The following is a 57,671-nucleotide window of genomic DNA, read 5'->3' on the forward strand; positions in this document are numbered from 1 at the left end:
CCTCGGGGGTGCCTCCAGAAATCGTTATATTGCATTTAAGTAGGGAGGACACCTTTGAACCATATACCAAAGTTTTCAAAAAAATAAGAAATTTAGTTTCTGGGTATAGATATAAATTCTCATCTGCAATAACCTACAGCATAAAGAACCTCAACATTAGATACTTGAAAGAATTCTTAATAAGATTATCACAAGCAGTAAATTTTGGTGATGACATGATAGAGTCCTTGTCAAGAGAAATTGATTTTACATTATCTGAATACAATGCTTATTCTGCTAGGTTAATAGAATCAATGAATAATTTTCTTACAATCTATGCTACATTAAATAGCTCCCTTACCTTTTTAGTAGCTGACATTACAATTTTATCATTAATTTATAGTGGAGGAACTACTCTAATAACACAGCTTACTATCTTATCCTTAGCACTTCTAGGAAATTTAACATTAGTTATGTATCTCTTATATAGACCAGAAAATTACATTAGGTACAACGTTATAGATAAACTTCTTCTGACATTAGCAATATCTCTTTCAATAATATTTTCAATAATATATACTTCATATATAGTTTTAATGGTAACTGGTATAGTTCTATTAGGAGTTGGTCTTAGGTATAGAATATATGAAAATAAGATTAATAGAATAGAGAGGCATTTCTTACTTTTTATTAGGTACTTTTCGAGAAATTATGCGATAGTAAGCAACTTAAAAGAGTCTCTGATGGCAGTACTAAGGGGGGATTTAGGAGACGTAAAACCTTTAATCAAAAGATCGCTAAATAGATTAAACTTCGGCATCAATAAGGAAAAAATATTTAGATTGATAGGAGATGAAAGCGGAAGCGTATTGGTGAGCATATTAAGCAAAGTACTATATGAAACGATAAGTATGGGAGGAAATGTCATGATAATTGGAGAGATTCTAAGTAAGATAGGTGATTCGGTTCTGAACATAAGATCTAGAAAAGAGCAAAATGGAAGAGCTTTTGAAACATCAATATATGCACTGCAAACAGCTTCAGCAGGGGTATCTGCTGCACTAATATCGATAGTTGGTATGCTAAATAATATATTTTCAACCCAGAACGTATCTACAGTATTTAGTTTCTCTGAAGTTAATATTGATATGATATCACGAATATTTCTAATTATATTATTAATATTGAGCTTCACTAATGGAATTGCGATTACATTGGCATATGGCAAATCGCTTTATGTTAGTCTATATTTTATTGGAATACTGATAATATTAAGCTCAATAAGCTATCATATAGTTCTCATATTAACCGGAAACATATTTAAGGAGTTGGTATCGCCATCGGGTTTATTACAAACAACTTGACGGATCGGTATTAACCATATCATATATTTACCTAAAATTACTTTAATGATACCGAATATTACGCCAGTTATGCTTTATAATAAGTGTACAAGTCATTAGCTGCATTGTAATCAGAGAGTTATATATTTCACAATGAGAATTATTTAATTTCAGGTAGATACCTGATAAAGAAACATTCTAAGATTGATTTATCCAAAATGTATTTTCATTGCAATACAATCTATAAAGTTCTTTAGTTATAGCAGCAATTAATACAGTATTAGAGACTATAACACTATGTCAATTTTTTTAGATATCCCCTAATGAACTTTTCTTCTAAAAACTAAACCTTTTTGAGTTATATTATACTCGATATTCTCTAACCCTAGGAGTATTGACCTCACAACAACGGAATTTAGCAACATATTAGCTGGTATTAAATCTTGCTTTAACTTAACCACAATTTCCTCCACTGTAAACTCACTGTTTGACAGTAGATCTAGGATTTTTCCTATTAACTTTTGAGCATAAGTAATATTACTCTCTAAAATCGAGACCATTTTATTCTTGTTAGTGTAAACTGGACCATGACTTATTACTATGTTATCAACACTCTTTGCCAATTCTTTAACTTTATCCAACGATTCTAGAGCAGTCCAGAAATCAGTATAAAAGGGAACTGAGAAACTCTCTAGTACTTTCTCACCAAAAAACGCATCTCCCGCATATAGAACATTATGAACAATATAACCGCTATGACCTGGTGTATGTCCTGGCAATTTTACCACTTCAATCTCTGAATTTCGAATCTCATTATTCAAAGAATCGAGATTCTCTTTTACGTAATCAAATATGAAGATTTCGGAATCCTTCGAACTACATCCATAAATCATTGCTCTTCTTCCCATTAGAGTTAATGACCAATAGTCCTCCTTAGGGAGATATCTTATTTTAGCATCCTTCTTCAATAAACCAGCTATATGATCGGCATGGCCATGAGTAGCTAATTGAACTTCAGCATTCAGATCTAGGGAGGAGTTCTTTCCTCCCAGATCTATCACAACTCTATTATCGTAAATCAACGTATTTGGACTCCCAGTCATAACCGTAATGTTCTTTGTGAGTTTCACAGTTGGCATAACTTGACTAACGAAGTCTGTGATATTTAACTTTTCGCAAAAGATTAATACATGCGTTTGTATATTAATCAAATATGTCAACTTTAAAACCTATGATAGTAGGCAACGTGAAAAGGGCACTTCTGGGGGTTGGAGTTAGAAAATTACCTCTGATTGCAGGGCACAAGTTGTTATATACGTGCAACTTAAGATGCAGAATGTGCCCTTTTTGGAGAAGGAAAGACGAAAAATTACTATCTTTAGAAGAAGAGGTTTTAATGTTGAAATCATTAGAAAGAGCGGGAGTTCTTTTCATGGGGTTTGAGGGTGGAGAACCGTTACTGAGAAGAGATTTAGAGCAAATATTAGAGGAGTCTTACAAGAGATTCTATACTTCATTAGTTACAAATGGATGGCTCCTTAAAGATAGGGTCAAGAGTATAAGTGAAAATCTAGATTACTTATTTGTATCTATAGATGGAATAGACGAAGTACATGATAAAATTAGGGGAATTTCAGGCGCCTTTGAAAGGGCTGTAGAAGGTATAAAAGAGGCTAGGAAGTACTTACCAGTAGCGATTAGCTTTACAATAACTAGAGAAAATATGGATCAAGTTAAGGATGTAATTGAGCTTGCACGAAAACTTAATGTTAATATTAGTATACAAGTTGAGTACGACTATTCTACCGCTGAGAAATTAAGTCCGGATAAGAGGAGACTTTACGATACATTAAGGCTAATAATTGAGCTTAAGAAGAGGGGCTATCCCATAGTTGAATCTGTAGATTACTTTGAGGCAATAGTTAACTCATGGTATAATAAGATGCCATGGAAATGCAAACCTTGGTTGACCATTAATATTGACCCACAAGGTAGAATCATACTCCCTTGCTACGTGCTAAATGAGTATAGTGGAACTGATAAAGCCTGGGAGGTTAATATAGTTAAATTATGGAATACTTATCCTTGGGAGAAATATGAGAATTGTAACGCTTGTGCTCTTGCTTGTTATTTAGAGCCTTCACTGTTTAGCTGGTCAAATGGAAAAATGGTAAAAGAGAAAATAATAGATAACATGGCAAGCTATCTTTATAACGCTATTCCTGTCAAATTTTTATTATCAAGATAAACAATATATATTAAAAAATGTTCTGCTATAGGTTAGTAGTAGTAGACGATAGGTACTTCATGTATATTTACGATGGAGATAAGATAATCGGATTAATACCATTAGACAAAAACCAGTCCACTTCCATGGATAAAGTAAAACAATACGAGGAGAGATTTGGATGGAAGCAGTGTGTTAATTAACTTCCAGTATTAGAAGCTTTACGTTATAAATTGATAAGTAATAATCTACTATAAATATAGTAGCTTAACCACTGTCAAAAAACTGGTCTTGAGTACATTAACAAACCTCATTTGAATTAAGACCGATGATCACTAAAGATATTTAGATAAATACGTTGATGAAACACTATATATAATGAATACGTATACCAAACTAGGTCATCGCAAGTTCAGATTGATATAGCTTACAGTAATCTATTCGTAATATTTCTTGGTGTTTTCTGGATATTATGTACTAAATTTTGATTTATAATCTATTTTTATATAATATATTGGATTATTCGTGCTAATAACTTGAATTTCAATTGACTTTATAAACAAGGATAACAACTACCAGGTCTATCCAATTATCACTCTATTTTGAATTAGGTCCTCGTCATCCATTTTTCTCCTTATAACGGTAGATATCACTTATTAACGTGATAAGGATAAAGTTCTATGCGTTAACTCCCATATTAGAATTGACTAAGGTTGTAAAATATTATCTGGTTGGAACCTTGAGGTAGTTATGAACGCGTATATTATGCTTTGTGAATTAGTTCAATTTTTATCTGAGTTAACGTGGAACTTACTTTTAAATCGACGTTCGATTTTAAATTTAAGAAAAATTGATGAGCTTAACATCTTAGAAAATTGAAGTATTCAACAAAGCACGTATATTATGCTTTGTGGGCTACTTCAGAATTATACAAAAATTTATAAATAATTATACCGAGTATTACCCATGGGAAAGAGTAAGTACAAGAGGGATTGGCACAAGTACGACGAGAACGTTATAACGAGATATACCCTAATGTTCCCCTTCTACGTCTTCGAACACTGGTTTACTAGCAGAGGAGAATAGGCATGCCAAGAAAACCTACAAGGCACCAAAGGAGTTCAACGAATTCCTCCTCCACATCTTCCTACCTTATATAGAAGGAGTATTGAGAGCACTAGAAAGACTGAAAATCATCAAGCCTAGACTACTCAACAATATGGGAAAGAGTAAGAAACATGGACATAAAATTCCCAGAGGCAAATGACCAACTAGAAGCAGACGCAACGGGAATAAGCACAAACAAAGGAGGACAATACATTATAGCAAAATGGGGAAAAACCAAGGACTCAAAATTCCTCAAGATCGAAATAGTAATGGATAAGGACCAATTCAACGTAATAAACGCTGAAGTAACCAGCAACGAAGTTGAGACTGCAGTTAAGACAGTTAAGGATTTACAAGATAAGGGAAAGAAGTTTTATGGAGATAAAGCTTATGATGCTAATGAGGTTTACAAGACTGGGGTTGAGGTTGTTGTCCCACCTAGGAAGAACGCTTCTACTAGGCGTGGCCATCCTGCTAGGAGAAAGGCTGTAAGGGAGTTCAAGAGGTTGGGTTATAATCGTTGGAGGGAGGAGAGGGGTTACGGTGTTAGGTGGAGGATTGAGTCCTTATTCTCTGCTGTACTTTTGGGGAATCTGTTAGGGCTACAAGGCACTACATGCTGACGCCTCTAACAAACCTATGGGGATAACGAGTCTAGCGCGTCTCCCACGTCGAAGTCCTTGACATTAACTTCCTTACCCCTAGGAATCCTAAAACTCTTCTTGACAACTCCCTTGTAAACACCGTCCTTTATAACATGATAACAAATGCTTGCAAGCTTTCCGGCAAGAGCACAAGTAGCTTGAGTAACACTCTTCCCCCTAGCAATAAGCCTCTCATAATACCCTTTAAAAGGCTCAAGACCCCTAGCAACCTTGGCAACCAAGTAGAGAGCTCTACGCAAATACTTATTACCCCTAATCATACCGGAGTGAGACTCGCTATCACCACTCTGCTTAGTTTTGGGTGCAAAGCTTGCATAAGCCCTAGCAGCCTTAGAACTGGAAAAACGGGAAACATCACCGAACTCAGCGTAAATAGTTGCAGCACTAATCAAACCAATTCCGGGGATCTTACTCAACTCAATTACTGGTTTTGGAATCTTGGAAATTATCATATCCTCAACCTCCTTAATCATTTTCTCCAAGTTTTTTAACAGTTCAACTAATTGTTTTAACGCTAGTTTTTCCGCGTCGTTTAAGTTTCTCCCTAGTTTTTCTTTTAGTTCCTCCTTCTCTTCCTTGCTTAGTCCCTCCCCCTTTACTAGCTTTTCAAGTAGTTTTCTTCCCTTCTTGTCGAATGGTTGTATTTTATATCCCGCGAATTCTAATATTTTCCTTATCTCGTTCTTTACTTGTGTTGTCTTCTCTACTAAGCTTTCCCTATATCTCGTTAGTTCTCTTAGCTCCATTATTTCTCCTGTTGGTATGTATGATCCCTTGATTACTCCGGTCATGTGTGCTACTAGTAACCTTTGTGCGTCGAGTTTGTCTGTCTTTTTCCCTAGTATTTCTGTTAGGTGTAGTGGGTTTATTACTGTTACCTTGTATCCTTTTTCCGTTAGTTTTTCGTGTAGGTAGAAGTAATATATTCCAGTTGCCTCTATTATTCCTTCCTTATATTCTCCTAGGAATTTAATTAGTTCCTCTATTCCCTCGTTGTCGTGGTTGAATTCCTTTACCTCCTTGACGTATACTGCTGATTTTTCTTGTTCTACTACTAGTTCTCCCTTTGCTGCTGTTAGTTTGCTTTGTGAAATATCAATTGCGAAGGCCTTGTTTGTAACTTTTAATTCCATGCTTGTGTATTACGCGTTTCTCGAGATATTTTTTGTTCTCATAATACCTTGTTTTCTTTGCATAGTGTTAAGTGTTTCAGCCCCTAGAGTATTTTGTTACAACCTCCTACTCGGGGGTTTTTATCCCCTCTTGTTAGATCGTTCTAGGGGCTTCACAGCTAGCCTTGTAGATGGGGTTTTATCCCCATGTTTTCTATGAGCTTATGTTGTTTTTCTCCTTACTTGTTTATTTCCTTTTCTCTTGTAATACTTGGTTTTATTCGTTCTCTTGTTTTGCGTGGATTGCCCCGTAGGAGTTTTTTAGGACAAGTGGTTGAGGCTAAGCTCAAGTTCTGGGCTTATGCATGGATGGTCCACTTGGCTAATTCTGTAGTCGGTAGAGCTCCGGGTATTAGGGTGTGAGCTTGCGAATAACGTTGAAATAAATATTAATTACTGAAAAATTCTCAGTGTATCATATCATGCTTATGAAATAAATTGAAGAGATCAACAAAGCATAACTAATAAAATTTAAAAATAAAGATTTTAGAACATTTTAAGTAATTTTACGCATATATCATAGATAGTCTAGCATTAGCAAATACTGAAATTAAACTTAATATCATTATTAACATTGCTAAGGGTCCACTTAATATACCTAAAATAGCTAACGGTATTCCTATTGCATTATAAGATAATGCTATTATAACATTTAATGCCGGAGCTTTGGCTAGTCTATTCCTCTTTTTAAGCATTAAAAGTAGCGAGCTAAAATTATTACCTACTAATATAATGTCCGCTACATTTTTAGATATATCTACAGCATTACCCATGGCAACTGATATATCAGAGAATGCTAAGGCTCCACCATCATTAATCCCATCTCCAATCATCATGATATTTCCGTTTAATTTCTCTCTAATAGCCTTAACAATTTTTACTTTATCCTCTGGTGATAAATTTCCATAAAACTCCTTTATGCCAATACTCTCTGCAATTATTTTAACTATGTTCTCCTTATCTCCACTAAGCATTATTGGATTTATTCCGAGCTTTCTAATTTCTTTTACAAATTCTTCAGCATCACTTCTAAGAACGTCTTTAATTATAAATCCCCCTACCAGTCTTCCGTTAACGCAAATTACTATATTTATATCTTCATTATTTACATCACAATTCGCAGCTTCTCTCCTTCCTATAAATACCTTATTCCCTTCTATCTCTCCCATAACTCCTTTTCCGATTATTTCCCTGAAATTTTTAACTTCTAAAAATCTAATACCTTTTTTCTCAGAATATTGTATTATTGCTTTTGCGATGGGATGTGAAGAAAATCTCTCAATAGAAGCTGCATAAGTTAAAGCTTTAATATCACCATAAAACTCCTTTACTATTGGTAAACCATAAGTTAAAGTTCCGGTCTTATCTAAAATTATAGCCTTTATGTTACTAAATTTTTCTAAAATATTAATATTTTTTATGAGAATTCCTAAATTTATATATTTTTCATATAATGAAAGGTCTACTGAAGGATAAGAGAAGCCTATTGCACAAGGATAGCCTATTACCATAACTAATAATGCGTTTATAATTCCATATACCCAATGGCCTACAATTAGCCAACCAAGAAATGTTAAGAAAGAAATCGTTAAAACAAATGGAACCCATATTCTATCTACAACCTTATCGAAAAATGTCATCATTCTGGATTTTCCTTGTTTAGCTTCATTTACTAATCCAAGGATTCTTGTTAAATAACTAGTTGAATAGTCATTAGTTATCCTAATTGTTAAATACCCATTGTCGTTAGTAGAGCCTCCTATTACAGTATCTCCAACTTTCTTAATTACTGGCTCAGACTCTCCAGTTATTATAGCCTCAGATACTTCACTCTCTCCATCTATTACCACTCCGTCTAACGGTATTTTCTCGCCAGGCTTAACGATAACCACATCTCCTTTTTTTAATTGAGTTATAGGAACGTCTCTACCATCAATTAAATGTGCAATTGGAGGTCTAAGTTCTACAATTTTTGATAAAGCTTTTTCTGCTTTATATCGTAATATAGCGCCCATCCACCCTGAAGTTAGATGTAAAGAAGTAAGCAAAGCAGAAATGAAAAGGAATGTCCTAAGATTAGGATTTAGAATGCCAATGAGACCTAAAATATACGCGGAAATTCCCGCTACTCCATATAAAACATGCTCGTTTAAGATTCCCTTTTTTAATGCATTTAAAGCTCCTTCATGAATAGGTAACGCAATGTAAAACAAACTAAACGTTACAATTAGTATGTTAACATAAAATATGTAATAGGGTAATGTGTATACATTTATCATCATAGGCAAAGTTAATAGAAATGAAATTATTGTTAAGAGCCAGCTTATTAGAGCTCTTCTCTTAGAATCTTTCAATACTGCTGATGAATCAAGAGTTTTATCAAAAACATAATAACCTAATCTCTCTATTTCTTTTTTTAATAGTTCTAGACTAACTAAGGATTTATCATATTTAATTATAACCTCTCCTGATTCTAGAAAAACTCTTGCAGATTCCACACCGTTAACTTTACTTAATCCTTTCTCTATTGTTGAAGCACAAAAACTACAAGCCATGCCCCCTACATAAAACCTTTCTATTCTTAACTCTTTATTCTGAGTTGTCATATGTGTTAAGATAGTTACAAAAATATATAAACTATAAAGTTTATAGTTAGTAATATGGTAAAGTCTAATAAAGCTACTAAGCAAATATGTCCACTAGTCGATACTATAAACGTTATTTCAAGAAAATGGTTTCTTCTAACACTAAATATAATAGGAGTTGAAGAAAAGATTGGCTTTAACGGTATATTAAATAGAATTGACGGGATTAGTCCTAAGGCTTTATCTGATGTATTGAAACAAATGGAAAGTATGGGATTAGTTAAAAAAGTCATAATTAATTCGTCTCCACCTAGAGTTGAATATTCTTTAACAACTGAAGGCAAAAGATTAAGAAAGGCAGTAATTCCCTTACTTAAATGGGCAGCAGATTATACTGGTCACTACGATTGTCCTATACTTAACTCCAATAAAGTAAGTAAAGGATAATCAAGCTAAATATTTATATAAATAATGGAGAATAATAATAGTATGAGAAAATTAGTAGTTCAAATTAAAGGTATGGAATGTGAAGGATGTGTAATAAACGTAACTAATAGGTTAAAGAAGATTAAGGGTATATTAAATATAAACATTAATCTTAATGAGGGCTTAGCATATTTAGATGTAAATGATAAATCTGATTTAAGTAAAATAGAAAAGGAAATAAGAGAAAAAATCAATAGTGCAGGTTATCTAGTCGGAGAAATAAGAGAACTATGATAGCTTCATTATAATTTAATAATAAAAAAGATAAGAAATTAGATTTTAACTTTTTTCCATATTCCTCCTTCTTCTACCCAGTTATACCTTGGTATACTTTGTTCCTTATGTATAGAAATTTCAGTAACTTTCAACTGATCGTGCATACTCTCTACGAAGAAATCCAAATCATATAATTTACCTTCTGATGATATAAAATCTGCACATGCAAAATATTTGTTTTCAGAAACTTTTGATAATCTATCTTTATGTACTCTTTGTAATTTAAGAGCCAATGGCTTATTAGTTGCCGTATCATAAATTAGAAAATATCCGCCTTTTAGCTCAGAATCCATTTTTACAAAGTCCTCTATTGTTTTTGCTAAATCATCTAAACTGATCTCTTTACCTGGATGTTCTTTTGTCGGATGTTCTTTACCAGGATGTTCCCTACCTGGATGTTCAGGATGTTCTGGCATATTAAAGACTATGTTTTTATGCATCTATAAACATTTTTCACTATCTATAGTTAATGATTCTTTAGTAAGCGTAAGAAAAAGTCCTACATTTTTTTCGAGAATTTATATTGTATTATTTACTGTTATAAAAATTCCTTTGCGTAATCATTGATCCTCATTTAAGGGATTTTAATAAAATGTTAGGGAGTTTTGAGAGGTAATTTTAGAGTAACTTAATTAACAAAGGGTAAGATAGTGAATTAGAATTTAGCTTATATATATAAATATACAATGAATTTTTATACACCTTTAAGTATAGAAATATAGTGATAAAAATGTGTGAATGCTGTAAGCGAAGTTCCGAAGTAGAGAATAACGCAGAAATTACAAAAAATTCACTATTATTAAAGAAATATATTAAAGGTGAGGAAAAATGAAAATAAATCCACTTATCCTAATATTATTGGGAATTGTTTTACCATTAATAGTATTACTAGGACTAGGAATGACACCTCTCATAGCACATTCACTATCGTCTATATCCCATACAATATCATCAACTACATATAATCAGTGGAACTGTAATTGTAATGATATGCAGAATATGATGCAGAATTGTATGTAATTGTTGCTGTTAAAGCTTTTTATAGACATATAATATAATTTTTTAATAAATTAATTCAGCTTTTATTAAAATTAACATTAAACTTGTTTTTAATTTATTGATTAATCCATAACAATATTACTTGACGTTATTGTAGTAGATGTTATTGGTTATACATTATATTAAGTTATTTTTGGGATATTTATATTCCATTGATAAGCGTTCAATTACTTTTAGACCCTTCCGATTTTCTTAGATGTTAAATACTAATTAATGGAAAAAGAATAGAAATACACTTTATATTAAGTATGTAAATTAAATTCACTCTAAATTTTTGAAAAAATATGCTAGCTGTTAGCATACTGAAATAGCTTGTTTGAAATCTTCTATTAAATCATCTATATCCTCTATTCCTACTGATACTCTTATTAAACCTTCTGGTATTCCCATTCTTTTTAGCTCTTCACTTGTTAGCGAAGCATGACTAGTCTCTCTAGGAAGTGTAATAGTAGGTATTATCATATTGATTATGGGAGAAATCGTAGCCTCTATAGGAAAATACGGTTGGAGTTTTGTATTTGTAACTGGTATTATATCGATACTCTCAACGATTGTAACATTCGTGGCTTTAGCCCTAATAAGTCCTTCACAGTTCTCTAGTGCATTATCATCTTTTACTGGAGTAAACAATGCATATGACGAAGTAATATCAACCACTACTTCAAATGGCTTAAGTTTCGTATCACCATTTTACGGAGCCTTACTAGCAATTCCAGTAGTATGGTATTATTATGTATGGTATAATTTACCAGCATCTTGGGGTGGAGAGATGAAGAAAGTAAAGTATAATTCACTACTAGGTATAGTGGTTGCAGTACTATTCATAGGAGTCTACTATATTCTATTTACCTCCCTTAATCTCCACGCCTTTGGTGAGAGATTTTTAACATCTTGGTCATACATTTCCGCAAATTCGTTAAATAGTACAGTTTATAATGATTTAAGTACCATGGGTACGTTCACTCCCTTTTTCGCCTTATTAGTAAACCACAACGTATTCTTATACATTATAATGTGGATAGCATTTTGGCTACCCAATTTCTATAGCAATCCTCCCTTAGTTGTTTCCCTAACTAGATATCTCTTTGCATGGGCGTTTGATAGGATAATGCCAGAGAAATTGGCTGATATAAATGAAAGGTTTCATATACCATTAATCTCTACAATAATTACTGTAATTGTTGGTTTAATAGGAGTACTACTTTACGCATATGTGTCGTCAATATCAATCGTAGATGTAACAGTGATATTCGAAATAAGCTATGGAATTTTCGCCTTAACTACTGCGTTATCACCTTTCATAAAGAGGAACTTCTTCAACAGAGCTGTCCCTATTAAAAATATAGGTGGCATTCCCATAGTATCTCTGATAGGGTTTCCAGTATTTGGATTCCTTCTTTACGCGTTATATCAAACTTGGGGAAATCCAGTGTTACTACCAATAAACTTTCCTACAATACTTTCATTAGTAATAATATATGCAAGCGGAATTATGATTTATGTAACATCATACATCATTAATAAGGAGAGAGGAATTCAGATGAACTTGATTTTTGAGGAAATACCACCAGAATAAGTTAACTCTTTTCTTTTATTCTTTCATCTTCTTTTTAGATATTTAATTTTAAATATGAGTTAATGCGAGTTTAACACTTGTGGGACTATTCAAAAGGAATAATCCAGATTCAAATAAGATAGGGGGCCTTAAGATACTGTTTACTAGTGACCTTCACGGTTCCGAAACCGCTTTTAGAAAATTCCTTAACGCTGCTTTAATGACGAAAGCTGATACGTTAATTATAGGAGGAGACCTAGCCGGTAAATCACTAGTTCCAATAATAGATATTGGAGATGGTAAGTTTAAGGTAGAAGATAAGACTGTGGGAAAAGAGGGTTTGGATGAAATTATTAAGAAATATAAATCTTCTGGAGTTTATTACACAATAGTTGATCAAAAGGGCCTTACAGAACTGAATGAGAATCGAAAAGCATTAGATGATGAATTTAGGAGGGTAATACTAGAGAGATTAGAAGAATGGGATAGGATAGCCCAAGAAAAATTGAAAGGAACTAATCTAAAAATCTACACTAACTTAGGCAATGACGATCCCCTATACATGTTTGATGTTATAGGAAAGAGCGAAAGAATGGTGAAATGTGAAGGAGAAATTGTGAATATAAATGGATACGAGATGATCACTTTCGGCTATGTCAATCCCACACCTTGGAACACTCCAAGGGAAATGACCGAAGATGAGATCTACTCTAACCTAAAGCAAATGATAGAGAAAGTTGAGAATCCTGCAAAGGCAATTTTCAACTTACATGCCCCACCATATGGTACAAATTTAGATAATGCCCCCTTATTAGATAAAACGTTAAAGCCTGTGGTAAAAAACGGTGAAATAGTGATGACACACGTAGGCTCTACTTCAATAAGGAAATTGGAGGAGGAATTTCAACCTTTATTGGGTATTCATGGACATATTCATGAATCAAGGGCATTTGACAAGATAAATAAGACTATTATTATTAATCCAGGCAGTGAGTATAATTTGGGAATGCTGCATGCTACTTATATAATTTTGGAAGACAATAAGGTGAAAACGCATCAATTTGTTATAGGGTAATTATATAACAAACAGCAAGAATATTATTTTATAGAAATAGTCTAAATGTCTTTTAACCGTGAAATTCCTTATCGGCCTCCTTTAATATATCATCTATAGCGTTTACGCCCTCATCTACTTCCTCTTTATTTATTATTAATGGAGGAGAGATTATGAACCATGAGGGACCATTATAAACGTAAATATTCCTCTCCGTTAATAGTTTTCTAGCTAAGATATCGACGAGCGTGGATTTACCTTCAAACTTATCCTCATACCCTCCAAATGGAGAATTATTCTTATCCTTTACCAACTCAATTGCCCAGAATAACCCGACACCTCTCACGTCACCAATACTTCTATGCCTCTCCTTCAATTCTTGAAGTCTTTTACCCAAATAGTTCCCCATTATTTTCACATGGGAGAGAATGTTAAGCCTTTCATACTCCTCTATTACTGCAGGAATGGCAGACAATGAAACTGGATGAGCCTCAAAAGTATGTCCATGAGCGAAAACTTCATCTTCAAAGAACTCTCCTATCTCTTTACTTACACCAGTAATTCCTATTGGAACATAAGATGCGGAAGCGCCTTTAGCAGTAGTCAATATATCTGGCTCGATATTCCATAAGTTTACGGCAAACCATTCCCCTACTCTTCCCCAACCAGTCATAACTTCATCAGCAATAAATAAAACGTCATTCTCCTTAGCTATTTTCCTCATTAAAGGCATATATTCTTTAGGAGGCACAATAACACCGTTAGAACCAGTTATTGGCTCAACGATCATTGCTATAACGTTCTTTTCTTGTCTAATAACGTAATCCACGTAATTCGCACACGCTATTCCACAGTCAGGATATTTCAACTTAAGTGGACATCTAAAGCAATATGGTTCTGGTATTCTCACAACTCCGGACATAGTATTAGGTTCTACAAACCACCTCCTATAATCTCCAGTAAGAGATATTGATCCTTCGGTGGATCCATGATATGACCTATACCTAGCTAAAACCTTATATTTAGGCTTCTTGTAAAGTCTAGCTATTTTTATTGCTGCTTCGTTAGCTTCAGTACCAGAAGTAGAATAGAAAAACTTACTAATGTTTCTAGGCATAACCTTAAGTAAAGCCATCGTCGCCTTAGCCCTAACATCTGCACCGAAAGAGGGATTAATATATTGTAACTTATCCAGTTGTTCTTTTATACTACTTATAATCCTTTCATTTCCATAACTCAAATTTACGTTAACGAATTGTGAGGAAAAGTCTAAGTATTTCTTTCCCTCTACATCATAAAAATAAACCCCTCTTGCACTTGACACAATTATGGGATCCCAGCCCTTTTGTTTACTCCATGTTTTAAAAGTGTGTTCCTTAATAATCTTCTTATCTTCTGCATCTCCCATATTTTATTATCTTATAAAACGCATTATAAACTTTTTACATATATAGTTAAAATTAGTACAGAACTATATATCTCTAACATCATTACCGATCTAGAAGTTCCACAACTTTTTCAAGAACTCTTAGCCCATTTAACATATCCTCATTTGAAGAAAACTCTTCCTTTGCATGGCTAATACCTAAATGAGATGGAATAAATATCATTCCAACTTTAGAGATCTTCGTCATATATTGAGCATCATGCCCAGCCCAACTGTACATAAACTTATATCTCATACCCAACTCTCTACAAGCTCTTTCTACAATACTAATAACTTCTTCGGAGAAACTTACAGGATTTGCTGTCCACAAATGCCTATATTCAACTTCTAATCTCTCGTCATCAGCAATTCTCTTGGCAATCTCCACTAATTCATTTATAGCTTGATCTATCTTATTCCTCTCAATGCTTCTAACGTCAATAGTAAGCCTAACTTCTCTAGGTATAGCGTTATATATATTTGGTTTAACGTTAAGTATACCTACAGTTGCCCTAAGGTTTTCCTGTCTCTTTGCGTAATCCCTAATGCTGGTTACGAATTTGGAAGCTCCAACTAAGGCATCTCTTCTCCTATCCATTGGTGTAGGTCCCGCTTGACTAGATTGCCCCTTAAATGTTATCTCATATACACTTAAACCAGCAATCCCTAAAGGTATTCCAATTTGATATCCTTCCTCCTCCAAAACTGGACCTTGTTCTATGTGAAGCTCTAAATAGTACCTAGGCTTTCTATACATTAATCTATTACTCTCATCTCCCATAAATCCCGAAGTCCTTAATGCTTCCTCAAAACTCATATTATCCTTATCTCTCCTTGAGTAAACATAATCTTTATCGAAAACTCCAGTGGATAATCCCGATCCCAGAAGTGAGGGCTGAAATCTGGCACCCTCTTCATTTGTAAAATCTATAAGTGTAATGGAATGGTTAGATATTCCTCTTTCTTTAGCACTTCGTAATACTTCAAGCCCAGCTATAACACCATAAAAACCATCATATTTCCCACCATAAGGCACAGAATCCATGTGTGATCCAATCGCAATGGTATCGTCCAATTTACCCCCTAATTCTCCAATTATATTTCCGGCATCATCGACCTTTATGTCAACACCTATACTCGATAGAATTTTTATTAGTTCCTCTCTTACTTTTATATCATATTCATTTAAAGCAAGTCTCATTACCCCATCTATAGTCCAACCTATATCGGTTAATGAATGAAAAGTTGTCAAGAACCTTTCTGGATCCATTAAATAATATATTAACTATAGGTTAAAAATTCTTCACGATGTTATTTAGAGATGTTTAACAAAACTTTGTTTTCCTTTAAGATAATTAATCCCTTCTTCTCTAAGGTCTCCAAATAATCAGCATACTTAGAACCCAGCGTTCTCTTTATTTCATCTATTGTAGTTTCGCCTCCTGCATTAATAACAAACCTAATGATTTCTGTTTCTACCTCTTTTCCCTCATTTCTTATTTCCATTCTCTGCTTATATTCTTGATATGATTGCCTATCTAGTTTTCTATAAATTCTTATATGCATTTGATACATAGTTATAATCCTATACGCTATATCCAAAGCTTCTTGATCACTTAGCCTTATCCTCTTTTCTCCTAGGTCATCCCCAACTACTATAAAGAATGCTCCTTCATTTATCTTTCCCTCTCTAATGGTAGGCGGACTTTCCCCAATTCTTATATAAATTTTCTTACCGTCCTTAACGTGAAATTTTCTAGCTATATCTGGCATTTATATAGATACTGGTTGTGGAAGTTATAAATTAATCTAGCATATATAATTCACATTACCTTGAGAAATATACTGTTAAATACAATTTCTATTATAAAATTATTTTTTAATTATTATAAGAAAATAATGATGTATAATAAAAAAGATAATTTTAGTGGAACTACGAATAAAGAGGTACTAGTGTTGTTAAATGGATATATCCCACTTTTTGAGAAAATATAAATAAATCTATCATTGGTTAAAGTGTTGGATAAGGGTTGATTCGATTTGATGTACTATTAATCCACAAGAATGTGAAAATAAATTTTAAAGTTAAGTATACATTGTAAATTTAAACTATTTACTAGTATACAGTCCTTTTTAACAAACTTGTAAACGTAATAGTTTATATATATCTAATTATATTCTCTCTCCTTATGAAAGGAAATCTAAGATGGAAGATCGTTCTGATTGTATTTGCGTTAATTATAATAGACTACATAGATAGGGGACTAATAAATACTGCACTACCAGTACTAAAAAGTGAATTTCACATAAGTTCTTTTGAAGCTGGAATAATTGGAGATGGCTTCACTTTTGGATATCTTATAACGAATCCATTAGCTGGCTATTTTTTGGACAAATAAGGATCTAAAAGGGTTTTTAGTCAATTTGCAATCTTTTGGGGGGCTGTGCAAGCTATTAATGTATTCGCTTTCTCGACTCTTTATTTTATAGCAACGAGAGTATTGCTGGGTATTGGCGAAGCAGTAGGTTTCCCCGGAGTTACAAAGATAACCGCAAATTGGTTAAGAAAAGATGAAAAGGCTAGAGGTGGTACCATCTCAGATTCTGGAGTAAATTTAGGGATAGTTTTCGGTTCTTTATTTATGTTAGGATTGTTTGCAATAATTCCTAATCAAGATTTAGCTTGGAGGTTAGGATTTTTGATTAGTGGCCTTTTGGCTATTATTCTCGCCATCATATTAGGTCGTCTCTTGTATGATTTACTAGAGCAACATCCAAAAATTTCTAAAGAAGAATTAGACTACATTTTATCAGGTAGGGAAAACGTTAGTATGAAAACTAAGCTGTCATTGTCGTATTGGTTAAGAAGTAAAAATTACTGAGGTTATATGCAAGGTTTAGGAGCACAGGCCGGAATATTCTTCGGTCTATTTACTTGGTTACCTTTATATCTCTTTTATGCTAGACATCTTTCCCTAGCGTTTACATTAGAATACACTGCGTTAATTTGGAGTTTTGGCTTCATAGGAGAATTAGTAGGAGGTTATGTGGTTGACAAATTAATTAAGAGAAATCCTAATTTAGGCTTCAAAGTAGGGTTTGCGATTAGCTCTTTGTCTGTAACTATAGGTCCTGCAGCTGCTACTCTAGTTTCCTCACCCATAGAGGCAGTTGAAATATTAATGGTAACTTTCTTCTTCCTAAGATGGCCAAATATTCAGTGGGCTGCACCATCCTTTCTAGTTCAGCCTGAATTAGCTGGTCAGTTTGGCAGTCATATTGGTTTTTGGGAAACTTTATGGGGAATAGTAGTGCCAATAGTGTTTGGTGCTACTGTGGAAGCTACCAAAGAATATCTTTTAGGCATGGAAATTTTAATCGGGATAGGTCTTATATACTTCATCGGAACAGTATTAGTAACCACCTATAGGCAAATAAAGGTGAACTAAGACTGTGGAAGGTATTTTTTCTTAATAGAAATTTCATCAAAGAAAGTGTTAAGGATGAACTTCCTAATTCGTATGAAATAAAGGTTTTCCCTAAATACGTAGGAATATGTGGTACTGATAAGAATATCTATTTAGGTAAAAAGCCGGTTAAGGAACCGTTGGTCTTAGGACACGAAATATCAGGGATAACGGAAAAAGGGGAAAAAGTAGTTGTCTTTCCAAATTATTGGTGCGGTCATTGTAATAATTGTAGAAGGGGATTTCATAACAGCTGTAAGAATAAAATCTCAATTGGAGTTAATGTTGATGGCGGAATGGCAGAATATATTAACGTACCTAAAGATTTTGTGTTTATAATACCTGATGACTTAAATTTGGAATTAGGGGCTTTAATAGAACCCACGGCTGTTGCTGTCGCCGCAGTGAATAAGATAGACAAAGAGATAGGGAAAGTAGTAATACTAGGGGGCGGCAGTACTGGAACTCTAATATCGATAGTAGCTCAAATAAAAGAATTAGAAGCATTTATTATAGAGAAGGATAGAAGAAAAGAGGAAATCCTTAAAGAGAAAGGGTTTAAAGTAACTAGTGAATTTGAGTTTAATGATAGAATTGCAGTTATAGATACCATAAATAACCAAGAGAGTATATCAGTAGCTCAGACGATTCTTAAAAACTCAGTAGCTAGATCTGAGCTAATAATTACTGGGTTAGACGAGGAACAGATTAGCTTAAATAGAGATATTATAGTTAGAAATGAGGTAATAATTAAAGGTTCAATTATATATAATAGAGATGACTTTTTAAATTCTATAAAACTTGTTAGTGGAAATAGAGAAAAATTCAATAAAATAGTAGACAAGGTATGTTCAATAGATAGTATTAATGAATGTTTCAGAAAATGTGTAATAGAACAACCTAACATAAAAGTCCTCGTAAAAATGGATCCTATTTAGTGACACTCTCTTTAGTTTTCCCACTCATAAAAGAGAATATCATAGCAATTACTATTATTATCGAAGATATGAGAAAAGCAAAATGTAAGCCATTTACAAATGTTGCACTAACGTCTCCATTTAACGTGGTAGTCCCTATAAATATCTCAAAAGCAACATTCCTTGGTATACTTAAAGTTGCAACTACTATGCTTAAAACATAGCTTAGAATAGTACCTATGTTACCTAACGTTCTAGATAGCCCAGAAACTGAACCATAATATTCTTTAGGTGCATAAAACATTATGGCAGTAGAATTGGATGGCCAGAACATAGCAGAACCTATACCAGTGATTGCACTTATTCCTACAATTAAGTAATAATTCGTAATAGGTGTTAGCAAGAAGAAGTAGAGAATCAAGGTTATAAAAATGAATATTAAACCTATGCCGGCAACTACGCCTGGCTTTCCCCTATCCGCAACTTTTCCCATAAATGGAGCCAGAATGCTAGCAATAACATAACTTGGAGTTAACAATAACGAGCTATCTAATGGACTAAGTCCTCTAACGCCTTGAAGATACATTATAAGTAAGAAGCTCAAGGAAAGTCCACCTATACCTTGGAGAAAATTAGCTAAGATTGAGTATGCCAAGAGTCTAATTTTGAATACTTTCAAGTTTATTATAGGATATCTACTCCTAATTTCATTCAAGAGGAAAAATGGTATTAACACTATACCTAAAATTAGCTCTATAACGCTATCTGTAGAAATTCCAGATGCAGCTATAAACATCAATGATAGCGAGATTAAACCTAATGAGATGCCTAACAGAATAGCCCCATGGATATCTAGTTTCGTATTAATCTTACTAATATCTTTAATATTCATTATTCCTAAAATTACAGCAGCTATTCCGATTGGTACATTGATGTAAAATATGTATTGCCACCCTAAGAAAGTAGTCAAAACTCCACCTAAAATAATACCCACTAACGCTCCTATATTCCAACCTAAACTAGTTATTCCATAAGCCTTACCTCTTCTATCAGGTGGAAAAACATCAGCTACTATGGATGAACTATTAGCCACTAGCATTGCTCCCCCGATAGCTTGTATAATTCTAAATATTATCAGCATATCTATATTAGCTGAAATACCACATAAGGCTGAGGCTGCTGTAAATATTACAAATCCTAGATTGTAGATCTTTCCTTTTCCAAATAAATCACCTATCCTACCAGCTTGTGTTGATAAAACTGAAATAACTATCATGTAAGCTAAAAGTACCCATATTGACGATAACAAGTCGGTATGTAAGCTTGACGTAATAGTAGGTAGTGCCAATAATACTATCGTGGTATCAACTGCAGCCATTAGAGATCCTAGAGTTAATACAAATAAGATAGAGTTAGTATTCATCGCGTCTAAACTGATACGTGGGATCTTAAAAAGTTTGCTTAATAAACGGTAAACCTAATAATTGTTAACGAATTGATAAATTATCATGCTCCCTTAATACCACCAGAGTATAAACCCCTTAACATGTAGTCTTGCGCCACGTATGATACTATTATGACTGGTAGTGATGCTACTAAAGCTGATGAGGCTAATAAGGCCCAATTAACTGACCCTTGACTTATGGCATTTAGAGCAAAAATTGTTGCAGTCTCACTTCCAGTTGGTGGAAAGTTCATCTGATAGGGAGTCTCACTTAGAACTAAAGGATAGAATAAAAGGTGCCAAGCAAATGTAAATGAGATTACGAATGTCGCAATTAGAAATGGTCTTGAGAGTGGCAATATCAATCTTAGTATCTTGTTCTTCATACCGTCTATTTCAGAGGCCTCCTCATACACTTTTGGAAAATCTATGTAAAAGTTAAACATAGTCCAAAAGGCAAATGAGACTGTAAATATCGCTGAAGGCAATGCTAATCCTATCCAGCTGTTTATTAAATGTAAGTCAGAAGTCATTAAATATACTGGAATAATGTATGAGGTAGATGGTAACGCATAGAGGTAAATTGATAATAATAGTAACCAGAACCAGAACTTTCTGGCACCCTCGTATGCTCCCAGACTAGATAACAATATTGTAAGGATACCTACGATCAATGATACTATAACTGAAGATATAATGTATGGAACAGATGACTCTAATGATGAAATTACGTATGAGAGCGTAAACTCCTTTGGGATTAAAACGGGAGGTTTTAAAAAGTCTAAGGTATTTGGTCTAGTAGCTACTAATACCATCCAATATACTGGAAAGTCTAAGAATATTATGATAATTGAAGACACTACTAACATTAACACTCTGAATACTTTGTCAGGAATTTTTACTGCTGGAAGAGAAAATCTGAAACCCTTACTTTTCACCAGTAATACAACGCCGATTGCTGGTATTGAGGCTATTAACGCTAAAATCGACGCGAAAAGCGCCCCACCAGAGAAGTTATCGTATTGAAACATCATGAAGTATACAATTAATGGTAATGTTGTTTTAGAAAAACCTGGACCTCCTTGAGTCATAACATAAGGTAAGTCAAAGTTACCCATGGAAAGGACAAAGGTTATCAAAAACGCTAGTAAAATTCCCTTTAATGAATACGGAAAGGCTATTTTAAAGTAATATTGAGATAATGTTAAACCATCTATTTGAGAAGACTCTTTTATCTCCTTAGGAATACTCCTCAAGGATGCCAAAATTAAAAGGAAAGCTAAAGGAACAGAACTCCACGCACTTACTAAACTTACTGCAAATAATGCACTTTTAGAAAAGTATAATGGATCATAATTTATACCCAACAAGTATGTAAACCATCCATAACCTCCGTAAAAACTTATAACCCATATCAAAGCTGATGCCGTAAATGGTATTGTAAACGATAGTAATATTAAAAGAATTAGTAACTTTTTAGGATACATGTCAACAGTGATGGCTATAATATACCCTAATAATGTTGACACTACTGCAATAAATAATGAAAAGAAAAACGTATTATATATTATTTCTAGTGGAGGAGCAATGCTAAAGGAAGACTTTATCGCACTAGATAAATTAACTCCAACAATAACAAAGGTTAGAATTAGTGGTATTATGCCAAAAATTATAATATATACTAGGTAAGGGATGGAATACTTAACCATTACCAAACACCTTACCTTAATAATTAATGAAATCAAATTTAACCCTAGAGCCTTCCTTGATCCTTTCCTTAGTCATTGCCTTAACTTCGTTATCAATAAAATCTATGTAAATTAAATAATATGAACCCCAAAATTCGCAATTACTTACAACTCCTTCATACTTACCATCATTCCTTATAGTAACGTCGTCTGGTCTAACGCCAATTATCTTACCATCAATTTTAGCAAAACTCATTGGAGGATACCAATCAAAGACGCAACATCTTCACTTGATGGATTATTGTAGATCTCTTCGGGAATCCCCACTTGTAGTAGTCTACCCTTGTCAACTACACCAATTCTATCCGCAATTGCTAAAGCCTCATTTGAATCATGTGTAACGTATACCGTAGTAATGTTGAATTCCTTTTGAACTTTCTTGATCAATTTCCTTGCCGAATACCTCAGCTGCACATCGAGATTAGATAAAGGTTCGTCCATCAGTAGTACCTTAGGTCTTCTTACTAATGCTTTAGCTATAGCGACTCTCTGTTGCTGTCCTCCAGAGAGTTGAACTGGATATTTATCCATTAAATGGTATATTTCGAGTTCCTTGGAAATTTCCATAATTCTCTCCTCCTTATCTTTCTTGTCGATTCTTGAATTTTCCAATGCAATCATCAAGTTCTCAAAAACCTTTTTATTCGGGTATAACGCATAATTTTGAAAAACCATTCCAATATCTCTTTTCGAGGGTGGTAAATCAGTAACGTCCATGCTGCCAATAAATATTTTTCCACTACTAACTCTCTCTAAACCAGCAATTAGCCTTAACAAGGTGGTTTTACCAGAACCTGACTTGCCTAAAATTACGAAAAACTCCCCTTTCTCAACATTAAGGCTAATATTATCTATGACCTTAAAACTCCCAAAAAACTTTGTAACCTCCTTTAGCGTAATCACGAACTATCAATAAGATATAAAAATAAAAAGCATTAACTTTTGTTATGAAGAAAGTGCCTTGATCCACGCGTTTGCTGCTTGTTGTAATACATACATAGCATATATCTCATTATATTGAGATGCTGTTAAGAACTGAAACGCCTCATTATTGAAGCTTGGAATTAACGACGGATACGTTTGTGGAACATTTGGAGGGTTCGCTGTCGCATTTAACGCTGATAAATAAGTCTCTTGTAACCACTCCCTTTGATAGGATGGCAATGAGGAGTTGCTTACTAATGAGAGAAAAGCTTGTTTAGAAATCGGGGACTTACCGTATTTTAAGAACGCACTCTCTTGTATTTTAGGAGATACTAAAAATTGCAAAAACTCTAGAGCTAATTGAGGATGTGCTGAGTACTTACTAATGCCTAAAAAGTCAGTACCAGTTTCTGCATATCCCCCAGGCAAGGGTGCTAATAGTACATCTTTAGAATTGTTAATATAACTCAACTGGGAAGTAAATAGAAACGCACCTGCTCCTTGAGAGAAGAATTCTGGAAGATTATCATATGATATTTGAATTTGTGATGGGCTGGGTTCATAACTAACCAATTCCCTATAGGTGATTAGAGCTTGAACGCCAGAGGTTGAATCAAACGATGGTAGAGGATAGTTAAAGCCTGGCAATATTTTCCCTTCAAACATTATGTTATAGTTAGGTAAACCAGCTAGATTACCCATATTTAATGAGCTATTCCTAAAGTAGTACCAGCCATATACTGCAGGGAATGCGTCGATAATCCCATGTGCAACATGGTCGTCAATTAGGAAACCGTATTTTGTAATATGGTGTGACATTAGAAATTGATCAACATCTAAAACTACAGTCCAATTCTCGTACGTAATAGGTGAAAAGTTCATGTGATATTCTTGCTCAAATTCTTGTGCTAAGGTCTGATTATCAAATATTGTGGCATTGTATGCCATTAAATAAACAGCAGTCTCGTACGCAATACCTATTATTTCAGTTTTATTTGTAGATGCATTATAGTATAATCCTCCGAAATCTTCTTGAGGATATATTATATCAGAGAAATTAAAAACTGATTGATTTAAAGGCAACAAATATGGTGCAACATGTAAAGCAGAAGTCGAAGTGAAGCCTACAATATCATATTGGGAAGAATGAGCTTCAAGAGCTGTAAGTTCTTTCTGAATGTACTCACTAAATGGGTATTTGATAACTTCAACTTGAACGTTTGGATGAATTTGATGGAATATCACCAGCGTATTGGATAAGGTTCGCGAATTCTCCACTAAATGTAACTACTGTTAGTGTAACTGGTGCAGTTGTATTGGTAGCAATGGTCGGTGTAGTGGTCGTCGCAACAGAAGGATGACTACTTGAGGTGATGAAATACGCCGCAGCAGCTACTACAGCTATTACAATTATTATTATAATGGCTATTGCAAGAGTTGAAATAGCTTTCATGTTTATCAGATACAACTTCTACTTTAAAAAAATAACCCAAGTCAAAATCAGTACACTGAAGGTTTAATCATCAACTCATTTACTGGTGGTTTCCTCATTCCTATAATATCTTGATTTTAACTCATTATATAACTCTCTCGGAGTAGGAACCCTTCCCAACTTGTTAATTAAATCATTAATAATTTTGTTCATAATATCCTTTACTCGCTTCCCTGCTGGACAATATTCCGGTACTTTGAAATCTGGAACTCCTTTCCCATCATATGAATTAATTACTTCCTTTTGCTCATCTTCAGTTGCGAATGGATACGAGAGACATGCGTATGGCTTAATTTTGTGAATACTGCAGAGCCATCCCTTTTGAAATTGGCAAGGCCTTCGTAATAAAAATAAGTCATTCTCTATTTTTTCCAATTTCTTCAAATCATCTGTGTTCAACCTATTCCTTAACTCCTCGTAATCAAATCCATAAACTGGTACGGGATAACCAATTTGACAACATTTCCCTCCACACTCCTCACAGTCTTTTGAAGTATCTATAAATTTATTCATGGCGATCTGAAATATCAAAGAATACATACCATACTTTATTATAGATATACCCTCATATTTTTCTAGAAAGTCTAGTAATCTCTCAAAGCTTTTCAAATCACCTCTTAAACCTCTCTTCGTTATTAGATTAATCTGATCAGCGTTAATTTTCATATACGAAGAATGGAATTTGAAAAATAAATGGTTATCCTAATATTAATATAGAAATTGAAGACTTAAAGCTAGTGAACAAAAGAAAACGTTATTAAATAAGAGGAGCTAAAGAAGAATAGATGAGTGAAATATTAGAGCTAATAAATAAAGGGAAATACAGTGAGGCCTTAAAGAGAATTAAAGAAAAAATAGAGCAAAAGAAAGACGATCCAGAACTATATTATTTAATGGGGCTAGTATATTTTAAGGCTGGTAAGTATAAAAGGGCAATAGATAGCTTAAGTAAAGCGGTTAGGCTAAAGGGGGATGAGGCAAAATACCATTGTCTGTTAGGTTATTCACTATATGGTGAAGGATATGCCAATGGCGATGAAAAATTAATAAGAAGGGCCTTAAAGGAACTTCAACTTTCAGTAGAGATCGATAAGGATATACCTAATAAGGAGAAGGAATATCATTACTACATGGCTAATATCTTATATGAACTAGAAGATTATGAAAAAGCTTTAAAAGAGGTTAATGAGGCTTTAAAATTTGACAACTCTCCATTAGTTCATAAGTTAAAAGGTGATATTTTATTTCAATTGAAGAAATACAACGAAGCAATTGAGGAGTATAGGACTAACTTAAACGATGATAAAAACCTCTACGCAATAGCGTATACGTATTTTACGATAGGAAAGTATAAACAAGCCCTTGAGTACTACGATAGGGCAATAGGTGTAAATCCAGAAGATCCGTATCATTACGAAGGCAAAGCTAGAACATTAATCTTTATGGGAAAAATTAATGAGGCTTATGAGACCATAAAGAAAGCTATAGATATTGATCCAGATAACCCTTACATAAAACTAACAGAAATAGAAGTCCTAGCAGAGATTGATAAGAGAAGAGTGACAAAAGTTTTAACAGAATATTTAGAGGAGACGGAGGAATATAGAGAAGTTATTTGTGAAGAAAGTAAGGAGAGAAAATTTAAGGAAAAAACTAGAGAACTTATAGAGAAAATATTAGTTAAGTTTTGCTAGCTAAATCGAAAAACGCTCTCCAGAAGGGATCCTCTAATGGATGTTCAATCTTTACTCTACTTCCATCTTTCTTAACTAACTTTACATCTCCACTTTGGTCTACTATTTCTCCAATTATTTCAGCCTCAATTCCTTCTTTTATCAACGCTTCCCTCACATCTTTTCCCTTATCAGTAACTATGATCATAGTACCCTCACTTATGGATATCCATGGATCTATATTAACTAACCTAGTTACCTCTCTAACAGCACTATTAATGAAAAGTTTATCCTCATACACATTCATACCCTTACCACTTGCTCTTGCAACCTCTGTTAAAGCTCCAAAAACTCCTCCCTCTGTAGCGTCATGCATAAGATGAATACCAATTCTAGATGCTATTAAACCATCTTTCCAACAGCTCATTTTCCAATACATATTATAAGCTTCATTGAAGGTCTCCTTATCCAATCTTTGTTTAAAATACTCAGGGTAAAGATTGGTTAAGAGACCAGTGGCTTCTATCGCAGGGCCCTTTGTCATTATTACACTATCTCCGACTCTAACCTTAGATGGCATTCCAAGTTTTTCCTTCTCCCCTATTCCAAACATCGTGAATCCTCCAACCATTGGATAATCAGTACCTTCATAAACACCCGTATGACCACCAACTACCATTACTTCAATCTCCTTTAATGCTTCGTGAATGCCAATCCACATCTCCTCAAATTCATCATCCTTAATTTTAGGAGGTAAGTTTAGATCTATTACAGCATATTGAGGGGGAATACCAGAGGTCATTACATCGCTAGCTAGTATGTGTACTGCAAACCACGCTGCCTTCTTGAATCCGAATTGTGGTACTATGAAGACTGGATCAGTCTTTACGACTAAGACTCTACCATCTTGAAGATCTATTGCTGCAGTATCGACCCCATGCTGAGGACCAACTAGAACTTCTGTTCGCTTTTCCCCAAGGTGAGGGTAGATTACCTTGTTAAATAAATCCTCATTTATCTTTCCTAAATGCATTAGGTGAGAAAATGAATGCAACTTTAAAAAGGTTAAGTAAATCAAATCGTTTCCATAAGTAGCAATTGAATGAAAATTGAGAAATGCTAATAAATACAATAATATCCTTAAAAAGGTATATAATACTTCTATTATACTAACTTTACATCTGGTAACTAAGTTAACAGAAGTTAAGTTGATCATATAAGCTTTACTAAGTAAAGTAGTTTTCCGGAGGAAACAAATATGGATCCAACCCTAGCCTCAGTCGGTCTATTAATATTCAGAATACTATACGGAATCGCACTAATACCACACGGTGTAATTAAGGCTAATAAAAATGCTAATTCCCAATTTAAAGGATTCATAAAGCAGTTAGGAGTACCACCGATATTCGTAGATCTTTCAATGTTAGTTGAAATTTTAGGAGGACTTTTAATAATGATTGGAGCAATATCGCTAATAGTTTCAGCGGTATTAATTTTGTTCTTCCTAGGTACTATAGTAGTAAGCCATAGGATGAAAAAACCACTAGTTACTGGAATGAATCCTGGAGTAGATCTAGATATACTATTCCTAGCAGGGGCAATAATATTACTTCTATTAGGTCCAGGCGAGTTCGCCCTATTAGCTGGTCCACAAATTTAATTTTTTTAATCCTCTTGTAGAACCATAGCGTTAAAATTTTTCTATTTAATATAAACTGTGTTATGGAATTAATAAAGCTCTAGTTTAGATTTGCCTTTTATTTAGAAATTACTAATAAACATTAAAGTCGCAATCCTCCATTTGTTTAGATATCAACTGAATTTTCAATACTCTTCTAACATCTGATCATTAACGTATTTTAACACCTAAAGTGGTCCTCAGCAAATAACTTTACTAAGTCAATTTTTACATATATTTAAAAAACAATTCCAAAGTTAACTAGTCAAGGAATCTAAAACAGCTCTAGCTCCTTCCATAACACTTTTCTCCAAATCCTCCTTTGAAATCCAAACGCCACCTTTAGCCAAATTATCACTTACAACCAGAACAGTTGCACTCTTCCATCCCTTAATCTTACTTAACATAAACAGCGTCGCGCATTCCATCTCAACAGCTATATTACCCCTACTACTCCACCTCTTTACAAATTCCTCATCTTCAGCATAGAATGCATCACTACTAAATACGTTTCCTACATAATACTTCAAACCCTTTTTAGAGAAAGACGTTAATAACTTGTTAGTTAACTCAAAATCTGGAGTAGAGGCCACACATACATTGTCTCTCAAATATTGATAAAATAACCCTCCTTGGTTATAAGATGCCCCAGTCACTATTATATACTCTCCTAAGTTAATATAGGGGACTAATGCGCCAGTTGTGCCATATCTAATGAAAACCTTGGCTCCTAACATTGCTAACTCTTCTAAAACTATGGCTATAGAAGGACCTCCAATTCCATGAGTTGCTATACTTACAGTTTCACCATTATATTTACCGGTATAGACTAGGAATCCCCTATTTTCGTTAACTAGTCTAGGACTTTCTAACAATAACGACAACAATCTGACCCTACCCGGATCTCCTGCTATTAGAACCCTTTCCGCAACTTCTCCTTTTTTAGCCAAAATGTGAACTGGATTCATAATGAAAAATAACACTTAAGGATATAAAACTTACGAGATTTTAAACCTAAAATTGGGTAATCCTCTTACATTGGCTCTTGTTGTGAACGTTTTGCCAGCTAATGAATCTTGGCTCTTCCCAGCGGTGGTAATGAATAATTGATTTAACTCTGGAGTACCGAAAGTCACTGAGGTAACATAGGTTGCTGGAACTTTTATTTCAAGCAATTTCTTTCCGGTTTTAGGATTCCATCTACTAACCTTTCCTCCACCCCAATGGGCTACCCAAATATTCCCTTCCTCATCAACTGCCATTCCGTCGGGGTTTCCTGGTTCATTTCCAAAATCTACTGCAACTCTTCTATTGTAGATTTCTCCTTTATTCAGGTCGAAATCGAACACAAAAACCTTTCTGACTGGACTATCAATAAGGAACATTTGCTTATTATCTGGATCCCAACCTAAACCATTTGACACTGTGAGACCTTCTAGCATCTTAGTTACCTTATTACCATTAAACTTATAGAAACTTCCAGTTGGTTTCCTTTCGTTCATATTCATAGTCCCAGCCCAGTATCGTCCAAGCTTATCGCATTTACCATCGTTAAACCTATTCGATTCCATATCAGTTTCCACTTCAGCGACCTTTTTAATCTCTCCTCTTTCTAAATTTACTATATAAAATCCATGTCTAATTGTAGCAATAACCCTCTTATCATCGATAACACATAAGGATGAGACGAGATCCGGCATTTCATAGAATACCTCAGTACCAGTATTAAGATCGTTAACTAATATTCTCTTTCCCTCGATATCAACCCAAAAGAGCTTGTTTAAATCCTTATCGTAGACTGGACCTTCTCCTAAAACTGCCTTGTAATTACTTAAGGTAATTAGATTCGGCTCCATGCTTAGTATTTTAATATATACTAGCTTTTATCCTTTTTATCATCTAAGACGTTTGTAAGCGTAGCCTTCATATAATCTCTTTCATAAATCATTGTTTTTCCTCTTAGAGCTGAAACTATGGTAGCTAAAAACACCAAAGACGCTGCAACATAAAATGAAATTCGTAGAGCATTCATGAAGGGCGGTGCTATTACGTTAGGGAACCAGTGGGTTCCCGTTATGGTAGCTATTGTGGAAGCAGGAATTGTGTTAACTAGTGAAGTCGGTAACTGTGAAAGTACTGTTGAGACTGGGTTATAGCCTAGAAAACTAGCGAATATTGCGGCAGTTGGAGGTATTTTACTTAATATTGGCACAAGTTGAGGAGCCCCAGCCGCAGTTAGTGCACTAGTTAATACTGGTGGTAAGGAAATATATAAGGTATCAATAACTATAGTGAAGAATATACCAATACTTAAGGTACTACCGGTATTAGTTAACATTGCTCTTATCCCTGAGGCTGATCCTCTATGCTGTGGTGGTGAAGCATTCATTAAAGCTGTCATGTTAGGTGATACAAATAACCCATTTCCAATCCCTATGAAAAATATTATCAGAGCAAACTCTACATAATTGAAATTGTATGGCAATGTAGTTAGCATTAAAATTCCTATTCCCATAATTAAGAGTCCAATGGTTGCTAGGCTTCTAGCGCCATAACGATCTGCAAGTCTACCTGCTATTGATCCCATTATTCCAAATCCAGCCAATAGTGGAAGGAGATATACTCCAGCCCAGAAAGGTGTTACCTCATAACTATAGCCGTGTAAAGGTAACCATATGGCTTGAAGCAATAATACTAACATTAGTTGAAGACCTCCAAACGCTAACTGTGCTAAGATTATTGATATTGCAGAAGACGTAAATGCCCTAATTTTAAATAGTTCTATTCTAAACATAGGGTCTTTAACTCTACTCTCAACTATGAGGAAACCAATGAACATCCCAACACCTACTACAATACCAGATATTACAAATGGATTTGCCCAACCAGTCACTTGACTACCATATGGTAATATGCCATACGTTATTCCAAGCAATATTGATATAAGAGATACAGCGTATAATATATTTCCAACTACATCAATACTTTGATTTCTATTAGGCTTACTCAGCTGCTTTAATGATTTATATGACCAAATGGTTCCTAAAATGCCTATTGGAACACTCACTAAAAATACGTCACGCCAGTATATTGAAGCAAGAATTCCACCAATAATTATCCCAGAGACTCCACCAAATATTCCTATTACACCGTTTAACCCTAATGCAAATCCTCTCTCATTTGGTGGAAATGCCTCAGATAGTATTGCAGCACTATTAGCCATCAAAAATGATCCTCCTACACCTTGAAGTATCCTATAAATTATTAGTTGAATTGCTGCTATTCCTCCTTTACCAGGAGTTAGATATAGTAATAGTGACGCAATGGTAAAAATTAGGAATCCTAAATTATACATTCTTACCCTTCCAAAAATATCTGAAATCCTACCTACGTTTACTACTAAGATTGCTGATACTATACTATAACCAAATAGGATCCATAATAAGTATTGGAAAGAGTTAAATGGATTAATGTTAATTCCTCTAAATATTGCTGGTAATGCTATTAATACTACATTAGCGTTCATAAATCCCATGAATGCACCAAGACTTGTATTGGATAATGCAATCCACTTGTACTGAACCATATAGTTAAAGACTTAACTTTAATTTATTAAAACTTTTGCCCAATATCAATCATGCGTTTTTAAAAAATCATAAATTTATAATGATTTAACTACAGCTTACCACTTACGAGAATGTATAAAGTTGTAGATAATATTATGAGGATAATGTCTAGAACAAAAGCTATCAAAGCAGGTCCAGTGGTTACTGGTAATGGTCTACCTACAAGCGGTGCTGGAAGTACTCTAGTTAAAGTAAGGAGCAGATAATTTACCCACCAATATATTACTTCTAAGAGATATATAATTTTCAATGCAAAGAGTCTAAATGAGAGTATAAAGAGAATACCAGCAACAATGGCTAAGATCGAGTCGAAGGCGAAAAATGCCCTTAGACCAAAAGGTAAAAATCTTACATTATATAATGGCAGATGATCTGCAGCCCACGCAAAACTAATTATTCCTGCAACTACCCCTAAGGCTAATAAGGAAATTGAAATTTTTGGCATATGCTACTCTCTAATTCAATCTATATTAAGATTTTGCCCAAATCTTTAATTAGATTGAAAACGATATTTGGGAAAAGATTTAAATCGATGTAAAAGTGATGAGGAAACTTGTGAAAGAATGAAAATTAGCAAAATGGGTCTTATAATACTAGGAATTTCTATAATAATTCTGATAATTGGTGGAGCGTTTTTTGGAATGGCTGCAACATCACATGAGCCAATAACTACTACAAGCCATGTTACAACATACACATCTACTAGCATTTCATCAATTATATCATCTTCTACTACAACTACTACATCAGGTCCTAGTGGAGGATCATGGGGCTAAACAGAAAGCTACTCGTTTTTAGTTTTTCTTTTTCTTCCATAGGCGGACCTTTAGCACTAGTTGGACAATTCCTAGAAAACATAACTCCATTTGAGGTAGTCTTATCTCTTATAATATTTGCACCCATAACTTTCCTTATATACTATTTAATGAATAAATTCTGGGATAGAGGGGGACTTTACGATTATGTAGTCAAATTTACTCCTAAACTTTCTAATTACTTCTTGTACTTCTGGTTTTTTTCTTATTTCCTTTATTTGAGCTATACTGTGGATTATATAGTATATTATATACTAGATCTGAATGGATTAATATCTATACTATTGACAATTGGAATAGCAGGATCTATCTCAATAATAACCTTCCTAGATAGGGAGTTAGAATTCTTATTTGCCTCAATTATTCTACAAATTTTATTTATAATCCCAATAAATTGGCATCTTAAACTTGTAAACCCTTATGAACTAAGCATAACTAACATTCTCTCAACCTCTCTATTGTACATATGCATAACCCTTACACCATTTGTTGGAAACGGTAACAAAGAGGGAATTAATAGTATACTCCTAGCGTATTTAATAACTGGAGCGATAATGCTTTTAGACTCCTTTTTTAGCGTTCCTAAAATGATCTATCTTATTTCGTCACTTAGCACATTCTCGTTAATATTAGTGGAATTCTACTCGCTAAAAAGTGTTCTATCCAAATTTAGTAACAAGAGTAAAAGATATCTTATCTTGGCATTCGTAGGATTTACTCTGGCCAGCTTGATAAATCCCTACATGTACTATATTTACACAATCGTCCCATCCTTAACTGCACTTTACGTATCGTTAATAATCTTCTTCATTTCAACAACACTATCAATTAGAAATGAACTAAAGCTACTAGGCTTTACAAGTCTAGGATTACTCGCATATGGACTCTATTCTTCATTACAACTATCCTCATATTATTTACTTCTAGAACAAATTCTTACAATCATCATAATAGGCATAATTCCGCTAGTTAAGAATCGACTTTTTTATTAGTAGAAGTTGCTAACAGTTTCATATAGAGATAACCTCCCACAGTTTGCAACAGCCCTCCTATTTCCAATGGTAATGAGTATGAAACATCTAATAAGTAACCGCTAATAGCTGAGCTCATCTGAGATAGTCTTGTCGCCAATCCCTGAAAGCTTGAAGCAGTACCGAAATCTTCAGCAGAAACACCTCTAACATTGACTGCACTCCTATTTGGAGCTCCAACACCCGCATTAAGCCCCCTAGCAATGTATAATCCAGCTGCTAAAGGTAACCATGGTGAAAGAGCCATTGCAATTAAAAATACCCCATTCAATATCCTAGTTATTGAAGCAACCTTTAATGGATCAAACCTTATTTTATTTGAAAGCAGTGAACCAATTGCAGTTGTTAAGTAAGATATTGTAAAGATTAGCCCTATTTCAAAGGAGTTAGCATGAAAGGCTAGATTATACCATAATGGAAGTAGCGGGATAGCTATACCTAGTCCAAACCCAGTTATCGAGTTCGAAACTACGACTTTTGAAATGAATTTCATACTAGACTTCTTCATAACCTTAGAAGTCTTTTTAGGCCTCGTAACTTCTTTACAAAAAAGTAATGATATCGCCGAAGCTAAGAGTAATACAAATGATATGAAATATAGCATTCTATATCCATCAACGGAATTACTTATATAAGACCTTAACGAAAGAAGAATACTTCCTCCTATTCCAGATAATGACGAAGCTGACATCAAGAAACTTAATCTTCTTACCCTTTCCTTTTCATCATTCCAATTGCTGGCTACTAATGCAGTTAATCCTGGCGAAAATACTCCTCTTATACCGCCTGCAGCTCCTCCAACTCCCCCTATTATAAGAGCCGCAAAGATTAGTATTTGATTTATCGAAAGCGCGAGTAATATTGATGAAATTGAAGCTAATATTTCTACAAAGATTAGGACTTTTTTATAGCCAGTTCTGTCACCTATCATACCTAGGGCTAAGTTGAGGGCTGATGAGAATCCTATGGCTCCTAGAAATATTATTCCTATAATTTCTGGTTTAACACCGATCGCAGATAAATAAAGTGAAGAGGAGAGAGTTATATAAATTATCCCAACACTTCTTAAAACTCTTGACAATAAAAGAAAAGTATAGCCATAATCTTCTTGCAAAAAATCACCTAATAATAAGAGAATTTAGTAGTTTAACTGTTTTTCGTTTTATCTGCTATTAGTGCTTTAGAAAAATTTACCTCAAATACTCTATACTTCAGATATTTTCGTAGAGTCTCTTTATTGGCCTATTTATTATTAATATTTTTACATAAATTTAAAACTCTTTATCGACTTAAAGGCTCATGAACAGTATATATTATACGATGTTTTCACGAAATTTTGCTACCAGAAGACTAGTCGTCTACTTGTCTATTTCTTTTACTCTTGAAATACTTGGTTTAGTCATTCACTTGTTTTACGTGAATTCCTATATAGGTTTATTAGTCGGGGAGAGTAATACTCTCCTCGACTGGGGAAACATGGTCGACGTGAGTTCTGAAGCAAAGTCTTCGGCTACGGGCGTGACTAACCCCTACCATCGGACTGAACATTGTGATAAAATTCACGAATATAGGTGTGACAAAGAGGTAGGGGTAATAGGAATAGATATATCAAAAGAACATTTAATAACTAGCAGGGGGAGGGTGAGAAGATACGAGAACAGTAAGAAGGGTTATGAGGAAATCCTCAAGATGAAACCTTGCACAATAGTCCTAGAGCCTACCGGAGTATACGCAATAAGGCCTTCACAATACTTCAAGGAGAAAGGGATAAAAGTACTACAAGTCAGCCCAAACGTGTTATCAGGAGAAAAAGAGCTTAGGGGAAAGAAAACAGATTTTTACGATGCAGAAAAATTAGAAAACATGGTTAACAAGGCTAAGGAGTACGATTACAACCCCTTAAAGGAAATGACAACACTCTACCTCTTCCTAAAGGACATAGAGACGAAATACAAGAATAGGTTAAAGAGGGCATAATTCTTAGTAAGTGATAACGATAAGGTAAACAAGGATAGGTTGGAAAGACTTGCGAAAGGAGATTTTACACGAGAAGAGCTCTACCAACTTGAATACACGCCAATAGTGCTTGAGGAGATCAAAATCTTGGCTAAAAACCTCCTTGAGATTCAAGAGAGGTTGAAGGAGGTTAGGAGGATGATTGAAGGGCAAGTTCCTCAAGATCATGTCCTATTGACTATATCAGGTGTTGGGAAGCTTGCAGCTGGTATTGTTGGTGATGTTAAGCGTTTTCCTAAACCAGAGTCCTTTGTGGCTTATTGTGGTTTAGATCCCGTAGTTGAGAGGAGTGGAAGAGCTGTGATAAGTAGGGGGATTTCCAAGAGGGGTAATAAGTACTTGCGTAGCTTGTTCTACTTTTTGGCAGTGAGGAATTATTCTAGGAATCCAACCTTATTGAAGTTTTATGAGACACACAAGGATAGGTTGAAAGGTAGGAAGTTGTATGTTGCTTTGGCTAGGAAGTTGGCAAGGGTTGTTTGGAGTGTTTGGTATAATAATAGGCCTTATGAGCCTAAATAAGTAAGCCCTTCCCCGAATCGCCACGTGGGTTGAAAGGACCCACGTGGCAATGTTAGCTAGTACTATGCTTGAAGTTTGAGCGAAAGATTTATTACTGAACGCCCGTAGGAGTAATACTGGTTATGCAAAAATAAGTAGGTCAATAACGAAACTATGGACATACTCTCTAACTAAATTAAACTTAATAAGGAAAACATTGAGTATTACTTATGCCAATATGCCCCTCATGTGAAATGAAATTTAACTCATGGGAGGATTTAGCCAAGCACATGGACTTGCTAGCAAATTATAAGAGTGACCCATCTCATGTAATGTGGTTAAACAGAAATATATCAATGAAGAGAATAGAAGTTAGTGAACTAGCAAGTAATTTAGAGAGCTTCTTCTCAACTCCAGATGGTTTAGCAATGTGGATTAGGAAGAGGTTTATAGAGAAGTTTTATGGAGAAAATCCACATCCGTTTATTGTCGCAATGCAGAAACCAACTAGGGGTGTGCTATTAGGCTATGTAATTGAGCATCAACACTTCTTAAAGAATTGGGTAAAAGTGTTATCATCAATAGTATTCAAAACTAACAAGGATGATGTTATGCAATACGAGTTAGAGAATATCTCAGTTGAATTTTTAGGATATAATGGAAGACCAGCCCATTACGAGTTGTTAATAAGAATGGGAGAAGCCTTGGGAATGCCTAGGGAGGAAATATTATCAAAGCTACCATTGCCCTCTACGCAATCAGCGATAAAGACATGGAGAAAAATAGCTGAGAGTAAAACTTGGTTAGAAACAATGGCATCAATGCATAGCCTCGAATTAGTAGCTGATAGGAGTTTAGTTAAATATGGGGCTAGATTACCTTATTTTAATCAAGCCATACTCACTTCTGAAGAGTTTCCCCAAGCTGTTAAGGACTTTCTGAGGGAAGGTTATGAGGCTGATATCTCACACGCGGGAGAAGCCCTAGAAATGGTTGAAAAATATGCAGAAGAGATGAATATAAGGGAAGAAGTACAAGTTACTGTTCTTAAGTCATTTGATGCTTTTTCAAAGTATTTATTAGCCAGATTAGAAAGAGGATTCGAAATAGAACCCAGTCTGGTAAAGGTGATAATAAAATGAAGATCGTCGTAAACGGAAAAGAAGCCGGTACAAAGGAGAATGGTTGTGCACTCTGTGGAGGAACTTGGGGAGATTACTATGAAGAGATTGACGGAGAGAAGTTGTTCTTCTGCTGTGATATATGTGCGTTAGAATTTGTAAACATGGTTAATGAAGTAAAGAAAAGAACCAATTGGAGTAGAATTGACGAATTAATAATCAATGGAAATTATTATACTGGGAGGACGTGCTCAGCTAAAAATGGAAATAGGGAGTATAAATTTTACGTTAAGTTTAATGATGATGCTGGAATAGAGACTTTCAAGGAACTAAGCTAATGGCTCACATAAGCCATTTTCTTTTATCATCATTTTATTTTTAGGCTCTTTTAAGGACCTACAGAACACTTTAACATTATCTATTTTGACTAAACAAAGCCAATAATTGTCTTCAAATCCATCTGGAGTAGCGGTCAATTTCCACGATATCAGTAGCTCACCTTCCCTTATATCATCTCTTGTGTTGAATTCCGTTGAGTAACACCTTGGACATCTAGCCCTCTTAACCCAAAACGAATAGCCACAATTTTTACATACATAGATCAAGGCTCGTCACCGTAAACTACTACAGTTGCAGAATTCCCAAAACCAGCCATACTTAACGACAGACCAACTCTAGCATTTTTAACTTGTCTACTCCCCGCTTCGTTCCTAATCTGTAGAAACGCCTCAACTGCTTGAGCTACACCGCTTGCCCCTATTGGGTGGCCTTTAGAGTTCAACCCTCCACTGGTGTTTATTGGAATTTCACCATTAATTGCGGTGTAATTATCGTAATATGCCTTCCATCCTTCTCCTTTCTTTAATAAACCCAACTCTTCAGCCTCGACTATTTCCAGAACAGTTGCCATATCATGTAGTTCAGCGAAATCAACTTGATCAACCTTTGCCATTTTCCTAGCAGTCAATCCAGCAATTTTCACCGCATTTATTGACAATATGTTCTCACGCTCAGATAAATATGACGTATCTGAAGAAGCACCAATACCTTTTATAAACACAGGCTTATTGGTAAAACTATAAGCATCTTCATCGCTTACCATAACTATCGCTGAAGCCCCATCGCTAATTGGGGTAAATTCGTAAAGGGTTAAGGGATCTGCTATGATAGGGGAATTCAAAACTTCATCTAAAGACACTACCTTCTGTATGTGAGCATAGGGATTTAAAGATCCATTATAATGGTTTTTGACTGCTACTAAAGCAAAGGCCTCCCTTGATGCATTATATCTCCTCATATACTCCTTGGTCATTAATCCTGCAAGTGAAGGTAGAGTTAACCCAGCAATTTTTTCTTCTGACGGAAGCAAGGAGGCTATTACTGATGTAACTTGCTTAGTATTCTTCTCGGACATCTTCTCAACTCCTAAGACTAACACGGTTTTAGCTATTTTAGAATCAAGTAAAGATTTAGCAACTAATATTGCAGAGCCTCCACTTCCACTGGTATTATCAACCCTAATTGATGGTACTCTATCTATCGATAAATAAGTTGTAATTAAGTTATTTATCCCAGATAAGGAGTTAAACTCTCCGGAATAGCTGTTAGAAACTACTACAAAATCAATTTCATTTTTTCGTATTAATGGTAACACAACCTCTCCTGCAAGCTCTAATAAGCTCTCCTTTCTCTTTCCGAATCTAGTTAAGTTTGCATCAATAATTGCAACCATTCATGTGAGTTTTCACATTTAAAATATAAAATTGAACTTCCGATAAAGAGAACATAAACTTCGTTTCTCGAGCTCAAACAAAAATAGTGCTTGTTGATAAGAAATGTTTATATTTTTTAAGAAGGAGTATAATGATAATGGTAATATTCATAGTTCTTTCAAACCTCACCGATAAGGGAGCTGAGACTATAGCAGATAAGCCAGAAAGAATAAAAGAGGTGAATGAGGAATTGGCTAAAATAGGGGCGAAGGTAAAGGAACAATATGTAGTATTTGGTGACATAGATTTCATTAATATAGTAGAAGTGGATAATGTTGAAACGTTCCTTAAAGCCTTAATAGAATTGAATAGCAGAGGTACCGTAAGGACAAAGACCTATTTAGCAATTTCTGTTGATGAAGCGATAAGGGCTATTAAGACTACGCCACCTATTGGTCATCCACATGAAAAGAAGTAACTTTCAAATATAATACATTTTTTGTTTTTCATATTGAGATAAATATAGTAATCTTTCTTTTAGAGACGGATGAGTTCTAAATGAGAAAACGCCTTTTTTATCAACAATATTATTTAGAATAAATTCCTTAGCCAAGAGTATCTGTATTGGGAGAACATATCTTAGCATGTTGGTAGGAATACTTCTACTTAAATATCCAATTTTTATTAAGGAACTTTCCAGCCAATAAGTTATCTCAGGATTTACCTTTACTGCAGTTAAATCAGCCCTCCTTTCTATTTTCCTATGCACGTAAAAGACTAAGGGTAATAAGATGACAAAGTATATTATAAGGAAAAATAAGGAAATTAAAGGCAGATAATAAATAAATGTTGCATAAATGGAATTTATGGAAAATATCGTAAGTAACATAATTTCTGGATCATAATTTTTTATATGGGCAATTTCATGAGAGAGAACTGCAGTTAACTCCTCTTGGGTTAGACTTTCATACAGCGGTAAAGTAACTGCTATTCCTCTAAAAATTATATTGCCAAAGGCAAAAGCGTTAAGGAAATTATCATTTATAATGTAGACTTTGGACAGTTTAACGTTAAATTTCTTTGAAAGATCCTCTACTATCAAGATAATATCTTGAGAAGCTCTTCTCATCTTAAATACAAGGATCATTATAATTGGGGAAATGAGGTACCAGAGACTAAACACTAGCCCTATTTGAATTAGAAAGAAATAGGGTATGCTTACATTTAAGGATGATACTACTATACCAATTACTAGTATAGAGAAGAAGGATGCTAGATAATATTTCCACCAATATGTGGTAATGGAGTACACACATATTACTAGCTACAAAAGTTTATAAAACGATAAGATAATCAAAGTTATTACTTAAAGCAATATATTAACATTATGAAACCAGAAGACTACTACCATTCGATTAAATTAATACCTGAAATAACAATAGAGAAGGGAAAACTATTTCACGTAGAGACATGGATAGAGGAGGATAAGTACAAGTCATCAATTTATTTGAACCTTAAGAGGATAACATTTCAAGGAAGTGAATCCTCGCCAAAGTTCGATAACGATAAGCTTTACTTTATAAGAAATGAAGAGACAAAATCCTCTTTACTTGAAGCGCAACTCTATGGCGAGCCGAAAGTAATATTTACATTTTCTGGTAAAATATCGAAATATGAATTCCATAATAAGGGAATATTAGTGATAGCAGAGGAAAACACAGATAAGACATTGCCGTTTAGAGCCGAGAAGATAAAATATAGGTTTGATAGCAGAGGCTTATTGAGAGCTAGGCAATCACTTTATTTATTTGATGGTAAAGATTTGAGGAAGCTCGTTACTGGGAACTTTGACGTTACAGATTTAGCTACAAACGGTAGTAGGGTTGTAATTTCAGCAACTAAGGATGGAGATGATTATGGATTAGGAAATTTGTATGAGGTGAACATAGAAACTGGGGAGTTAAACAGAATAACGAAAGAGGATGGAACTGTACAAGCAATCGCTATGAACAGCGAGGGAAAAATAGCATTTTTAGGACATAGGAAAGGACTAACCCCATGGGCTTCTCTCGAAATAATGCTACCAGAAGAAGGAAAGAGTTACATCTGCGGAAAGACTTGCGGAAATAAAGTATTAACTGATTTATTTGATGGTATAAAGGATAAGATCGTATTCGAAAAGGATCTAATACTCTCCTTAGGTCAAGAGGGAGGTACATCACATATTTATCAAATCTCTGACAATAAAGTAGACAAGGTAACTAGTGGAAATATAATGGTAAGAGGATTTGATTATAGTAATAGCGAGTTAGCTTACTTCTATTCTACTCCAGAAAAGCCGGTAATATTAAAATATAGAGATATAGAATATGATCCAAACCCCAACGTTAAAGGATATACTCCAGAGAAAATTGTTATAAACAGTAACGGAATGGAAGTTGAGGGCTGGAGTATAGTTAGAGATCCTAATGCACCAACAATATTATTTATTCATGGGGGACCACATATGGCATATGGCTATGGCTATTTTATAGAATTCCAGTTCTTCGTAGATAATGGGTTTAACGTAATATATGCAAATCCTAGAGGTAGCCAAGGATATGGGGAGGAATTCGCTAAGGCTTGTGTGGGTGATTGGGGTGGAAAGGATTTCGAAGATCTAATAAACTTCGTGAATACCGTTAAGGAAAAATATGGTTTAAAAGGTAAATTTGGTGTTACTGGCGGTTCTTATGGGGGTTTTATGACCAATTGGGTAGTAACGAAGACTAATATATTTTCGGCTGCAATTAGTGAAAGGAGTATATCGAATCTAATTAGCATGTGTGGTACTAGTGATATAGGTTTTTGGTTTAATGCTATCGAATCTGGGATTGCTGATCCATGGAGTACTGAAGGCATAGAGAAACTAATGAAAATGTCGCCAATTTATTATGTGAAAAACGTTAAAACACCTACCATGTTAATTCATGGTGAAGAAGATTACAGATGTCCGATTGAACAGGCTGAACAATTTTATGTTGCATTAAAGATGCAGGGAGTCCCTACAACGTTAGTAAGATATCAAGGTGACAGTCATGAACATGCCAGAAGAGGGAAGCCAAAGAATATGATAGATAGGCTAAAGACTAAATTAGAATGGTTTAGTAAATATTTACTCTAATCAATATCTTTTTCACACTCCTTATTTATGGCGGTAAGAACGTCCCTCAGTGAGACTACGCCTATTATTTTTCCTGTTTCATTAATAGCTAACAAATGAGTGATATTGTTCCTCACCATGAACATAAAAGTATCTATCAAATCCTCCTCTCCGTTTATAGTAATCACATTTTTTATCATAACTTTTGATACCGGTTCATTTTGTGAGACTCCTTTCGCAAGTGACCTTAAAATTATACTCCTAGTCACTATTCCTATGACATCATCTCCTTTACTATTGTCTATTACAAGCGCAAACCGGATTCCTTGTTTGTCCATGAGTTCTAACGCTTCGGAAAGACTAGTATGTCGGGTAATTTTTATAGGTCTAGTATTATTGAAAACGTCTTTAAGTTTCATAGATTATTTTTCTCTTTCTACAACTTAAACTTTATTTATCATTAACAGTGTTTAACAGATATACCTCATAAGAAAAAAGTTTAAAAGGATATATAAAGAAAAAGGGTATTTTATATAAGGAAAAATATATATATAGATTAGCTTGACCCCGCACCACAACCGCAATAGCCGTATTCGTCTATTTCAATTCCGCATACTGGACATACGTAACCGGAGCCTTTTACTTCCTCAGCCCTCTTTCCATATATTAACATGTGGGGATCAAAGTATAATTCTCTTAAACTTGGTAAAGATTTCTCATCTTCATTTGTAATTTTTGTATTTACAGCCTCCTTAATTCTAAACTTTAAAGTTCTCTTCTCTAAAGCTTTCTTAGCAAGTTGTTTAGATGAAATTTTCCCCTTAACAACTCCACTGTGATCTATAATTTCTATCTCTTCATCACTTATATGTAGGGCTATCTCCTCGACTTCTTCATCTTCATATAATTTCTTAACTTCTCGCATAGTCCTATTTATACTGTTTATAGTATTTAAACTTTTATCTTCATAACTTACATAGAAATAAACGTGTTACTATACGGAGAATTTTTCTTAATCACTTAACCAATAGAACAACTAATTATATAAAAAAGAAAAGGAATCACTTAGACACAGCAACTCATTTTACTAACATCACTGGTAAAAGCTAGCGCTACTATTCTCAAACTCTCGGCCATTGTGGGAAAGACGTGTATTGTATCAATCAAATCATCTATTGTAGCCCTAAATTTAACCGCTAACGCCGCCTCATTTATCACCTCTGCAGCGTATTTACCAAACATCTGGACACCTAAAATATTCCTAAACTTCTTATCTATAACCATCTTTATTAATCCATAATCTTCCCTTAATATTCTCGCCTTAGCTATATTATTCATCTTAACGACCCTATGATCTATATCATAGCCTTCTTTCATTGCCTCTAATGCAGTAAGACCAACTTTAGCCACATTGGGTTCTATAAATACAACTTGGGGCACACTACTCATATCAATTTTTCTTTTTACATTCATTATTGCGTTCTCTGCTGCAATTGAACCTTGTCTGCCAGCTAGAGCTTCCAACATAGGACCACCAATTACATCTCCTGCAGCATATACATTAGGATTTGAGGTTCTTAGTTCTTCATTAACCTTTATGCCTCCCTTATCGTTTAACTCTATTCCTGCAGCATCTAAATTCATTTCCACATTAGGCTTCCTTCCAGTTGCCAAAAGAATTTCGTCAGCCTCAACTTCACCCTTATCCGTAACTACTATCTTTCCCCCATTTCCCTTTCTAACCTCCTTAACCCTAACGTTTGTAAAAATCGGAATATTATCATTCTTCTCTAAATAGTTTTTAACGGAAAGGGAAATTTCAGGCTCCCAATCTGGTAATATTCTTTCACTCCTTTGAAGAATTATGGTATCAACTCCTAGTCTCTTATACATTTGCGCAAACTCTAACGCCAAAGCCCTTCCTCCTATAATAGCTAAGGATGATATTGTCTTGTCTGGTGATAAGGCTTCGACATTAGTCCAAAACCCAACTTCAGTTAAACCCTTGATGTTAGGCACATTGGGAGAAGAACCTGTGGCTATTATAAACTTTTTAGCCTCTATTGTCTCCCCATTTACTTTAATCGCGTTAGGTGAAATGAAATGCGCTTTACCAATTATTAATTTAACATCATATGAATTTATCACATCCTCGTATTTTTCCTTTCGTAGCGAATTCACTATTTCAGCCTTGTCTTGAAAGGCTTGAAAAAATTCTGGAAATAGCTTTTTTCCTACTATTTTTGAAGAATTATTGTACAACTCACCTATCCTCAACATTCTCTTCGATGGAACACATCCTACGTTAACGCAAGTTCCACCTATTTCTCCATAACCTACAACTACTGGCTTTATTCCGAGTTGATTTGCTCTTATTAACGCCGCGAATCCAGCTGCACCGTAACCTATAATCACCAGATCTTCCATTATCTATCCCTTTCTAGCAACATGAGGATCTATCAGCTTCCTTAAATCTAGCCTCATATTTATCAGCACAATGAGAACAACAAAAGTAATGTTCTTTACTATTGATTTCCCTTACATATATCTCATCTTCAGATAATTTAGCACCGCAATTCTCACATTTTAACTCGTCTTGCTTTAGATTTAACCTCAAATTAACCATCTGATTCACCTATTTACACTTCTGATTGACTAATATAAAAATCTTTTTCATATGAACACATGTTCATAGAAAGATTTATTTTAGCCTATTGACATTATAAAAATGTGGAACCTCTTACAAATGAATTGGAATCGCTATTCTCTGCCCTAGCAGACGGGACTAGATTAAGAATAGTGCTCTTTTTATTGGATAAGGGAGAAGCTACTGTAGATGAAATAAGTAAATCTCTGGGCAAATCACAATCTTTAATATCTCATCATATGGCTTGCCTGAGAAATTGCGGAATAGTTAAAGTCAGAAAGGATGGTAAGTTTTCGTACTATTCTATGTCAAGCCCAGAAATAATTGAGGTAATAAAACTATCCATAAATCACGTCAAAAAATACAGCCAGTCTATCCTATCTTGTGATGTTCTAGCAGAAGAAAAAGGTCAAGTTAAATTATCTCGTTAGAATACCATATGCGTTTGGGTTGGCTTGTCTCAACTGTGAAGCAAGCTTCCTCTCCCTTATTCTTATGCATTAATTGATGCTCAAGAGCTTTGGAAACTGATACAATCTGATTACATGTTTTACATCTTAGCATTATTTCTTCGTAAGCTGTAGGTGAAATTTGTGGTAACCCTGGTAAATTTTCATTACCCCAAATTACTGGTAACCTAGTAGGGATAATTTTTCTACTACTCATGAATGATCATATACGAAAAGAACAATAAAAACTTTATCAAGAAAGAAAAACAGTTAACCTCAACGCTTCCAAATCAGTGCGTTATCGCTCTTTCTTTTAATCATAAGTACTCTATGGAGTGGAATCACAGTATTCTCTTCACTTTTTAAATACAAGTAATTATTATCAACAGCATCTAGTTCGCTAAATGAAATTTCTTTTAATCCATTTTCAGTTAGTCTATCTATAATTATAATAACATAATCATCAATCTTTTCCCTATATTCCCATCTAATCATATTTACAGCATCCTTTATTTTCATAAGATTTTATATGACCTATAGTTTAAAGTATTTATAGATGAGGAGAAAACATATTGTCCCGCCGAAATGATTGGTGAATTACCGGGCGCAAACCTGATAAAATATTAGTAAGAGTTATTATACTTGATTAAATGAGTGATTACTAATGCCTAAAATTTGTCCTAGATGTGGATACGTAAATCCGGATGATGCAAATTATTGTGTAAAATGCGGTTATCCTCTTTCGCCTCAACCTCCAAGTCCATTACAACCTGATAGGCTAACTACAGCATTCAATATTTTCACCAAAAACCTTTCACTCATATTACCTCCTATAATCATGTTAATAATTGAACTAGTATTAGCTGGTATTTTAGCTGCAATAACTGGTGGAATTTTCTTCATTTCACCAACTGCTGCTTTAGTTACTGCACTAATTTTCAGCGTAATATTAGGAATTGTATATGCACTAATTTTCAGTATTACGGTTCATACGACCACTTTCATGGCTCAGGATTCTGCTAGGGGAATTAAGCCAAATACAAGTAGTGCATTTGGTAACGCCATGAATACCTTAAGTAAGTTATCTAGTATTATTATAGTATTAGTAATCTTGGGACTATTACTAGGATTTACTAGATTTTTGGGAGTTCTTTGGATTGTATTAGGACTAGCTGGAATACCACTTTTCATAATTTCGTCAGCAACTGTACTTAATAGACCTATGAGTTTAACCGAGGCAATAAATTGGTACTCAAGAGCATTTAATGTAGACGGTGCAGCATCTGCAGTAATTTTAGTTGGATCTTTACTTAGCTTAATACCAATTGTAAATATATTCACCATACCATACACTGCAATTTTAACCTACATCATGGTAAGGGACATAAGTTGATTTTTCCCACTGAATTAGGAAAATAATTATAAGTGAGTAGATCCATTGTATTTAAGTGATGAATGTAAAAGGTATTTCTGAAGCAATAACAGTTGTTTTCCTAATTCTAGTTACGTTAATTGCAATAGCAATAGTTTCTATTTATTATCTTCACGTAGTAAACCTTAACCAATATGGCTTATCCCAAGAACTAAAAAACTATTACATTGCAACTGGGCAAATGGTTAGCGTTGTTTATTACCATCAGACTGATAATCGTTCCTATTTTTACGTAGAGAACATAGGAAATATACCAATTAACGTTAGTAAGATTTACGTTAATCACACAATGGTGAAGTTTATAATATACAACACTACCAATACAAACGTTAGGATATTATATCCGCAAATTGTTTACGTAATAGAGGTCTACGATAACACTACTAACATAATAATACAAACCTCTAACAATAACTTGATACAATTGGAGGCTTGAAAATGAGGGGGCAAGCTTCCATAATTGCGATGATAGTAATCTTCTTCTTAACACTTGCAACAATAGGCTTAGTACTATATTTAAGTACCTCATATATGAGCTTACAAAAAGAATATTTACAAGTCTCTCAAATACTTGCAAATAAGGCTAAAGAGAATTTATTAATAGGATATGTGAACAATTCTTTGTCAATATATAATTCTGGCTCGGTAGTGACTAAGATTGTTGCTATATTATTAATAAATCGAACCAATGTGACGATTGTACCCGAAAACATTACAGTACCACCCAATACTAACGTGATAATACACGTTAAGTCTGCTAATGGGTATGTTATCATAACATCTTATGGAAATAGTTTCTATATTGCGCCACCTTCTGGGAAAAAGTAAAAAAGGAGAAATAATAGATATATCATTATGCAAAAGTATAAAAAAGGCTTAGAAAACGCTTTAGTTACTGTATTGTTAATATTAGTTGCAATAGCTGCGGTTAGCCTTGTCAGTTATTACTTCTTTGGCGTACTTAGGCATAGTATGATCACTACTGGACTAAGTATAAGTAATGTCCAAATGGTTGGGGGGATTATAACTGGAGATTTAATAAACCAAGGAGCTAGTAATATAACCAGTATTACAATTCAAGTACATCCTCAAAATAACGGTACGGTTATATCGAACTATACTAATTCTAGTTTAAATATACCTCCTGGGCAATCATATGCCTTTACATTACCTGTACCTAAAGCAATTGAAGGCAATAATTACGTTATTACTGTGATTGTTAAGTACAATAACGGACAAACCTATGCTACATCGGTAGAAGTTATTGATGAGTGACTACAATAAAGTATTTTATTTTTATTTTTTTAAATAGGTATATGGTACTTATTGGTAAAAAGAAATCACATAATAAATTTGAAGAATTATCCTATTATCTACAATCGATTGATGAATCGGGAATAATATCTCTTAGAGCTAGCTTGGAAAATCACAATATCGTAGAGCACTATTCTCTAAAAAACTTTGACGTTGAAGTTTACATTGTCGAAAAAGAGGGGATTGGTTACTATTTAGTAAACGAACCTCAGCTTGATCAGAGAGAAGAAAAGATCTTATTAGCGATTCTTGACGGTTTAATATATTCTCCCACAACTGTGGTTTCTAATAAACAAATTGACGTGGAAAAACTACAAGAAGATGTATTGAAAATTTCAGCTAAATTAGGAGTAGTAGGTGACGTAAAGAGAAACTTAAAGAAATATATGTACTATATAACTCGAGAGATAAAATATTCAGTCCTACAAGTACCAATGAGTGACCCTTTTATCGAAGAGATAGAACTAGTATCCCCAACGACACCAATTTCAGTAGTCCATAGCAGACATAGTGAATGGCCTAGATTGGAGACTAATATCATTTTAGGGAGTGAGTTGAAGGTTAGGAGAATAGTAGAGAGGTTAGCATCTTTAGGTGGGAGAAGCGTAAGTACAGCTACACCATTACAAGATTTTATGTTACACGAAGGTCATAGAGTTGCAGTGAGTTACGGTGAGGAAATAAGTAGAGGAACGACATTTAATATAAGAAAATTCCCAGAAAAGCCTCTAACGATTATTGACTTGGTTTACAAGTATGGTACATTAAGCGAGCTAATGGCAGTTTACTTATGGATAATTGCCGAGGCTAAGCTATTTACATTTCTCGTAGGCCCAAGTGGTAGCGGAAAGACCACTGCATTAAACTCACTATTAATGCTACTTAATCCATTAGCGAAATATTTAACGATTGAGGATACACCGGAGCTAAAATTACCTCACAAATATTGGATACAATTCTATACTAGACCTTCAAACTATGAAGGGAGTAAGGATATCAGTTATTATGAACTAGTCAGACTCTCCTTAAGATATAGACCAGATTACATTATAGTAGGGGAAGTAAGAGGGAAAGAAATAGAATGGCTAGTTCAAGCTGTTGCCAGTGGTCATGGTGGGCTCACAACATTTCATGGGTCTAATCACGTTGACTTAATAACTAGAATTAGTGGGTTATTGGGTCAAGATCTATCGTTACAATTTAAACAGCTAATTTCAGTGATTGCAATCATAAAGAGAATTGAAACCGAGAATAGAAAGATGAATAGGAAAATAATATCTATTGTTGAAAATGATGGAAACGGATTTAGGGAAGTATTTAAATATGATTATGAAAGGAAGAGCTTCCTTCCCAATAATTCAAAAGAAATTGGTAGCATACAGCTGGAAAAAGCTAGAGAATTATTAGGCTGGAGTAAGGATAAGTTGTATAAGGAGATAGAAAATAGACTATTATTAATAAGGGGGCTTGCTGAAAGGGGAGTTTACGACTACGACGCATTGGCAAAAGAGTTAGTTAAATATTATATAAATGGTGATAGGGGTGGCTGAAAGAAGAATTAAATTGGCTAGCATAATCTCATATGATTTCTTGTTTCTAGTTTTACTAGCGGGTTTACTAGATTTAATCATTACGTTATTTAGAGAACGAATTCTATACGTAATTTCTAGTTTCTTTCAATATATAGTAATCAACCCTTCAGTAGCTCTTGGAGACGCATTAGGTTTTCTATTTGTCCTTCAAGCATCGCTTTTAGGTCTATTTATTGGTGGTATAGTTATTTTAAGTATAAGTTTTACAATAAATTTAACACGGATAAGGAGTGAATATGAAGAGGGTGTTCCTTTATCAACTATTCTGAAGTCTAGGATAATTACAAGCAGTAGATTAGGTTTCATAGCAAATTGGATAAGCGAGCGTACTAAGAGGTATATTAACGCAAGTGCTGACTTGGAAAGTCCTACTGAAGTCGGTGTTAGATACGTCGCATATTTTTTGATCTCATTACTTCTCGTAATACCGATATCACTAGCACTAAGTATAATATTACTGTCTCCACTACCATTTCTATTATTACTTTTTCCGTTCATTTTTATCTTTTATCCAGAACAGAAATACAAAAGTAGGGCTAGGGAAGTAAGAGACAGCATCCAAGATGAGATCCCTTTCTTTGTGACCTTAATTACTATCATTAACGCCAGCGGTACGACTATATATGAGGGAATGAGAAAAATTGTGCAGTTTCCATTATTTAAAGCTATGAAAAAGGAAGCATTGCTCATTATAAGAGATATAGATTTCTTCGGAAAATCTCCACTTGACGCTTTAGAGCATAGAGCTCGATTAACGTTTAATAGAGATTACTCTTGGTTTTTGGCAGGTTATACTTCGATTATAAGGAGTGGTGGCGATATTGAAGCATACCTTTTTCAAAAGGCTAGAGAGTTTCTTAATTGGCTCCAGTTTCGTTGGAGGTTTTACTCAGAAAGAACCTCATTCCTAGGAGAATTAATAGTAATCCTATTCCTCATTTTCCCCATGTTCTTAATTGTATTAGCGTTCTTCACAAATGGTGCAGTTATATCGTTCTTGCTTGTAATACCAATATTATTTGGTACAATATTATACACAATTACAACTAGCAATAGACCTCGATATATGGATAATATAGGTCTTAACAAGATACAGCTGCTAATGGCCTTTCTTGCTGCACTTCTAATAGCGGGAACAGTTGAAATACTTCTTAATGAAATATATTACGCAATTGGTTTAGGACTATTGGTGTTCTCTATAACCTCAACAATATTCATGTACAACCAAATAAGAGAAATTAATGACGTAGAGAACTCACTACCGCAATTTCTGAGAGATATTACAGAGTTCAGAAAGATAGGTTACGATCTAAGTAGGGCTATTAAAACATTGGCTGGGGAAAAGAAATATAGAAGGGAGTTTAATAGGGTTCTAGACGAGATAGTAAAACAAGATTCCATGGGGATTCCAATAACTAGAGCTAAAATAAACACTAGAAGCTGGTTAGGCAAGTTCTCTCTTACCACTGTTCAGATATTGATAGAGGGCGGTGCAGTAAGACCAGATCTATTAGAATATCTAACTGAATTTACACTTAACTTTATACAATCCAAGAGAGAAGCATTCTCAAGGATGAGAGCCTATCAAGTTTTAGGAATTCTGACACCTATCCTCCTAATTGCCACTATACTTATAGCGATTGTAATCATTAGCTCATTCACAGTAGTAACTTTACCGGCAAGCACCTTGGGCGTACCTCAATTCCCAAACATAATTACCCAATTTATTTTATCTTCGTTTATCCTAGCTGAAATGTTCATATTCATTTTAATGTCGACTTTCGCCATAGGATTACTGGTAGCTAAAGCACTATATGGTACTGTACAATACATGATAATGCCGTTAATTGGGTTAGTCCTCGCATTACTCTCAATACACTTCTTTAGCGTATTAGAACCAATAATCTTGAGATTCTTCTCGATATAAACGTTTATATTTTCTCTTTCCGTAATTTTATTAATGCAAGATAGTTTAGGGTTACTTGCAATAACTCTAGCGGTTATACTACTATTTTCCATTTTAGCTGGTGTAATAATATTAAACCATGATGATATTACACAATTCTATAATGTTCAAGGTAATATAAATACCGAAAAGCTAAGTAAGGCTAAAGTAGGTTATTATTGGGTTGTAGAAGAGTTAAAAAACATAACAATTTCCTTCATACCTCATGTATATATACTAGATACTGAGGGGATATACAATATTCAAAGCATTTTAGAAACCACATTTAACGGACAGACTTACACATTCCCAGTCAAAAACTTGATGATCTTTACCAATGGTTCATTAACTAGATATGGAGTAGTTTTGAGTCCGGGAGATGCAATAGTAATTAGACCAAATATCACTAGTGGGCAAATAAGTTTTGTAAGCAATACGGGAAACTCTTTCTCCTTAGCCCTATTTCCACCCTCAGTTAAAACGCTTTTACCAAATGAATATAACCAGAATTATACCGTCGTTACCATAGGAAATGAGAGTGTACTATCCATAAAGACAATAAATGAGAAGTTAATAGGGCCTAAAAACATTACGAGTGATGAATTAATCTTTGACTCAACACCTCCATTATACAATGAAACGTTCCCTCCAGTAGAATCTCCAATACCATATGATTCTTACAAGGTTGATATTACTTATTTTGAAAATGTAACCCCAGTAAAGGTTATTGATGCCAAGAATAATGAAACATACCTCATTTACTTAGGTTATGGCTACTGGATTGGTGAGGTCTATGGAAATATAGATGAAGACTCTGTACGTATTGGGTCTTTCAATATCTCCTACAATACTACATACTTCTATTACACTTATGGTCCAGTAAACTTCCTTAGTAATTACAAAATTAATATCCACGAAGTCAGTAACGGATATGTCCCACTATGCATGATATTATACACTTACAATGTTACCAATCAAAGTTCTGGATATATTAGAATAGGATACTATAGTCAATTATGGATTAAGCCGAAAGCAAACGTTAATATAGCTTATACTGGCACTAGTAATATTTACTACTACTATTACGATTTTATGATAAACTACGCCAATAATAATAGTTTAAACTCCATCCTTATCGGAGGTTCTACTACATACTTAGGCTATTTGCCAATAAACATAACAATAAACGTCATGGATAACCACAATTTAAACAATACAATCTCCTCTTTTAGGATAGCCTACAACAATTCACAACAATTAACTAGCTTGCCAATAATTATGAACGTTACATACAACGTTATCTCATATTACCCTCCATTTGTACTCAATTTTTCATTGACTAATGTATCCCTTTCAATAATGTTTAATGGTACGGCTAACTTACCAAACTATACCTTCTATAGTTACAATCTACCTATTGTAATTCCAACAAACGAAAGTATATTGAATATTAATGGCTATACTTCGCCAATGATCATTCCATTCTTTATTATCATAGTTAATGGGAAAATAGTCGGAGAAAATTTACCTCCTTAATAAATTTATATAGTATAGGATCATTGAGGTAATTATTGCTACATCATAAGCTATAGTATTAAAAAAGAGAATTAAGATACATACCGCTAGGACGGAGTAGACATATCTCCAAAGATCCTTTGAAATCATGATACCAAATACAGAAAAGCCTAGTGAGAATATGAGAGCTGAATAAAACCAATCTTGATAATCAAATGCAGTTGGTGGAAAAGCAGCTACTCCAATTAATGGGAAAACCTCTCTATACGTTAACCCCCTTAAATAATGCAATAAATATAAAACCAGCATCTCAGCCATCATGGGATAGAAAAACCAGTAGCTATTTATCGAGTAGTAGAAGGCATAGTATAGCGTTGAAAACTTGGATGGACCAAATTGAGCAATACCGAAAGTAGATCCCATTAATATTTCATTCAATACTAATAGCAGTGAGAAAATGACAATATGGAGTCTTTCTCTATTAAACTTTGTATTTGAAAATTTACTTACTTTTAATAAAAAATAAACAATTAGGGGTATCATTGTGAAAGTGTTTATACCAAACGCTATTGCCAACCATAAGGTTGATGGAGAGATTAAATAAACTGATGCCCCAATGAACATAGTTATCATCATTACGAGGGAAAAGTAAATGAAGAAGACTCCAACGTAAGTTTTTATCTTCTCTATATAGTAAAGGATTAAGACTATGATAATAACCATAATCGAAGCTATGAACGATAAAACTATTAGTTCATCTGACACATGCGACTTATTTTATATTAAAAATAAAAAATTATATGCGACTTACGGAAAACCTTTTATATAATGTGTCTTCATTTATAGTATGAATCCTTTTAAAAAAGAAAAAACATATCCTAAACAAGTTGATTTAAATAAGGTAGTTAATGAGTTTGTATCTTACCTAAATAGCGATAAATGGAAAGTACAACAAAAAGTAGAGGGAAATAAGGCAATAGTTCAAGCACAGAAAGGTGGAATATTAAGAGACATAATCGCTGCAGATAGAGCTTTAACGTTTACTTTTGAGAATACACCTCAAGGTCTTAAGGTAATTGCAGGAGTAGGCAGTTGGATAAAGAATTTGGCAATAACTGCAGTAGAAACACTTTTACTATCTGAATTATTCCTAGTAGTTGACGTACCGGAAATGTTATGGAACAAACATGTTGAATCACAGCTTATGAAAAAAATAGATGAAATAGTACAAAGATCATAATTTATGGCATCTTCTTCTTTAATCGAGAATATATTTTTATCCTTTCTTCAGATTCTTTGATAGGCCTTTCAATCTCCTTAAACTTCACCTTTTCGAGAAAGTCTATAATTTCTCTAGGTTTATCTACACCACAAAATGACATACTCCTAACTATAGAACCTAAACCCCAAGGACCTCCATAAACCGTATTTATAAATTTCTTAACTTCATCAAAATTATTTATCAGATACTCACATACTTCCTCCCTTATATGTGGATTATGTACTAGTGAAGATATAACGAATCTAGTATCTTGAGTCTTTATAGTCCTATTAAATATTAATGAGAAAACCTTGTTTACAATTGATGGGTCACGAAGTGAAGAAATTGCACTCAACATTCTATTCTTCTCCTCATCTATGGTATACTTCTTATACTTTTCTAGAAGAGTATTGAAATCGTTAGTGGTTATTGCATAAGCTATTGCAACAGCCTCTTTCATGTTACTATCTATATTTTCATATTGATCAAATAGGGTAGATAACCCTAATGCAAACTCTTCATCAGTTGTAGCTAAAGCATTAATAATTGCTGAGTACGCTAATTTGCCTAAATCATCATTAAATTTCCTAAATATCTTCACTTGATTAACTAGAAAATCTTTTCCGTAATGTTTCTTAAATAGATAGAATAATGTTAGAAGTTGTGAGGTAATCTCCCTTGATACGAAAGAGTTAGAAGTATTTGTAAATCTGCTAAGTAAATCAAAGTACATCCTTGAGTCTATCAAATCAGCCAATAGGAAATTCCAATAATCGTTAACCAGCCCTAACTCCTCATAAACATTATGCTTGGACGAGAAAGCTAAATCAAGAGAATCATAAAGCACCCTATAAAATCCAGTCCTATTTACATTAACCTTAATACTCTTCAAGCCCTCTTCTAACCTTATTTCAGTGAATTCCTTATCTAAAAGGAGAGTGCTAAATTTACCGTTAATCTCATATGTAAGTGGAACCTTGTACGTCTCATTTAACTCACTATCAAGAAGCATAAATCTCTTTTGAGAAAACCTAACGGAGTTACCATAAGTGTTGACAAAAATTACAGGGTAACCGGGTTTTGTAATCCAATCAGCCATAATCTCCCCTATATCCTGCCCAACCGCCTTGGAAATAGAATCCCACAAATCCTTGCCCTCTGCATTGCCAAATTTGAATGAATTTAGATAATTAACTACACCCCTTCTGAAATTCTCCTCACCAACATAAGCCTCAATCATCCTCAAAATACTAGCCCCCTTACCATAACTAATATTATCAAACATTTGCTCGATTTCATGTGGATCCCTTACATGTGTCTCTATTGGGTGTGTAGTAGTTAGGGAATCATCTTCTAGCGCGCTTAAAGTTTCGCCGTAAATAAGATGACCTTCACTATCCCATTGTGGAAATAAATACTTTAGACTCTTAAAACTCATGAATGTTGCGAAACTCTCGTTTAACCATAAATCGTCCCACCACTTTAAAGTTACCAAGTTACCAAACCATTGGTGAGCCAACTCATGAGCAACAACCTCAGCAACCCTAAACTTCTGATAAACAGAAGAAGAATCATCAGCCAATAAAGCAGTCTCCCTAAAAGTAATTGCCCCCCAATTCTCCATAGCCCCAGCTGCGAATTCCGGAACTTGTATCAAATGAACTTTCGGTAATTGATAAGGTATCTCGAAATATTTTTCGTAAAACTCGATAACCTTTCTGCCAACGTTAATTGCGAATAGTCCTCTCATCGACTTTCCAGGGACTGTAGCCAATATTATGGTAGGTCTCTTTGAGTCATCTGCAATTTCCTCAAAATCATCTATTCCTAAGTATAACAGATATGTAGACATCCTAGGAGTTTCTTGAAAATGATAAATTACCTTACCGTTTGCATCTTCTTCTATTTTCTCAACTGGCATGTTCGATATTACCTTTAATCCCTTCTCCACTCTAACACTTAATCTAAATCTTGCCTTCATTGCAGGGTGATCAAAACATGGAATAAATCTTCTAGCATATATCGCCTCAAACTGTGTTGTAATCATCCCTTTGCCATTATATGGAGCAACATAAATTCCCAAAATCGAATCACGAGAAGCTTTTCCTTTAAACCTTACTTCAAGTTCTCTTTCAACCTTATCATAAATTATTAATTTCTCACCTTTTACTTCAAATTTAACCTCTCTACCATCGGATTTCACACTTTCTATTTCGAGATCGAGACTATCAAGCTCTAATTTTTCTTCGTTTGAGGTAAGGTATATTTTCTCTATGCCTTCATAATCATATCCATTAAAATCCAGAAAAATTTCGTACTTCTCCACGTTATGCATACCTATATAAATAGAAGTGTAAATAAAAAATTAGTGATGAAGATAGAGAAGTATTTTGGTGTACCTTTAGGTGGAATAGGGACAGGGAAGATAAACTTCTACCCAGATCTTACGATTGATGATATAACTATTCTAAACAACTGGTCAAATCCACTTAGAAGAATAAGGGGTTTTCACATATTAACATTTCTAGATGGGGAACCTATTTTTCTTCAAACTAATCCTGGAAAAAACGTGGAAACACCCCCTCGATATACTTACATTAAGGATATGGAGATGTCGGTAGAGTTCCCAGTTATTAAGTATTCAACGCCTTTTGCTGAAATAGAAGTATATTCAATTTTAAGGAAAAATGATATTAAGAATTCTTCTCTCCCAGCATTAAAGTTTAAAATAAAAGGAAAAGGAAGATTTGCAATTTCTTATCCAAATATAGTTGGTAGTAAGAGAGCTGGAAGAACAAATGAGGGCTATAAGGGAAAGTTAAATGGTGTTATAATGAGAAATGAAAAAGCCTTAAACTCCGATCCTGCTTATGGAGAAATTTTCTTGGGATGTGTTGGCTGTAAGGTTATAACAAATTTCGCCTACTATAAGCCAGCTAAGGTTGGAATGACTGAAGATATCACCTATTTTTATAATTTGGAAGAATATGATGAAAAATATATAATAAGACCTTATGCTAGAGAGGAAATAGGGGGTATCATATATAAAGATGTGAATGAAGAAGAAACGTTTATCCTTTCATGGTTTTTCAACGGAAGACCTCATCATTATCCATATGGGCATTACTACGAGAACTTCTTTAAAGATTCGATAGATGTTGCAGAATACACTCTTAAGTTAGGACCAGATTTAGGTATAGAGGAAAAAGTAGAGTGGCTAAAGGAAGCTTTGGTAAATAGTTTGTACATCCTAACCTCAAATACTTGGTTAACTA

54 protein-coding genes and 7 pseudogenes (2 of these 61 only partly in view) are annotated in these 57,671 nt (G+C 34.3%); 31 read left to right on the forward strand and 30 right to left on the reverse strand.

Features of this window, described 5'->3' with window-relative positions; translation table 11 throughout:
- Nucleotides 1–1,343: the 3' portion of a type II secretion system F family protein gene (locus tag YN1551_RS14100; protein ID WP_012718168.1), read on the forward strand. The gene continues 79 nt to the left of window position 1, outside the view; the window shows 1,343 of its 1,422 coding nt (coding positions 80–1,422); its start codon lies off the left edge, out of view; it ends in the stop codon at nt 1,341–1,343.
- 299 nt (nt 1,344–1,642) lie between these two features.
- Here YN1551_RS14100 and YN1551_RS14105 read toward each other — a convergent pair whose 3' ends face one another.
- Nucleotides 1,643–2,461: an MBL fold metallo-hydrolase gene (locus YN1551_RS14105; RefSeq protein ID WP_048052393.1), complete on the reverse strand. Its 819-nt coding sequence runs from the start codon at nt 2,459–2,461 to the stop codon at nt 1,643–1,645.
- Between the two features lie 74 nt (nt 2,462–2,535).
- Here YN1551_RS14105 and YN1551_RS14110 point away from each other — a divergent pair, with 74 nt between their 5' ends.
- The 3 genes and pseudogenes from YN1551_RS14110 (at nt 2,536) to YN1551_RS16325 (ending at nt 5,305) form a co-directional block, all read left to right on the forward strand.
- Entirely contained in the window at nt 2,536–3,570 is a 1,035-nt protein-coding gene (locus tag YN1551_RS14110; RefSeq protein ID WP_012718170.1) for a PTO1314 family radical SAM protein, read from the forward strand.
- A 17-nt stretch (nt 3,571–3,587) separates the two neighbouring features.
- Nucleotides 3,588–3,752 carry a hypothetical protein gene (locus tag YN1551_RS17210; protein WP_012715433.1) on the forward strand — a complete coding sequence of 55 codons (165 nt, stop codon included), beginning with the start codon at nt 3,588–3,590 and terminating at the stop codon, nt 3,750–3,752.
- A 763-nt stretch (nt 3,753–4,515) separates the two neighbouring features.
- Nucleotides 4,516–5,305: pseudogene (locus YN1551_RS16325) on the forward strand (transposase).
- On the opposite strand, the gene YN1551_RS14125 reads toward YN1551_RS16325, so the two are convergent.
- Nucleotides 5,294–6,454, reverse strand: coding sequence for an IS110 family RNA-guided transposase (locus YN1551_RS14125; RefSeq protein ID WP_012715521.1), 1,161 nt, complete (start codon nt 6,452–6,454; stop codon nt 5,294–5,296). The pseudogene YN1551_RS16325 and the gene YN1551_RS14125 overlap by 12 nt on opposite strands.
- Nucleotides 6,455–6,748: 294 nt before the next feature.
- Here YN1551_RS14125 and YN1551_RS16880 point away from each other — a divergent pair.
- Nucleotides 6,749–6,856, forward strand: a pseudogene (locus YN1551_RS16880) (IS5/IS1182 family transposase); the annotation flags it as partial.
- 143 nt (nt 6,857–6,999) lie between these two features.
- On the opposite strand, the gene YN1551_RS14135 reads toward YN1551_RS16880, so the two are convergent.
- Nucleotides 7,000–9,099: a heavy metal translocating P-type ATPase gene (locus tag YN1551_RS14135; RefSeq protein ID WP_048052395.1), complete on the reverse strand. Its 2,100-nt coding sequence runs from the start codon at nt 9,097–9,099 to the stop codon at nt 7,000–7,002.
- 54 nt (nt 9,100–9,153) lie between these two features.
- Here YN1551_RS14135 and YN1551_RS14140 point away from each other — a divergent pair, with 54 nt between their 5' ends.
- Nucleotides 9,154–9,525, forward strand: a complete 372-nt coding sequence (locus YN1551_RS14140) for a winged helix-turn-helix transcriptional regulator (protein ID WP_009072978.1) — start codon at nt 9,154–9,156, stop codon at nt 9,523–9,525.
- A 42-nt stretch (nt 9,526–9,567) separates the two neighbouring features.
- The gene (locus tag YN1551_RS14145; protein ID WP_012718173.1) at nt 9,568–9,798 is read left to right on the forward strand and encodes a heavy-metal-associated domain-containing protein; all 231 of its coding nucleotides are present in this window, start codon (nt 9,568–9,570) and stop codon (nt 9,796–9,798) included.
- A gap of 38 nt (nt 9,799–9,836) precedes the next feature.
- Here YN1551_RS14145 and YN1551_RS14150 read toward each other — a convergent pair whose 3' ends face one another.
- Nucleotides 9,837–10,256, reverse strand: a complete 420-nt coding sequence (locus YN1551_RS14150) for a hypothetical protein (protein ID WP_238527858.1) — start codon at nt 10,254–10,256, stop codon at nt 9,837–9,839.
- 412 nt (nt 10,257–10,668) lie between these two features.
- On the opposite strand from YN1551_RS14150, the gene YN1551_RS16885 reads away from it, so the two are divergent.
- The gene (locus YN1551_RS16885; RefSeq protein ID WP_148206576.1) at nt 10,669–10,860 is read left to right on the forward strand and encodes a hypothetical protein; all 192 of its coding nucleotides are present in this window, start codon (nt 10,669–10,671) and stop codon (nt 10,858–10,860) included.
- A gap of 333 nt (nt 10,861–11,193) precedes the next feature.
- On the opposite strand, the gene YN1551_RS17215 is transcribed toward YN1551_RS16885, so the two are convergent.
- On the reverse strand, nt 11,194–11,361 hold the full coding sequence (locus tag YN1551_RS17215) for a PLP-dependent transferase (RefSeq protein ID WP_080513595.1): 168 nt from the start codon (nt 11,359–11,361) through the stop codon (nt 11,194–11,196).
- On the opposite strand from YN1551_RS17215, the pseudogene YN1551_RS14155 reads away from it, so the two are divergent.
- Both YN1551_RS14155 and YN1551_RS14160 read left to right on the forward strand, forming a co-directional pair.
- A pseudogene (locus YN1551_RS14155) lies at nt 11,330–12,475 on the forward strand (amino acid permease); the annotation flags it as partial. The gene YN1551_RS17215 and the pseudogene YN1551_RS14155 sit on opposite strands and share 32 nt — an antisense overlap.
- 79 nt (nt 12,476–12,554) lie before the next feature.
- Nucleotides 12,555–13,529, forward strand: a complete 975-nt coding sequence (locus YN1551_RS14160; RefSeq protein ID WP_012716804.1) for a metallophosphoesterase family protein — start codon at nt 12,555–12,557, stop codon at nt 13,527–13,529.
- Between the two features lie 52 nt (nt 13,530–13,581).
- Here YN1551_RS14160 and YN1551_RS14165 read toward each other — a convergent pair whose 3' ends face one another.
- The 3 genes from YN1551_RS14165 to YN1551_RS14175 form a co-directional block, all read right to left on the reverse strand.
- Entirely contained in the window at nt 13,582–14,916 is a 1,335-nt protein-coding gene (locus YN1551_RS14165) for an aminotransferase family protein (RefSeq protein ID WP_012718175.1), read from the reverse strand.
- Nucleotides 14,917–14,998: 82 nt separating this feature from the next.
- A complete protein-coding gene (locus YN1551_RS14170) occupies nt 14,999–16,204 on the reverse strand; it encodes a Zn-dependent hydrolase (protein ID WP_012718176.1) in 1,206 nt (401 codons plus the stop codon).
- Nucleotides 16,205–16,245: 41 nt separating this feature from the next.
- The gene (locus tag YN1551_RS14175; protein WP_012714556.1) at nt 16,246–16,707 is read right to left on the reverse strand and encodes a hypothetical protein; all 462 of its coding nucleotides are present in this window, start codon (nt 16,705–16,707) and stop codon (nt 16,246–16,248) included.
- 416 nt (nt 16,708–17,123) lie between these two features.
- Between YN1551_RS14175 and YN1551_RS14180 the strand changes: the two are divergent.
- Nucleotides 17,124–18,383, forward strand: a pseudogene (locus tag YN1551_RS14180) (MFS transporter).
- A gap of 2 nt (nt 18,384–18,385) precedes the next feature.
- On the forward strand, nt 18,386–19,339 hold the full coding sequence (locus YN1551_RS14185; RefSeq protein WP_048052396.1) for a zinc-dependent alcohol dehydrogenase: 954 nt from the start codon (nt 18,386–18,388) through the stop codon (nt 19,337–19,339).
- On the opposite strand, the gene YN1551_RS14190 is transcribed toward YN1551_RS14185, so the two are convergent.
- From YN1551_RS14190 to YN1551_RS14210, 5 genes and pseudogenes are all read right to left on the reverse strand, one after another.
- Entirely contained in the window at nt 19,332–20,741 is a 1,410-nt protein-coding gene (locus YN1551_RS14190; protein ID WP_012714559.1) for an MFS transporter, read from the reverse strand. The two genes, YN1551_RS14185 and YN1551_RS14190, sit on opposite strands and share 8 nt — an antisense overlap.
- A gap of 83 nt (nt 20,742–20,824) precedes the next feature.
- A complete protein-coding gene (locus YN1551_RS14195; protein ID WP_012718178.1) occupies nt 20,825–22,471 on the reverse strand; it encodes an ABC transporter permease in 1,647 nt (548 codons plus the stop codon).
- Nucleotides 22,472–22,487: 16 nt separating this feature from the next.
- Nucleotides 22,488–23,413 (reverse strand): annotated as a pseudogene (locus tag YN1551_RS14200) (ABC transporter ATP-binding protein).
- A 42-nt stretch (nt 23,414–23,455) separates the two neighbouring features.
- A pseudogene (locus YN1551_RS14205) lies at nt 23,456–24,887 on the reverse strand (ABC transporter substrate-binding protein).
- A gap of 75 nt (nt 24,888–24,962) precedes the next feature.
- Nucleotides 24,963–25,592: a YkgJ family cysteine cluster protein gene (locus tag YN1551_RS14210; protein ID WP_012718180.1), complete on the reverse strand. Its 630-nt coding sequence runs from the start codon at nt 25,590–25,592 to the stop codon at nt 24,963–24,965.
- 119 nt (nt 25,593–25,711) lie between these two features.
- Between YN1551_RS14210 and YN1551_RS14215 the strand changes: the two genes are divergently transcribed.
- Complete coding sequence (locus tag YN1551_RS14215; protein WP_012716812.1) at nt 25,712–26,620, forward strand: tetratricopeptide repeat protein; 909 nt, start codon at nt 25,712–25,714, stop codon at nt 26,618–26,620.
- On the opposite strand, the gene YN1551_RS14220 is transcribed toward YN1551_RS14215, so the two are convergent.
- Nucleotides 26,607–27,815, reverse strand: a complete 1,209-nt coding sequence (locus tag YN1551_RS14220; protein ID WP_012716813.1) for an AIR synthase family protein — start codon at nt 27,813–27,815, stop codon at nt 26,607–26,609. The two genes, YN1551_RS14215 and YN1551_RS14220, sit on opposite strands and share 14 nt — an antisense overlap.
- 42 nt (nt 27,816–27,857) lie before the next feature.
- On the opposite strand from YN1551_RS14220, the gene YN1551_RS14225 reads away from it, so the two are divergent.
- The gene (locus YN1551_RS14225) at nt 27,858–28,259 is read left to right on the forward strand and encodes a DoxX family protein (RefSeq protein ID WP_012718181.1); all 402 of its coding nucleotides are present in this window, start codon (nt 27,858–27,860) and stop codon (nt 28,257–28,259) included.
- A 275-nt stretch (nt 28,260–28,534) separates the two neighbouring features.
- Here the strand turns inward: YN1551_RS14225 and YN1551_RS14230 are convergent, their stop codons facing one another.
- From YN1551_RS14230 to YN1551_RS14245, 4 genes are all read right to left on the reverse strand, one after another.
- Nucleotides 28,535–29,245, reverse strand: coding sequence for a purine-nucleoside phosphorylase (locus YN1551_RS14230; protein ID WP_012714567.1), 711 nt, complete (start codon nt 29,243–29,245; stop codon nt 28,535–28,537).
- A gap of 30 nt (nt 29,246–29,275) precedes the next feature.
- The gene (locus YN1551_RS14235) at nt 29,276–30,133 is read right to left on the reverse strand and encodes an SMP-30/gluconolactonase/LRE family protein (RefSeq protein ID WP_012714568.1); all 858 of its coding nucleotides are present in this window, start codon (nt 30,131–30,133) and stop codon (nt 29,276–29,278) included.
- Between the two features lie 20 nt (nt 30,134–30,153).
- Nucleotides 30,154–31,863 (reverse strand): MFS transporter, encoded by a 1,710-nt coding sequence (locus YN1551_RS14240; RefSeq protein WP_012716815.1) that lies wholly within the window; start codon nt 31,861–31,863, stop codon nt 30,154–30,156.
- Between the two features lie 89 nt (nt 31,864–31,952).
- Nucleotides 31,953–32,348 carry a hypothetical protein gene (locus tag YN1551_RS14245; protein ID WP_012718182.1) on the reverse strand — a complete coding sequence of 132 codons (396 nt, stop codon included), beginning with the start codon at nt 32,346–32,348 and terminating at the stop codon, nt 31,953–31,955.
- Nucleotides 32,349–32,415: 67 nt separating this feature from the next.
- Here YN1551_RS14245 and YN1551_RS14250 point away from each other — a divergent pair, with 67 nt between their 5' ends.
- The gene (locus YN1551_RS14250; RefSeq protein ID WP_012718183.1) at nt 32,416–32,679 is read left to right on the forward strand and encodes a hypothetical protein; all 264 of its coding nucleotides are present in this window, start codon (nt 32,416–32,418) and stop codon (nt 32,677–32,679) included.
- Nucleotides 32,670–33,710 (forward strand): hypothetical protein, encoded by a 1,041-nt coding sequence (locus YN1551_RS14255; RefSeq protein WP_012716816.1) that lies wholly within the window; start codon nt 32,670–32,672, stop codon nt 33,708–33,710. Before YN1551_RS14250 ends, YN1551_RS14255 begins: the two co-directional genes overlap by 10 nt.
- Here YN1551_RS14255 and YN1551_RS14260 read toward each other — a convergent pair.
- Nucleotides 33,688–34,863: an MFS transporter gene (locus YN1551_RS14260; RefSeq protein ID WP_012714572.1), complete on the reverse strand. Its 1,176-nt coding sequence runs from the start codon at nt 34,861–34,863 to the stop codon at nt 33,688–33,690. The two genes, YN1551_RS14255 and YN1551_RS14260, sit on opposite strands and share 23 nt — an antisense overlap.
- A gap of 362 nt (nt 34,864–35,225) precedes the next feature.
- On the opposite strand from YN1551_RS14260, the pseudogene YN1551_RS14265 reads away from it, so the two are divergent.
- The 3 genes and pseudogenes from YN1551_RS14265 to YN1551_RS14275 all read left to right on the forward strand — a co-directional run bounded on the left by YN1551_RS14265 (nt 35,226) and on the right by YN1551_RS14275 (nt 37,725).
- A pseudogene (locus YN1551_RS14265) lies at nt 35,226–36,287 on the forward strand (IS110 family RNA-guided transposase).
- Nucleotides 36,288–36,496: 209 nt separating this feature from the next.
- Nucleotides 36,497–37,408, forward strand: coding sequence for a thiaminase II/PqqC family protein (locus YN1551_RS14270; protein ID WP_012716820.1), 912 nt, complete (start codon nt 36,497–36,499; stop codon nt 37,406–37,408).
- Nucleotides 37,405–37,725, forward strand: a complete 321-nt coding sequence (locus YN1551_RS14275; RefSeq protein WP_012714575.1) for a TA0938 family protein — start codon at nt 37,405–37,407, stop codon at nt 37,723–37,725. The genes YN1551_RS14270 and YN1551_RS14275 overlap by 4 nt, the downstream gene beginning before the upstream one ends.
- On the opposite strand, the gene YN1551_RS14280 is transcribed toward YN1551_RS14275, so the two are convergent.
- Nucleotides 37,717–37,992 (reverse strand): zinc ribbon domain-containing protein, encoded by a 276-nt coding sequence (locus YN1551_RS14280; protein WP_012712531.1) that lies wholly within the window; start codon nt 37,990–37,992, stop codon nt 37,717–37,719. The two genes, YN1551_RS14275 and YN1551_RS14280, sit on opposite strands and share 9 nt — an antisense overlap.
- Nucleotides 37,989–39,119 (reverse strand): thiolase family protein, encoded by a 1,131-nt coding sequence (locus YN1551_RS14285; RefSeq protein WP_012712532.1) that lies wholly within the window; start codon nt 39,117–39,119, stop codon nt 37,989–37,991. Before YN1551_RS14285 ends, YN1551_RS14280 begins: the two co-directional genes overlap by 4 nt.
- A gap of 137 nt (nt 39,120–39,256) precedes the next feature.
- Between YN1551_RS14285 and YN1551_RS14290 the strand changes: the two genes are divergently transcribed.
- Nucleotides 39,257–39,577: a GYD domain-containing protein gene (locus tag YN1551_RS14290; protein WP_014513264.1), complete on the forward strand. Its 321-nt coding sequence runs from the start codon at nt 39,257–39,259 to the stop codon at nt 39,575–39,577.
- Between the two features lie 3 nt (nt 39,578–39,580).
- Here YN1551_RS14290 and YN1551_RS14295 read toward each other — a convergent pair whose 3' ends face one another.
- The gene (locus tag YN1551_RS14295; protein ID WP_012712534.1) at nt 39,581–40,411 is read right to left on the reverse strand and encodes a M48 family metallopeptidase; all 831 of its coding nucleotides are present in this window, start codon (nt 40,409–40,411) and stop codon (nt 39,581–39,583) included.
- A 75-nt stretch (nt 40,412–40,486) separates the two neighbouring features.
- Between YN1551_RS14295 and YN1551_RS14300 the strand changes: the two genes are divergently transcribed.
- A complete protein-coding gene (locus YN1551_RS14300) occupies nt 40,487–42,262 on the forward strand; it encodes a S9 family peptidase (RefSeq protein ID WP_012716822.1) in 1,776 nt (591 codons plus the stop codon).
- On the opposite strand, the gene YN1551_RS14305 is transcribed toward YN1551_RS14300, so the two are convergent.
- From YN1551_RS14305 to YN1551_RS14320, 4 genes are all read right to left on the reverse strand, one after another.
- On the reverse strand, nt 42,259–42,660 hold the full coding sequence (locus YN1551_RS14305) for a CBS domain-containing protein (protein WP_012718184.1): 402 nt from the start codon (nt 42,658–42,660) through the stop codon (nt 42,259–42,261). The two genes, YN1551_RS14300 and YN1551_RS14305, sit on opposite strands and share 4 nt — an antisense overlap.
- 137 nt (nt 42,661–42,797) lie before the next feature.
- Nucleotides 42,798–43,166: a hypothetical protein gene (locus tag YN1551_RS14310; RefSeq protein ID WP_012712537.1), complete on the reverse strand. Its 369-nt coding sequence runs from the start codon at nt 43,164–43,166 to the stop codon at nt 42,798–42,800.
- Between the two features lie 140 nt (nt 43,167–43,306).
- Nucleotides 43,307–44,668, reverse strand: a complete 1,362-nt coding sequence (gene merA, locus YN1551_RS14315; protein WP_012718185.1) for a mercury(II) reductase — start codon at nt 44,666–44,668, stop codon at nt 43,307–43,309.
- 13 nt (nt 44,669–44,681) lie between these two features.
- The gene (locus tag YN1551_RS14320; protein ID WP_012718186.1) at nt 44,682–44,876 is read right to left on the reverse strand and encodes a transcriptional regulator; all 195 of its coding nucleotides are present in this window, start codon (nt 44,874–44,876) and stop codon (nt 44,682–44,684) included.
- A 95-nt stretch (nt 44,877–44,971) separates the two neighbouring features.
- On the opposite strand from YN1551_RS14320, the gene YN1551_RS14325 reads away from it, so the two are divergent.
- The gene (locus tag YN1551_RS14325) at nt 44,972–45,319 is read left to right on the forward strand and encodes an ArsR/SmtB family transcription factor (protein WP_012714581.1); all 348 of its coding nucleotides are present in this window, start codon (nt 44,972–44,974) and stop codon (nt 45,317–45,319) included.
- On the opposite strand, the gene YN1551_RS14330 is transcribed toward YN1551_RS14325, so the two are convergent.
- Together YN1551_RS14330 and YN1551_RS14335 are read right to left on the reverse strand one after the other, a co-directional pair.
- Nucleotides 45,303–45,554 carry a hypothetical protein gene (locus YN1551_RS14330; protein WP_012718187.1) on the reverse strand — a complete coding sequence of 84 codons (252 nt, stop codon included), beginning with the start codon at nt 45,552–45,554 and terminating at the stop codon, nt 45,303–45,305. The genes YN1551_RS14325 and YN1551_RS14330 overlap by 17 nt on opposite strands.
- A 59-nt stretch (nt 45,555–45,613) precedes the next feature.
- Entirely contained in the window at nt 45,614–45,856 is a 243-nt protein-coding gene (locus tag YN1551_RS14335; protein WP_012714583.1) for a DUF504 domain-containing protein, read from the reverse strand.
- Nucleotides 45,857–46,001: 145 nt separating this feature from the next.
- Between YN1551_RS14335 and YN1551_RS14340 the strand changes: the two genes are divergently transcribed.
- Genes YN1551_RS14340 through YN1551_RS14370 form a run of 7 tightly spaced genes read left to right on the forward strand, consistent with a single transcriptional unit; the run spans nt 46,002 to nt 53,156 of the window.
- Entirely contained in the window at nt 46,002–46,730 is a 729-nt protein-coding gene (locus YN1551_RS14340) for a zinc ribbon domain-containing protein (RefSeq protein ID WP_012714584.1), read from the forward strand.
- A gap of 58 nt (nt 46,731–46,788) precedes the next feature.
- On the forward strand, nt 46,789–47,205 hold the full coding sequence (locus tag YN1551_RS14345) for a hypothetical protein (RefSeq protein ID WP_012718188.1): 417 nt from the start codon (nt 46,789–46,791) through the stop codon (nt 47,203–47,205).
- 2 nt (nt 47,206–47,207) lie between these two features.
- A complete protein-coding gene (locus tag YN1551_RS14350) occupies nt 47,208–47,597 on the forward strand; it encodes a hypothetical protein (protein WP_012718189.1) in 390 nt (129 codons plus the stop codon).
- A gap of 27 nt (nt 47,598–47,624) precedes the next feature.
- Nucleotides 47,625–48,044 (forward strand): COG1361 family protein, encoded by a 420-nt coding sequence (locus YN1551_RS14355; protein ID WP_012718190.1) that lies wholly within the window; start codon nt 47,625–47,627, stop codon nt 48,042–48,044.
- Nucleotides 48,041–49,633: a type II/IV secretion system ATPase subunit gene (locus YN1551_RS14360; protein WP_012718191.1), complete on the forward strand. Its 1,593-nt coding sequence runs from the start codon at nt 48,041–48,043 to the stop codon at nt 49,631–49,633. The genes YN1551_RS14355 and YN1551_RS14360 overlap by 4 nt, the downstream gene beginning before the upstream one ends.
- Nucleotides 49,626–51,602 (forward strand): type II secretion system F family protein, encoded by a 1,977-nt coding sequence (locus YN1551_RS14365; protein ID WP_012716828.1) that lies wholly within the window; start codon nt 49,626–49,628, stop codon nt 51,600–51,602. Before YN1551_RS14360 ends, YN1551_RS14365 begins: the two co-directional genes overlap by 8 nt.
- Nucleotides 51,603–51,635: 33 nt before the next feature.
- On the forward strand, nt 51,636–53,156 hold the full coding sequence (locus YN1551_RS14370; protein ID WP_012714589.1) for a hypothetical protein: 1,521 nt from the start codon (nt 51,636–51,638) through the stop codon (nt 53,154–53,156).
- Here the strand turns inward: YN1551_RS14370 and YN1551_RS14375 are convergent.
- Complete coding sequence (locus YN1551_RS14375; RefSeq protein WP_012714590.1) at nt 53,145–53,900, reverse strand: hypothetical protein; 756 nt, start codon at nt 53,898–53,900, stop codon at nt 53,145–53,147. The genes YN1551_RS14370 and YN1551_RS14375 overlap by 12 nt on opposite strands.
- An 82-nt stretch (nt 53,901–53,982) precedes the next feature.
- Between YN1551_RS14375 and YN1551_RS14380 the strand changes: the two genes are divergently transcribed.
- On the forward strand, nt 53,983–54,375 hold the full coding sequence (locus YN1551_RS14380) for a hypothetical protein (RefSeq protein ID WP_012714591.1): 393 nt from the start codon (nt 53,983–53,985) through the stop codon (nt 54,373–54,375).
- Between the two features lies 1 nt (nt 54,376).
- On the opposite strand, the gene YN1551_RS14385 is transcribed toward YN1551_RS14380, so the two are convergent.
- The gene (locus YN1551_RS14385; RefSeq protein ID WP_012718192.1) at nt 54,377–56,731 is read right to left on the reverse strand and encodes a M1 family metallopeptidase; all 2,355 of its coding nucleotides are present in this window, start codon (nt 56,729–56,731) and stop codon (nt 54,377–54,379) included.
- On the opposite strand from YN1551_RS14385, the gene YN1551_RS14390 reads away from it, so the two are divergent.
- Nucleotides 56,726–57,671, forward strand: the beginning of a protein-coding gene (locus YN1551_RS14390) for a glycoside hydrolase family 116 protein (protein ID WP_012718193.1). Its footprint extends 1,040 nt past the window's final position; 946 of the gene's 1,986 nt are visible here — the first part of the coding sequence; it begins with the start codon at nt 56,726–56,728; the stop codon falls past the right edge of the window. The two genes, YN1551_RS14385 and YN1551_RS14390, sit on opposite strands and share 6 nt — an antisense overlap.

Source organism: Sulfolobus islandicus Y.N.15.51, from assembly GCF_000022485.1.
In the GTDB taxonomy this organism is placed as follows: Archaea; Thermoproteota; Thermoprotei_A; order Sulfolobales; family Sulfolobaceae; genus Saccharolobus; species Saccharolobus islandicus.

Bases quoted from the DNA above. Each gene is read 5' to 3' on its own strand.
- YN1551_RS14105 (WP_048052393.1), bottom strand. From the start codon at position 2,461: ATGCCAACTGTGAAACTCACAAAGAACATTACGGTTATGACTGGGAGT.
- YN1551_RS14110 (WP_012718170.1), top strand. From the start codon at position 2,536: ATGTCAACTTTAAAACCTATGATAGTAGGCAACGTGAAAAGGGCACTT.
- YN1551_RS17210 (WP_012715433.1), top strand. From the start codon at position 3,588: ATGTTCTGCTATAGGTTAGTAGTAGTAGACGATAGGTACTTCATGTAT.
- YN1551_RS14125 (WP_012715521.1), bottom strand. From the start codon at position 6,454: ATGGAATTAAAAGTTACAAACAAGGCCTTCGCAATTGATATTTCACAA.
- YN1551_RS14135 (WP_048052395.1), bottom strand. From the start codon at position 9,099: ATGACAACTCAGAATAAAGAGTTAAGAATAGAAAGGTTTTATGTAGGG.
- YN1551_RS14140 (WP_009072978.1), top strand. From the start codon at position 9,154: ATGGTAAAGTCTAATAAAGCTACTAAGCAAATATGTCCACTAGTCGAT.
- YN1551_RS14145 (WP_012718173.1), top strand. From the start codon at position 9,568: ATGAGAAAATTAGTAGTTCAAATTAAAGGTATGGAATGTGAAGGATGT.
- YN1551_RS14150 (WP_238527858.1), bottom strand. From the start codon at position 10,256: ATGCCAGAACATCCTGAACATCCAGGTAGGGAACATCCTGGTAAAGAA.
- YN1551_RS16885 (WP_148206576.1), top strand. From the start codon at position 10,669: ATGAAAATAAATCCACTTATCCTAATATTATTGGGAATTGTTTTACCA.
- YN1551_RS17215 (WP_080513595.1), bottom strand. From the start codon at position 11,361: ATGATAATACCTACTATTACACTTCCTAGAGAGACTAGTCATGCTTCG.
- YN1551_RS14165 (WP_012718175.1), bottom strand. From the start codon at position 14,916: ATGGGAGATGCAGAAGATAAGAAGATTATTAAGGAACACACTTTTAAA.
- YN1551_RS14170 (WP_012718176.1), bottom strand. From the start codon at position 16,204: ATGGATCCAGAAAGGTTCTTGACAACTTTTCATTCATTAACCGATATA.
- YN1551_RS14175 (WP_012714556.1), bottom strand. From the start codon at position 16,707: ATGCCAGATATAGCTAGAAAATTTCACGTTAAGGACGGTAAGAAAATT.
- YN1551_RS14190 (WP_012714559.1), bottom strand. From the start codon at position 20,741: ATGAATACTAACTCTATCTTATTTGTATTAACTCTAGGATCTCTAATG.
- YN1551_RS14195 (WP_012718178.1), bottom strand. From the start codon at position 22,471: ATGGTTAAGTATTCCATCCCTTACCTAGTATATATTATAATTTTTGGC.
- YN1551_RS14210 (WP_012718180.1), bottom strand. From the start codon at position 25,592: ATGAAAATTAACGCTGATCAGATTAATCTAATAACGAAGAGAGGTTTA.
- YN1551_RS14215 (WP_012716812.1), top strand. From the start codon at position 25,712: ATGAGTGAAATATTAGAGCTAATAAATAAAGGGAAATACAGTGAGGCC.
- YN1551_RS14220 (WP_012716813.1), bottom strand. From the start codon at position 27,815: ATGATCAACTTAACTTCTGTTAACTTAGTTACCAGATGTAAAGTTAGT.
- YN1551_RS14225 (WP_012718181.1), top strand. From the start codon at position 27,858: ATGGATCCAACCCTAGCCTCAGTCGGTCTATTAATATTCAGAATACTA.
- YN1551_RS14230 (WP_012714567.1), bottom strand. From the start codon at position 29,245: ATGAATCCAGTTCACATTTTGGCTAAAAAAGGAGAAGTTGCGGAAAGG.
- YN1551_RS14235 (WP_012714568.1), bottom strand. From the start codon at position 30,133: ATGGAGCCGAATCTAATTACCTTAAGTAATTACAAGGCAGTTTTAGGA.
- YN1551_RS14240 (WP_012716815.1), bottom strand. From the start codon at position 31,863: ATGGTTCAGTACAAGTGGATTGCATTATCCAATACAAGTCTTGGTGCA.
- YN1551_RS14245 (WP_012718182.1), bottom strand. From the start codon at position 32,348: ATGCCAAAAATTTCAATTTCCTTATTAGCCTTAGGGGTAGTTGCAGGA.
- YN1551_RS14255 (WP_012716816.1), top strand. From the start codon at position 32,670: ATGGGGCTAAACAGAAAGCTACTCGTTTTTAGTTTTTCTTTTTCTTCC.
- YN1551_RS14270 (WP_012716820.1), top strand. From the start codon at position 36,497: ATGCCAATATGCCCCTCATGTGAAATGAAATTTAACTCATGGGAGGAT.
- YN1551_RS14275 (WP_012714575.1), top strand. From the start codon at position 37,405: ATGAAGATCGTCGTAAACGGAAAAGAAGCCGGTACAAAGGAGAATGGT.
- YN1551_RS14285 (WP_012712532.1), bottom strand. From the start codon at position 39,119: ATGGTTGCAATTATTGATGCAAACTTAACTAGATTCGGAAAGAGAAAG.
- YN1551_RS14290 (WP_014513264.1), top strand. From the start codon at position 39,257: ATGGTAATATTCATAGTTCTTTCAAACCTCACCGATAAGGGAGCTGAG.
- YN1551_RS14300 (WP_012716822.1), top strand. From the start codon at position 40,487: ATGAAACCAGAAGACTACTACCATTCGATTAAATTAATACCTGAAATA.
- YN1551_RS14305 (WP_012718184.1), bottom strand. From the start codon at position 42,660: ATGAAACTTAAAGACGTTTTCAATAATACTAGACCTATAAAAATTACC.
- YN1551_RS14310 (WP_012712537.1), bottom strand. From the start codon at position 43,166: ATGCGAGAAGTTAAGAAATTATATGAAGATGAAGAAGTCGAGGAGATA.
- merA (WP_012718185.1), bottom strand. From the start codon at position 44,668: ATGGAAGATCTGGTGATTATAGGTTACGGTGCAGCTGGATTCGCGGCG.
- YN1551_RS14330 (WP_012718187.1), bottom strand. From the start codon at position 45,554: ATGAGTAGTAGAAAAATTATCCCTACTAGGTTACCAGTAATTTGGGGT.
- YN1551_RS14335 (WP_012714583.1), bottom strand. From the start codon at position 45,856: ATGAAAATAAAGGATGCTGTAAATATGATTAGATGGGAATATAGGGAA.
- YN1551_RS14340 (WP_012714584.1), top strand. From the start codon at position 46,002: ATGCCTAAAATTTGTCCTAGATGTGGATACGTAAATCCGGATGATGCA.
- YN1551_RS14345 (WP_012718188.1), top strand. From the start codon at position 46,789: ATGAATGTAAAAGGTATTTCTGAAGCAATAACAGTTGTTTTCCTAATT.
- YN1551_RS14350 (WP_012718189.1), top strand. From the start codon at position 47,208: ATGAGGGGGCAAGCTTCCATAATTGCGATGATAGTAATCTTCTTCTTA.
- YN1551_RS14355 (WP_012718190.1), top strand. From the start codon at position 47,625: ATGCAAAAGTATAAAAAAGGCTTAGAAAACGCTTTAGTTACTGTATTG.
- YN1551_RS14370 (WP_012714589.1), top strand. From the start codon at position 51,636: ATGCAAGATAGTTTAGGGTTACTTGCAATAACTCTAGCGGTTATACTA.
- YN1551_RS14380 (WP_012714591.1), top strand. From the start codon at position 53,983: ATGAATCCTTTTAAAAAAGAAAAAACATATCCTAAACAAGTTGATTTA.
- YN1551_RS14385 (WP_012718192.1), bottom strand. From the start codon at position 56,731: ATGCATAACGTGGAGAAGTACGAAATTTTTCTGGATTTTAATGGATAT.